Here is a 57671-nt window from a genome sequence, read left to right as displayed (position 1 = left end):
TCAAACTGGTTGCTTAACTTCAACAACCTGACTTTTCGGCTGCGTTTGCTCAAGTCTGTTTCAGATTTATTTTCTATCCAATTCAAAGCGCCGCCTCTAAATAAGACATCGCCCTCAGTGATTTCAAGTGGAGACTCATAATGAGCCAACCCGAAACAAACACCCCTGAATCAGTCGACGACACTCGACTGAATAAACGCCTTAAAGACATGCCAATTGCTATCGTTGGTATGGCAAGCATGTTTGCAAACTCTCGCTACCTAAACAAATTCTGGGATTTGATCAGCGAAAAGATTGATGCCATTACCGAAGTGCCAGAGACTCACTGGCGTCCAGAAGATTACTACGATTCAGATCGTACTGCGCCAGACAAGTCTTATTGTAAGCGCGGTGGTTTCATCCCTGAAGTGGACTTCAACCCAATGGAGTTCGGCCTTCCGCCAAACATTCTAGAACTGACTGATACGTCACAGTTGCTTTCTCTGATCGTGGCAAAAGAAGTTCTTGAAGATGCCAAGCTGCCTGAAGGCTACGATCGCGATAAGATCGGTATCACGCTAGGTGTTGGTGGCGGTCAGAAGATCGCTCAAAGCCTAAATGCCCGTCTGCAATACCCTGTTTTGAAAAAAGTATTCAAGAGCAGCGGCATCAACGACGAAGACAGCGAAATGCTGATCAAAAAATTCCAAGACCAATACATCCACTGGGAAGAGAACTCATTCCCTGGTTCATTGGGTAACGTAATTTCAGGTCGTATTGCTAACCGCTTTGACCTTGGCGGCATTAACTGTGTGGTAGATGCTGCGTGTGCAGGTTCTCTAGCCGCAATGCGTATGGCTCTTAGTGAGCTGGTTGAAGGCCGCAGTGAAATGATGATCACAGGTGGTGTGTGTACTGATAACTCGCCAACCATGTACATGAGCTTCTCTAAAACGCCAGCATTTACCACTAATGAAACCATTCAACCTTTCGACATCGATTCAAAAGGCATGATGATTGGTGAAGGCATCGGTATGGTTGCTCTGAAGCGTCTTGAAGATGCAGAGCGCGATGGCGACAGAATCTACTCAGTGATTAAAGGTGTCGGTTCTTCTTCGGATGGTAAGTTCAAGAGTATTTACGCGCCTCGCCCTGAAGGACAAGCAAAAGCGCTTAAACGTGCTTACGATGATGCTGGTTTCGCACCGCACACGCTTGGCCTTTTAGAAGCGCACGGTACAGGCACTGCTGCAGGTGATGTGGCTGAATTTGGTGGCTTAAACTCGGTATTCAGTGAGAACAATGAAGAGAAGCAACACATTGCGTTAGGCTCTGTGAAATCTCAAATTGGTCACACTAAATCAACTGCAGGTACTGCAGGTCTAATTAAAGCTGCATTAGCACTGCACCACAAAGTACTGCCGCCAACGATCAACGTATCGGCTCCGAATCCTAAGTTGGATATCGAGAACTCACCGTTCTACCTAAACACACAAACGCGTCCTTGGATGAAACGTGTCGACGGCACACCGCGCCGTGCAGGTATCAGCTCATTTGGTTTTGGTGGCACCAACTTCCACGTTGTATTAGAAGAGTACACGCCAGAGCACGCTCGCGGTGATAAATACCGTCAGCGCCAAGTGCCGCAAACTCTGTTATTCAGCGCAGAATCTCGTCAAGCACTGATCAATGAACTAAAACAGGTTTCAACTCAAGCGTCAGATGCTGCCTTCAAACTGGAAGCGCTTGCTGAGCAACACGCTCTACGCGAAATTGACGCTAAGCATGCTCGTATTGGTTTAGTCGTGACTGACCAAGCAGACCTTCAAGCGCAACTGACTCAAGCAGTTTCTATGCTTGAGAGCCAAACCAAAGCACATTGGCAGATGCCAAACGGTACTAGCTACCGTGAGTCAGCACTGATTGCTGAAAACAGTGCTGGTAAAGTGGCTGCATTATTTGCTGGTCAAGGTTCGCAATACCTAAACATGGGTCGCGAGCTTGCTTGTCATTACCCAGAAATGCGCCAACAGCTTGCTCAAGCGGATCAAGTATTTGGTCAGCACAAGAAAACGGCTCTGTCGCAAATTCTGTTCCCAATTCCAACCTTCACATCAGAAGCAACCAAAGCTCAAGAAGCTGTGCTAACCAACACGGCCAACGCGCAAAGTGCGATTGGTACTGTGTCTATGGGTCAGTTCGACATCATGACTCAAGCAGGCTTCAAAGCAGACATGGTCGCAGGCCACAGCTTTGGTGAGCTAAGCGCACTATGTGCATCGGGTGTTATCTCGCAAGACGATTACTACCAGTTAGCTTTCGCTCGTGGCGATGCGATGGCAGCGACACCTGAACAAAGTGACAGCGGTACTATGTTTGCGGTCATCTTAGACGCAGACAAACTTCCAGCCGTTGAAAGCTGCATCAGCCAATTCGAAGGCGTAAGCATTGCCAACTACAACGCTCCGACTCAATTGGTTATTGCAGGTCCAACAGCAACCGTTCAACAAGCAGCACAAGCGCTAACAGAACAAGGCTTCAAAGCGATTGCTCTGCCAGTATCTGGTGCTTTCCACACACCACTTGTTGCTCACGCTCAAAAACCGTTTGCTGCTGCAATTGATAAAGCTTCATTCAGCGCTCCAACGCTGCCGCTTTACTCAAACGCAACGGGCAAACTGCACAGCAAAGACGCGAAAGCGATCAAGAAAGCGTTCAAGCAACACATGCTGCAATCGGTTCGTTTCAGCGAGCAAATTGAAGCGATGTATGAAGCAGGCGCGCGCGTATTCGTAGAGTTCGGTCCTAAGAACATTCTTCAAAAGCTAGTTGAGAAAACATTGGCTGATAAAAACGAAGAACTTTACGCAATCAGCATCAACCCAAACCCTAAAGGCGACAGTGACCAACAGCTTCGTTTAGCTGCGGTTCAACTGTGCGTGGCAGGTGTTTCATTAGACAACATTGACCCTTACCAAGCTGACATTGCTGAACCTGCAAAGGCATCACCAATGAACATCAAGCTGAATGCAACCAACTACATCAGCCCCGCTACTCGTAAGAAAATGAATCAATCATTGGCTTCAGGCAACGTCACCGAAAAGACTGAGATTGTTGAAGTGAAAGTTGAAGTCGAGAAAATCGTGGAAAAAGAAGTGATTAAAACAGAAATCGTTGAAGTACCTGTGGCTGCTCCTCAAGCTTCAAATGTACAACAGTCAGTTGTTCCAGCACCAACTGCACAAGTGGCAACAGCAGCTCAGCAACCTCAAGTGGTTCAAACTGCCCCAGCGACTATTCAGCCTGCAGCTCAAGTAACGGTTGATGAGTCTTCACTGCAATCATTCTTCAATGCTCAACAACAAGCAGCAGAAGTACACCAGCAGTTCCTTGCGATTCCTCAGCAATACGGTGACACGTTCAACACCCTAATGTCTGAGCAAGCGAAAATGGCAACGGCAGGCGTAGCAATTCCAGAGAACCTACAGCGTTCTATGGAGATGTTCCACCAGCACCAAGCTGAAACGCTAAAAGCGCACGCTCATTACCTAGAGATGCAAGCGCACAGCAACAGCTCTGCACTTAATATGCTGACGCAAGGTTCGGTGCAAACGGCACAACCAACCTTCGTTGCACCAGTAAATGCTCAGCCAGCGATTCAAGCTCCAGCTACTCCAGCAGCTGTCGTTCAACAACCTGTAGCTCAAGTGCAAGCGACTCCTGTACAAGCCGCGCCAGTTCAAGCTGTACCGGTTCAAAATACAACAACTCAGCAAGCTCCAGTACAGAAAGCAGCTCCTGCACCACAAGTAGCGGCTCATGCGGCAGCGCCTGTTGCAGCTCAGCCTGTGCCAGTAAAAGCACAACCAGCTCCTGTGGCTGCACCAGTAGCAGTACAATCAGCAGGTGCTGAAAAAGTGATGCTAGAAGTGGTCGCTGAGAAAACGGGTTACCCAACGGAAATGCTTGATCTAGAAATGGACATGGAAGCAGACCTTGGTATCGACTCAATCAAGCGCGTAGAGATTCTTGGTACCGTTCAAGACGAAATGCCAAACCTACCTGAACTAAACCCTGAAGATTTAGCTGAGTGTCGTACTCTTGGTGAAATCGTCGGCTACATGAACAGTAAAAGCATGAACAGCAAGATGCCTGCATCTGCGCCTGTTGCCGCACAGCCAAGCGCAACGGCTACTGTTCAAGCCGCTAACGGTCTTGATGCGAAAGTCGTTCAACAAACCATGCTAGAAGTGGTTGCTGAAAAGACAGGTTACCCAACGGAAATGCTTGATCTAGAAATGGATATGGAAGCAGACCTTGGTATCGACTCAATCAAGCGTGTTGAGATTCTTGGTACGGTTCAAGATGAACTGCCTACTCTTCCAGAGCTAAACCCTGAAGACTTAGCTGAGTGTCACACTCTTGGCGAGATTGTTGACTACATGAACAGCAAGCTTCCAGCTTCTGCTCCAGTGTCTTCACAAGCAGCAGTAGTTGCTCCAGCAACAGCTAGCAATGGTCTAGATGCGGCTGTCGTTCAAAAAACCATGTTAGAAGTGGTGGCAGAGAAGACGGGCTACCCGACTGAAATGCTAGACCTAGCAATGGATATGGAAGCTGACCTTGGTATCGATTCAATCAAGCGTGTTGAGATTCTTGGTACGGTTCAAGATGAACTACCGACTCTTCCAGAATTAAACCCTGAAGACTTAGCTGAATGTCGCACTCTAGGCGAAATCGTTGCTTACATGAATACTAAAAGCATGAACAGTAAGCTTCCAGCTTCTGCTCCAGTAGCAGCTCAAGCATCTGCGCCAGCAGTATCAAACGGTTTAAACGCAGAACAAGTTCAAAGCACAATGTTGAGCGTAGTAGCGGATAAAACTGGCTACCCAACAGAAATGCTCGACCTAGCAATGGACATGGAAGCAGACCTTGGCATCGACTCAATCAAACGTGTTGAGATCCTTGGTACGGTTCAAGACCAACTACCAACCTTGCCAGAGCTGAACCCTGAAGACCTAGCTGAGTGTCGTACTCTTGGCGAAATCGTTGCTTACATGAATACTAAAAGCATGAACAGCAAGTTAGATCCTAGTTCGGAAGCAGCGGCAGTAGCTCCTGCTGCAGAAGTAGAGGCAATTGCAGAAAGCGCAAGCAACGACCTAAACCCTACTCACGTTCAATCAACCATGATGGAAGTGGTTGCCGACAAAACAGGTTACCCAGCAGAAATGCTCGACCTAGCGATGGATATGGAAGCTGACCTTGGCATCGACTCTATCAAACGCGTTGAGATCCTGGGTACAGTTCAAGACCAGCTACCAACGCTGCCAGAGCTAAACCCTGAAGACTTAGCTGAGTGTCGTACGCTTGGTGAAATCGTTACCTACATGCAAAGCAAGCTATCTGCAGCTGCACCCGTAGCGACTCCTAAAGCTGAATCAGTAACGCCTATCGCAGAAACAGCGACAGCGGAACTTCCTCCACACAATGAGGTAGCGCTAAAAAAGCTACCAGCGGCAGATAAACTCGTCGATTGTTTCTCAAAAGACGCTTGTGTCGTGATCACAGATGATGGTCACAACGCCGGTGTTCTAGCAGAAAAGTTGACCGCTAACGGCATTCAAGTTGCTGTAGTGCGTAGTGCTCTTTCTGCCGCGTCACCCTTAAACAGTGAAATCGCAAGCTACACACTCAAAAGTATCGATGATGCTGGTGTGACAGCAGTGATTAACGACATCGAAGCAGACCTTAAAACGTCGAACAAAGTGATTGCTGGCTTCATTCATCTACAAGCTATCGTTGATGCTAAACAAAGCAACGAGCAAGCGGTTAACTTGAATGCAGACTCAAGAGCTTCACTGACGACAGCGTTCTTATTCGCCAAGCACCTAAATGGCCAACTGAATGCCGTTTCTGGTCGCAGCGTATTCTTCACGCTAAGCCGTATCGATGGTGGCTTTGGTTACCTAGATACCAAGCAACTAGCAAATGCAGAACTTAACCAAGCGGCGCTGTCTGGTCTAACTAAGACACTGAGCCATGAATGGTCAAACGTATTCTGCCGTGCATTGGATGCTGACGCTTCTATTGATGCTCGTCACCTAGCTGAAGCTATCACAGGTGAACTGTTCGATATCGATACCAACACGGTTGAAATCGGCCTTAGCCATGCGGAAAACGGTGAATCTGGTCGTGCAACACTGATTGCGACAACACCAGGTGCTGCACAAACTAAAAACACAGGCGCTCAACTCACCAAGAGCGACAAAGTTCTCGTGACGGGTGGCGCTAAAGGCGTGACGTTTGAATGTGCACTAACGCTTGCTAAGCAATGTAAGTCTCACTTCATTCTTGCAGGTCGTAGTAAGCATATTACTTCAGCTGAGCTACCTCAGTGGGCACAAGGCAAGCAAGAGAAAGAGCTAAAACCAGCGGCTATCGCTCACCTACAAGCAACAGGTGACAAACCAACACCGAAAAAAGTTGATGCCTTGCTAAAGCCGGTATTGAGCAGCCTTGAAATCAACGCAGCACTTGCCGCTTTCAACGAGATTGGCGCGAGCGCTGAATACCTAAATCTAGATGTGTCGAACCATGAGTCTGTAGCGAAAACACTGGCGAATTTCGACGGCATCACGGGGCTAATCCACGGCGCAGGTGTACTGGCTGACAAACACATTCAAGACAAAACGCTTGATGAACTGAACATGGTTTACGGCACCAAAGTGGGTGGACTAGAAGCGGTTCTTGGTGGTCTTGATAGCGGCAAGTTAAAACTGATTGCGATGTTCTCTTCGGCGGCGGGTTTCTATGGAAACACAGGCCAAAGCGATTACTCGATGTCTAACGAGATCCTAAACAAAGCGGCTCTACAACTGTCTGCGCGTAACCCTCAAGCGAAAGTAATGAGCTTCAACTGGGGACCGTGGGACGGCGGCATGGTAAACGCAGCACTGAAACGTATGTTTACAGAGCGTGGTGTGTACGTAATTCCTCTTCAGGCAGGTGCAGAACTGTTTAGCTCTCAACTACTGAACGAAACTGGCATTCAACTGCTGGTTGGTACGAGCATGCAAGGTTCTGACAACAAGGAAGCTGCTGTAAAAAAGCTTAATGCGGAGTCTGTGCATCTTGCAGAGAGTCCGCTGAATACAAGCATCACTGTGACACGTCATCTTGATCCTAAGGCATTGCCTTTCATTCAAGATCACTGCATTGCCGGTAACCCAGTGTTACCGACAGTGTGTGCCATCCAATGGATGCGTGAAGTGGCTGAGCAACTGTTAGGGGTGAACGTTAGCGTTCACAACTACAAACTGCTTAAGGGTGTGATTTTTGATACTGATGAAGTGCAAGAGCTGAAGCTGGTTCTTTCCTCTGATGCTAAATCAAAAGATCAGCTAAAAGCGGTGATCAGTTGCCAAGGGCGACCACAGTATCAAGCTCAGTTGCAAGTTGCCTCTGTGCAAGTGTCTGAAGATGTTCAACAAGCGTCGACAAAACGCTTTGAAGCTAACTCTTCAACACCAGTAACAACGGCGCAAGCTCTATACAGTGATGGCACTCTGTTTCACGGACCAAGATTGCAAGGTATTACTTCAGTCGAGCGCTTTGACGACTTAGGCTTATTGGCTCAATGCCAGTTGCCTCAGATTGAAAACAGCGACTGCGGATCATTTATTCCGAAGCAAAGTTTTGGTGATAGCCAGCCATTTGCAGAAGATTATCTGTTGCAAGCGATGCTGGTATGGGCTCGATTGAAATACGGCGCGGCAAGCCTACCGTCTGCAATTGGTGAGTTTATTTGTTACGCACCAATGCACAATGGTGACAAAGGTTGGCTAGAACTGAACGTGATAAAAAGCACGGCTCGTTCGCTGCAAGCTGATATCTCGCTTTACCACCAAGATGGTCGTTTAAGCGCAGTAATGAAAGGTGCCAAAGTCACCATCAGCAAGAGCTTAAACGACGCATTTTTGCCGAAGTCTAGCTCAGTAGTATCGAAGAAAGAGGCGACTAAGAACGCAGAAAAGGAGCAATTGTCATAGTGACTGTTCCTACTAATAAAGCGATGCCATTGCGCATCGCTCTTTTAGCTCAGCCAGCAACCGCGGCTGAGCTTTCTGCCGACTTATTCCTCTCGTTCCCAGACATGATAACTGTTGTGGTTGATGGCAATTTTAATCAAGCACTTAGCCGTGCGATTGAGACTGTAAATCAAGGCACTGCTGTTAAACTCTGTTTGGATTCTCACTCACCATCATTGTTGATGTTAAGTGCGCTGAATGCTGCTCAGAATAAGATTCACCCACACGCGAATTTAGCGGGCTTTACCGAAACTCTCGATCTAGATAATGGAGATAGCGTTCAGCTTGCTCTAGAGATGTCACGCCGCCCCGCTTCAGATTTAAGCCATCAACAACAATACTCAACCCTATCTGCTTCGCAGCAGTTTAATGAGTTGTTGAATATGGTTAATGCGATATCGAGCCGTTCATTACCGAGCCATTCATTACCTAACCATTACTGGTTTACTGAACCGAACAAAGCTCGTGTTGCTGCGTTAACTTTCAGTGACGATAGCCCAAAAGCCACCAGCCTGATCTTGACTCAAGCGACCGGTTTGCAAGAACCAAAGCCCTTGCTATCGAGCGAGCGTTTGATGTTTGTGGTTTCTGGCAATGACCAAGTTGAATTGGTTTCTCAGTTGACCTCACTAAGAGCTGAGCTTAAATGCGTTAGCGATTTGGCGGACAGCGAACTTGCTATCGCCACCTTGATGCATTCAAACCTAAGCCACCTCCAAAGCGCTCAACACAATGTTGACCTTGGCGCGAACATCGTGATTCAGGCGGCTTCAATCGATGCTGCACTACAAGAGATCACAGCGCTAGAAAATGCGTTGCCAAAAGTAATGGCTGACAATAGCCAATACAAAACGCCAGCGGGCAGTTGTTTCTCACCGATACCTCAAAGCAAAGGTGGCGTTGCATTTGTTTACCCTGGTGTTGGCACGGTTTATCCCGGTATGTTGCGTGAATTTCACCACCATTTCCCACAGTTATTTGCTCGTTTAGAGCGTGAAGGTAACTTGAAAGAGATGCTGCAGGCTGACAAAACCTACGCTGACGACTCGCAAGAAATGTCTCTTAGTGAGTTGGCCATTGCAGGTGTGGGCAGTAGTTATCTGTTAACACAACTGCTATGTGATGAATTCAAAGTGCAGCCAGACTTCGCTTTGGGTTACTCCAAGGGTGAAGCTTCAATGTGGGCCAGCTTAAATGTTTGGAAGAACCCACATGCGCTGATTGAGATGACTCAAACTAGCCCTATCTTCACCACGGCTATTTCTGGTGAACTCACCGCAGTGCGTCAAGATTGGCAGTTAAACAGCGACGAAAGCATCCAATGGAATAGCTTTGTGGTTCGCAGTGATGCACAAGCGATTGAGGCTCTGTTACCAGAGTTCCCGCGCGCTTATCTCGCTATCATCCAAGGTGATACTTGCGTACTGGCCGGTTGTGAAAGTACCTGTCGTGCTCTGCTCAAGAAACTGGGTAAACGTGGCATTGCCGCTAACCGTGTTACTGCAATGCACACCACGCCAGCGTTGAGCCAGCATAGCCAAGTGCAGGAGTTTTACACTCAACCACTGTTCGACGAGTTGCCAAAGCATATCCGCTTTATCAGTGCAGCAGGTCTACCGACTGGCGCAGCAATCAATATCGACAGCGACAGCATCGCCCTTTCGATTGCCGACACCTTCTGTTCGACGCTGGATTTCACTGCGTTGATCCAAAGTGCACGTCAGCAAGGTGCTCGCCTGTTTGTCGAAGTAGGTGCCGATCGTCAAACCAGCACATTGATCGACAAGATCAATCGTAGCGACAACGTAGCAGACCAACACTGCACAATCGCTTCCAATGCCAAAGGCGGTGACGATGTTGTCACGCTCATCAAGTGCATTGGTCAGCTCATTACTCATCAAATTCCACTGTCTGTCGAGCCTCTTATCCAAGGGCTAGAACAACAGATCACCGCCGCTAAGCAATTAAGTGGTGTGTCTCAAGGCAGCGCAGTGAATCATCAAGGAGAGCTAGTATGAGTTCTCAATCGAAACCATCTCAATATAAATATCAGGCTCAAAACAAACAGCAAGTGAAGTGCAATAAGATCGCGATTGTCGGTATTGCTAACCAATACCCAGAAGCTGATACGCCAAAAGATTTTTGGCAAAACTTGCTAGATAAAAAAGATTCTCGAACCACATTAAGCGCTGAAAAACTAGGTGCTAAACCTGAAAGCTATCAGGGTGTGCAAGGTGAGTCGGATCGCTTTTATTGTGATAAAGGCGGCTACATCGAAAACTTCAAGTTCGATAGCAATGGCTACCGCTTAACAGCAGAATCATTTAACGGCGTAGATCAAAGCTTCCTATGGGCTTTGGACACAAGTCGTAAGGCGTTAGTCGACGCAGGCATTAATTTAAATGCCGATATTTTAGAACGCACAGGCGTGATCATGGGTGCCCTTTCGTTCCCAACCACACGCTCAAACGACCTGTTTCTGCCGATGTATCACTCGGTGGTCGAGAAAGCACTACAAGCGAAATTGGCTAATGACCAGTTTTCACTGCTACCAACCAATGAAACCGCGCAAGACCTCAACCCGATCAACGGTGCGGCAGCACACAACGCCTCGAAATTAGTGGCTGATGCATTGGGTTTAGGCAACGTGCAACTTAGCCTAGATGCCGCATGTGCAAGCTCAGTGTATTCATTGAAGTTAGCGTGTGATTACTTGAACACGGGCAAAGCCGACATGATGTTGGCGGGCGCGGTATCCGGTGCTGACCCATTCTTCATCAACATGGGTTTCTCAATCTTCCACGCTTACCCTGACCACGGTGTGTCGGTTCCGTTTGATAGCAACAGTAAAGGTCTGTTTGCTGGCGAAGGTGCCGGTGTTTTAGTCCTAAAACGCTTAGCTGATGCAGAGCGTGATGGCGATAATATTTACGCAGTTGTCAGCGGTATTGGCTTGTCGAACGATGGCCGTGGCCAGTTCGTATTAAGCCCAAATAGCAAAGGACAAGTACAAGCCTTTGAACGCGCTTACGAGGCATCAAACCTAACACCAGACAGCATTGAAGTGATTGAATGTCACGCAACCGGCACACCATTAGGTGACAAGGTTGAGTTAACCTCAATGGAGCGTTTCTTTGCTGACAAACTGAATGGTTCTAACCCGCCATTGATTGGCTCTGCGAAATCAAACCTCGGCCACTTACTGACTGCGGCGGGTATGCCGGGGATCATGAAGATGATCTTTGCGATGAAAGAAGGCGTGCTTCCGCCAAGTATTAACTTAGACAAGCCACTATCATCGCCTGAAGGTTTATTTGGATCACAGACTCTGCCAACACAGGTTCAACCTTGGCCAAGTAAAGCGGGCAACCCAGAGCGCTGTGCGGGTGTTTCTGTATTTGGTTTCGGTGGTTGTAATGCTCACTTACTGCTTGAAGCGTATTCAGACACCAGTCATGTAAACCAGACTCAAGAATCGGTTTCTCCAAGCCTACAACCGTCTAATTTAAGCATTACTGGTCTAGCGTCTCACTTCGGTTCTCTGCAAAGCATCAATGCGCTAAGCACTGCGATTGAGACCAATAACGATGCTTTCATTGCTTTGCCTAAGAAACGCTGGAAAGGCTTAGACCAACATCCAGAACTACTGAATCAGTTTGGTTTACATGGTATTCCAAACGGAGCCTACATCGATCAATTCGATCTCGATTTCCTACGTTTTAAAGTGCCGCCGAATGAAGATGACCGTTTGATCTCTCAGCAGTTGCTACTGATGAAAGTTGCAGACGAAGCGATCAAAGACGCCAAGCTTGTAGCAGGCCAAAAGGTTGCAGTACTCGTTGCGATGGAAACAGAGCTTGAGATGCACCAATTCCGTGGACGCGTAAACCTGCATAGCCAATTGGCTGACAGCTTTGCCAACATGGGTATCGAACTAACTCAAGACGAATACCAAGCGCTAGAAACCATCGCGATGGACAGTGTAATGGACGCAGCCAAGCTGAACCAATACACCAGTTTCATCGGTAACATCATGGCTTCGCGTATCTCTTCATTGTGGGACTTTAACGGCCCTGCCTTTACGATTTCAGCCGCTGAACAATCAGTTGCACGTTGTATCGATGTCGCGCAAAACCTAATGTCGCAAGAATCAATGGACGCAGTCGTGATTGCAGCCGTTGACCTAAGCGGCAGTGCAGAGCATGTGATTCTGAAGAACAGCGTCAGCCCAGTGTCACTTGCTCCAAAATTCGGACAACCGCAAGACGGCAGTTGGAATGTGGGCGAAGGCGCAGGTGCAATTGTTCTTGTTGAAGAAAGCCGAGTAGCGCGCAACCAAGATACGGCTTACGGCAGCATCAACGCATTGGCCTTTGGTTCAAGCGAGCATAACAACGCCGTTGTTGATGAATTACTGACTCAAGTTGGTATGAGATCTAACGATGTTTCACTGCTTGAGCTTAACCATGCATCAGAGTCTTCATCTCATCAGTCTTCGTCTCTAAGTTTAGGGAACACAAAGACGACTCAAGCGAGCCAGCGTGTTGGTCATTGTTCTGCAGCTTCTGGTATGGCAAGCCTGCTACACGGTCTGCTCAACCTGAACCTTGCACCTCTGAATCCGAATGTCAGTTCTAAGAGCGCGATTGTTGCCAACATCAGCGAAGGACAATGTTCACAGCTGCTACTAAGCCAATCGAGTGTTGAATCTCAGTCACTTTCCGTTCGTTTAAGCAATGAACTGGCGAGCGATGCTAAACGTCAATTGGTTAAGCAAGTGACTCTTGGTGGTCGCGATATCTACCAACATATTGCCCAAACCCCAGTGACTAACTTGGCAACAATTCAACACAAAGCTTCTGGTAAACAAGCAGCAAGAGTGGCGTCAGTTCCAACGACAGCAAGCATTCAAGCAGCCCTTGCGCAAAAAGAGTTAGAGAAGAAAGCACTAGCGCAGAACGCGGTAGAGCCAATAATCGAAACTCCTACATCAGTATCCCCTACTCTGGCGCCAACTCGCCACAGTCAGCTAACAGGTAACCACAGCAATATGACTCATGTCCTATCCGCTAAAAATGGCGCGTCTCAAATCGACGCAGCTTCACAGCAGCCGCAAAGCCTCAATCAATGTCAGGTAAGCCAAAACCAGCAAGCAGCTCAACAGGTACACAAAGCATTCCTGCACACACGTGCCCAAGGCATGCAGATGGCTGATGCGTTATTAAAAGCGCAGCTAAACGCAGTGACATCTGGTTTAGATAGCTCAGCCCTCATTCAACAAACGACTGGTCAGCAAACATTAGCTCAGCCTGTTCAAGCTCAACCAGCTCCGGTTCAGTCTGTGCCAGTCAACGTACTTGCAACGCCAGCACCAGTAAAACCTATCCGTAAACCATGCATTTGGGATTACGATGATCTGGTTGAATACGCTGAAGGCGACATCGCCAACGTATTTGGCCCTGATTACGCGATCATCGATAGCTACTCGCGCCGCGTTCGCTTGCCAACCACCGACTACCTATTGGTATCTCGTGTAACCAAGCTCAACGCGACAGTGAACGAGTACAAGCCAAGCACAATGACTACCGAATACGACATCCCAGTTGATGCACCGTATCTTGTTGATGGTCAGATCCCTTGGGCAGTGGCGGTAGAATCTGGTCAGTGTGACCTAATGCTGATCAGCTACTTAGGCATTGATTTTGAAAACAAAGGTGAGCGTGTTTACCGCTTGCTCGACTGTACGCTGACCTTCCTTGGCGACTTGCCTCGTGGTGGCGATACGCTGCGTTACGACATCTCAATCAATAACTTTGCTCGCAATGGCGACACGCTGCTATTCTTCTTCTCGTACGAGTGTTTCGTTGGCGACAAGATGATCCTAAAAATGGATAACGGTTGTGCAGGCTTCTTCACTGACGAAGAGCTAGCAGACGGCAAAGGTGTGATTCACACTGAAGACGAAATCAAGGCGCGTAAGCTGGCGACTAAGCAACGCTTCGACCCTATGTTGCACTGCCCTAAAACCCAGTTTAACCACCAAGAACTGCGCCACCTGCTGACTGCAAACATTGCAGAGTGTTTTGGTCCAACTCACCAATCCAACAGCCACCAGCCTTCTCTATGCTTCAGCTCAGAGAAGTTCATGATGATCGAAAAGGTCAGTCGTGTTGAACCGCAAGGCGGCACATGGGGACTTGGTCTGATTGAAGGTCACAAGCAGCTAGAGCCTGAGCACTGGTACTTCCCTTGTCACTTCAAAGATGACTCGGTAATGGCTGGTTCTTTGATGGCAGAAGGTTGTGGTCAACTGCTGCAATTCTTCATGATGCACCTTGGCATGCACACGCTTGTTCAAAATGGTCGTTTCCAACCGCTTGAAAATGCCCCTCAACAAGTACGTTGTCGTGGTCAAGTTCTACCGCAATCGGCAGAACTGACGTACCGCATGGAAGTGACTGAGATTGGTCTAAGCCCTCGCCCATACGCGAAAGCTAACATCGATATCTTACTGAACGGCAAAGTGATTGTTGATTTCCAAAACTTGGGTGTAATGATCAAAGAAGATGACGAATGTACTCGTTACCTACCTTCTTTAGAAACAGCTGTCGCGACCCCTGTTATCGAAAGCTTGGACCATAAAAGCTTGGGCCATACACCAGCAGTGAACCAACAAGCTTCAGCTAATGCGCCATTAATGGCTCAAATTGAAGACCTAGAAACTGCACCAAACAAAGGTGTCGTTCCTCTTCAACACGTTGAAGCTCCGGTGACTCCAGATTACCCAAATCGCACACCCGATACGGTTCCGTTCACGCCTTATCACATGTTCGAATTCGCGACTGGCGATATCGAGAAGTGTTTCGGTCCTGATTTCTCTATCTACCGTGGCATGATCCCACCACGTACTCCGTGTGGCGACCTACAGCTAACTACTCGTGTTGTTGAGATCGACGGTAAGCGTGGCGACTTCAAGAAGCCTTCATCGTGTATCGCAGAGTACGAAGTGCCAGAAAATGCATGGTACTTTGATGAAAATAGCCACCAGACCTTAATGCCTTACTCGGTATTGATGGAGATTTCACTGCAGCCAAATGGCTTCATCTCAGGCTACATGGGTACAACACTGGGCTTCCCAGGTGAAGAACTGTTTTTCCGCAACCTAGATGGTAGCGGCAAAATGCTGCGTAACGTCGACTTGCGTGGCAAAACGATCACCAACGATTCTCGTCTACTTTCAACAGTAATGATGGGCACCAACATCGTACAGAGCTTCAGCTTCGAACTGAGCACTGACGGCGTGCCTTTCTACCAAGGTACAGCGGTATTTGGTTACTTCAAAGGCGCAGCACTGAAAGACCAACTTGGTTTGGACAACGGTAAAGTGACTCACCCTTGGCACGTTGATAACAACCGCACACCGGATGTAAACATCAACCTGCTAGACAAAACGACGCGTTACTTCAATGCACCTATTTCTGCTACGGGTGAAGTGCAAGAGCACTACCAACTGGCTGGCGGCCGCTTGAACTTTATCGATACTGTGCAGATCACCAGCGATGGTGGTAAAGATGGCCTAGGTTACCTATACGCAGAGCGTACGATTGACCCGAGCGATTGGTTCTTCCAGTTCCACTTCCATCAAGATCCGGTAATGCCAGGTTCTCTAGGTGTCGAAGCGATCATCGAGCTGATGCAAACCTACGCACTTAATAAAGATTTAGGCGCTGGCTTCCGCAATCCGAAGTTTGGTCAAATCCAATCTGAAGTGAAATGGAAATACCGTGGTCAGATTAACCCTCTGAACAAGCAGATGTCTCTGGATGTACACATCACTGCGATCAAAGACGAAGACGGCAAACGTATCATCGTTGGCGACGCAAACCTGAGCAAAGATGGTCTGCGTATTTACGAAGTGAAAGACATCGCGATTTCTATCGAAGAAGCCCCTGCTACCGATAAAGCTCCTGGTATCAAGAAAGCATAAGCCGCCATTAGAGACAAAGAATTAGGAAAGAATTTAGTATGACAACTCAAACTACAATTAATAACGAAAAACTATCTCCGTGGCCTTGGCAGATTGAAGGGAGCACTACCCATTTCGATAACGCAGCAATGTCGACAATTTTGAAAGATTTAAGCCTTGCTTGTTACGTAGTGAACCACCCAGAAAAAGGCTTAGGCGTAAGCCAACAAGCTGAGATTGCATCAGGTGATTCAGCAAGCTCGGCGAACAGCCAACCGGTTAGCGCATTTGCTCCGGCTCTTGGTACACAAAGCCTAGGCGACGAAGATTTTCGTCGCTGCCACGGCGTGAAATACGCTTACTACGCGGGCGCAATGGCAAACGGTATTTCATCTGAAGAGTTAGTGATTGCTCTTGGCCAAGCTGGCATTCTTTGTTCATTTGGCGCGGCGGGCTTAATCCCGTCTCGCGTTGAGCAAGCGATTAACCGCATTCAAGCAGCACTACCAAACGGTCCTTACGCATTTAACCTGATTCACAGCCCAAGCGAACCCGCTCTAGAGCGCGGCAGTGTAGAGCTGTTTTTGAAGCACAAAGTGAAAACGGTTGAGGCTTCTGCATTCTTAGGTTTAACACCGCAAATCGTTCACTACCGTGCAGCTGGCCTTAGCCGCGATGCACAAGGCGAGATTCAGATTGGCAACAAGGTTATTGCTAAGGTAAGCCGTACTGAAGTTGCAAGTAAGTTCATGCAACCAGCTCCAGTTAAAATGCTGCAAGCTCTAGTTGATGAAGGCCGAATCACAGCAGAACAGATGGAACTGGCACAGCTGGTTCCTATGGCTGATGACATTACTGCAGAAGCCGATTCTGGTGGTCATACCGATAACCGTCCACTGGTTACCCTACTGCCAACAATTCTTGCACTGAAAGAGCAAATCCAAGCACAGTACCAATTCAAAACTCCGCTGCGTGTTGGCTGTGGTGGTGGCGTAGGTACGCCTGACGCAGCTCTAGCGACGTTTAATATGGGTGCGGCTTACATTGTTACCGGTTCAATCAACCAAGCGTGTGTTGAGGCTGGCGCGAGCGAACACACACGTAAGCTGCTTTCGACAACTGAAATGGCTGACGTGACGATGGCCCCGGCGGCCGACATGTTCGAAATGGGCGTGAAGCTACAAGTGGTTAAGCGCGGCACCTTGTTCCCAATGCGTGCCAACAAACTGTATGAGCTATACACACGTTATGACTCGATTGAAGCGATTCCAGTAGAAGAGCGCCTGAAGCTTGAGAAGCAGGTATTCCGTTCAACACTGGATGATATTTGGGCTGGCACTGTGGCGCACTTTAACGAGCGCGACCCTAAACAGATAGAACGAGCTGAAGGCAACCCGAAGCGTAAAATGGCGTTAATTTTCCGCTGGTACTTGGGTCTTTCTAGTCGTTGGTCAAACACCGGCGAACAAGGTCGTGAAATGGATTACCAAGTATGGGCAGGCCCTGCACTTGGCGCATTCAACGCATGGGCAAAAGACAGCTACCTAGATGATTACCAGCAGCGTAATGCAGTCGACCTAGCAAAACACCTAATGCACGGCGCAGCCTACTTGGCTCGTGTTAACTTGCTGACCTCGCAAGGTATCAAGCTTGACCCAGAGTTAGCACGTTGGAAGCCGACACAAAGAATGGCGTAACGGTTCTTTCATTCAACTACATGAAAGAACCGCCAGCTATATTGACCAATAACGAACAAAAAAGCGACCGGATCATCGGTCGCTTTTTATTTATGGTTTACTGCCTGTGATTAAAAAGGGAAACGGCAAATAGGAAGGAGTCTATGTACCGCTTCCCGTATATACATCACGCTATTTTTCTAGTCTTTATGCACATTAATTACGTACTGCAATCGGATCTGGAGTGCCATCTGGATCATTATTCACCACCCCATCGGTTGCAACCAAACCTGAACTCGCCAGAATCACACCACAGAAATGAGGCGCCGCCATGGATGTACCGTTATAGGCCACCGTCCCACCACCAGCCTTGGTCGATAAAATATTCACTCCCGGTTGTCCATATTCCACATCAGGCCCATAGTTAGAAAAAGCGGCAAAATTATCATTGCTATCAAACGCTGAAATGGTAAATACATTAACGTGATCGGTACTTGCTGGCGTAAAGTTCTCTGCATCGGCACTAGAGTTACCAGCCGCAACAGAGAAGAATATGCCATCGTCCGCCGCCGACTTTATGGCACTATCAAGAGCCGCAGAAAAGCCACTACCGCCTAAACTCATATTGGCGCAATCACCAGCACTTGCGTTAGCCGCAACATGATCGACACCCGCAATCACGCCAGACATTGTGCCGCTACCATTATTATCTAGCACTCGAACAGGGATCACTGTTGCACCCGCGGCAACACCAACCACATCAAATCCGTCATTTTTTGCAGCAATCGTCCCTGCAACATGAGTACCGTGTCCGTTACCGTCGTTGGTATTATTTTTCTTCCCACGAGCAAAGTTAGCCCCTCGTCTTCTATCAACATTCAGATCTGGATGACTACTATCAATCCCAGTATCAATGACCCACGCCACTGAATTGGAGCCTGTCATGTCGACAAAACCTCCGACACGATCAATCCCCCACGGAGTCTGTTGTGTCGCTCTTGGGTTTTCACTATCGCCCCCTCCTTTATCAGGTTTTCCGCCTCGTGGCATCGCATTTACAACCATATCAGGTTCAATATAATCGATATCTGGAAAGCGATGCTTCAAACCGTTTAAAGCTTGAATAGGCATACGAACAGAGAAGCCTTTTATTGCAAAGTTATAACGGTGCCCGACGACACCTTTTCCTTTCGCGACCGCTTGAGCAATTTCACTAGCACGAGAGTCCGGTGTGTTACCGTCAAGCACCACAATATAATGATCTTTGAGATCATAACCTTGATTAACCACCGCGAGAGATCCTGAAGAGAACATTGCCAGTGAGATAGCACTCGCTAAATAAATCAGTTTCATAACCACCACCCAAACATTCACATAAATAATGAATTTACTTTTTGAGTATAGAAGTTAATGATAAAAGTATTAGTAACAAGTAGAGATATATAGTACGAAAGGGTGAAAAGACAATACCGCTAACTTAAGAAAGCGGCATTTTTATGGTAATCACAGAATGATAAATAGGTCACTTAAATATTTTGCATACGCTTTTTCAATCGTGCTAAATCAATCGCGCTTGAGCGAACCGTTAGTTTGATACATTCGTAGTCATAATCTTCTTTAACCACACTCATTTTAGAGCGAATTTCACCAATAATGCTTTGTCCAGAGTAAGGGATCGTAATCTCTTCTTCGATCATCCCTTGTTCTGCAACACTAACGATGTATTTGTGCAGTTTAGTGATATCTAATGGGTCAAGAGTTGACGTTAGCATCGCATCTGGGAACTCTTCCATCAGCGCTAACTGCTGTTCTTCGCTCAATCTATCGCACTTATTCAGCACTAATAGTTTTTCGCTGTCTTCAACCCCCACCTGGGCTAGTACTTCATGTACCACATCAAGCTGAGCACGGAATGTCGCATCAGACGCATCCACGACATAGAGTAGTAATGACGCATCATGCGCTTCTGCTAGTGTTGAGTGGAATGAAGCAACCAGATCGTGTGGTAATTTTTTGATGAAACCAACCGTATCTGAAACCAAGATACGCGGTTGAGTAATTGGCTGAAGAGCACGAACCGTCGTATCAAGCGTTGCGAAAAGTTTATCTTCACCTACCACTTCGGTTGCGGTCATCGCACGCATCATCGAAGACTTACCGGCATTGGTATAACCAACTAAAGCTACAGTGAAAAGCTCCGCGCGTTTAGTGCGTCGGTTTTTCATTTCATCTTGTACGCTAACCAGTTCACGTTTAAGTGCGGCAATTTGATCGCGAACTTTACGGCGGTCAAGCTCTAGTGACGTTTCACCAGCACCCTGACCCATTTGACGTTCTTTATCGCCCTCAGCTACTTCGCGCAGTCGAGGCACTAGGTAATTTAGACGAGCAATTTCAACTTGCAGACGAGCGGTACGAGTGCGAGCATGACGGCTGAAAATCTCAATGATGATGCCGGTACGGTCAAACACTTCAACACCCAAATGGGCCTCAACATTACGCAGTTGAGACGGACTCAAATCACAGTCAAATACCACAACATCAGCAGTTCCGTACTCCAACCCTTCAGATGGCAAATTATCAAAATCTAATTCATCAATACCAGAGCTAAAATCAAACGATTCATCAATAAAATCTTCGTCTTCTACTTCTTCAATCGAGCCTTGGTAACCTGTAAGGTGGGCGATTTCAGCAAGTTTACCCGCCCCCAATACGTTCTGTTTCTGCGTTGATTTGTGATGCTGTGATTGAGTTCCAACCACTTTAAACCCTAACGTGGTTACTAATCGAGCAAGCTCAGCAAGGGACTCCTTTGCTTCATCACCTTTAAATTCCGGCGTCGTTATAGAAATAAGTAGAGCGTTATTCTGTGATGGTTTTGCTGTTAGTTTCATGATTAATTACATTTATGCATCTAAGTGCAGCCTAGTTTTGGGGCTAAAGTTGGCTTGATCCTACGCTGTTATAGGTCAGCTTTATAGAGTAATAGAATACTAAATACAGATATTATTGCGATTCGCTATAAAGTTAGTCGTAATAGAACAAGAATCAAGTGCAGGATTGGAAGTTAATAGTGAAGTACAACAAATAGATAAGCCATAAAGGAAAGCCTATCTATTTTAGCAAGTCAGGCATTTGCACGCTAAATTACAGTAAACCAATGCCGACGAACAAGGGTGTCTGCTTTCTTAGACTGTTCAGTTTTGTTTATTTATCGAAATACTGAGACATTTTTTGAAGTGTAGCGAGTGTCGTTTTCAGATCTCGTAACTCAAGTTCATCTGAGCTTTTTGCTGCCCATGATAACTGCTTAATATGAAGGAAATTGTAGACTCGCTTCCCCTCATCAGTTAAATCGATCAACTTCGCACGTTTATGGTTTGGATTGTCTCGCATGTCTAATAAGCCATCTTTTACCATTACATCCACTAATCGCTGAGTGGCTTGGCGGCTTTGCCCCATCGTTCGGCTAATCTCAGCTACCGTTACTGCTTGCTCTAATTTAATGATGGCACCGAGCACTTTCCAACGAGCACTGCTCATTCCAAACTCTTTGCCCATTTCATCGCCTTCAGCGTTTAGCATTCCGTTTACTTTAAAGATTTCCAAAACCACATTAGTGAAAGATTCACCTTTCGGATCGATATACATGTTATGCCCAACCAATTTTAACTATTTGCTACTTTATATGCTGCTAAGTACAAATTCAAAAAACAATTAATATTAGAGGTTTAGCTCAAGACGAGAGTGATCCCTCGACAGCCATTTCCAGATTCGTTCGTTGTGAATAGGCGTAATACCGCATCAAATTGACAACACAATGCCAAAATACCAATAACGACAACCAATTGTCAATGAGTGATCCACAGTCTTTTATTTTTCATTTCATAACCAATGCGTCAATGTCAATATAAATCCATTAAATTCAATATTATAATCTCATTAAAACATGAGAAATCAGCACCAAATAAAATCTATTCATTATTATCCACACAAACCAAAGTTGACAACATGATGACATCATTCTAAATTTAACTTTGACAACAAATTGCCAATTAAGCGAGTCGAATTATGAAACCTATCATCCATCGTATTGCTGCAATCACAGCCACGTTATGTATTGCTACCTTCTTTACTTCAACGCTATTGGTTGAAATTTTTGGTACTAAAGAATCGATTCAATTAGTGAAATCTTTGATCGTTTTTCCGGGGCTATTTATCTTAGTTCCCGCAATTGCGACAGCTGGCGCAACTGGAGCTGCAATGGCAAAGCAGCGTAGAGGCAAAGTGATTGAACGGAAAAGTAAACGCATGCCAATCATTGCATTTAATGGGATTGTGATTCTTATTCCTGCGGCGTATTTCTTGAACCAATGGGCCAAAGCCGGTGAATTTGATTCGATTTTCTATGGTGTGCAACTTTTAGAATTGATGGCAGGGTCAGTAAACCTAAGCTTGATGGTACTGAATATTAAAGATGGCAGGAAGTTTCGTCCTAACAAAAAATAGAACATTGAACCACAGACATACCATGATTGGTTGAGTGTTCGTATTGTGAACTCGCAAAAAATCGCCCCGTACTTCATTATGAAATCGGGGCGATTTATTGTGATATTGTTTTGTAACTATCTAAACTTAATTCTTTTTCTTCTTACCTTGAACCGCCTTAAAGCGAGGGTTTGATTTGCAGATAACGTAAATTCGCCCTTTTCTTTTGACGATTTGACAATCGGGGCTTCGCTTCTTGGCGCTCTTTAGTGAATTTAATACTTTCATGTTACTTCTCTCCCTGCTTTACTGAATTCAAACTACCGAAACGACGAGTAAAGTTAGCCACACGACCCTCTTTATGAATGACACGCTGCTTGCCTGTATAAAATGGATGAGACTCGGACGACACTTCAACCGTGTAGTAAGGATAAGTTTTGCCATCCTCCCACTTAATTTCTCGGTCTGTTTGTAAGGTCGAGCCGATCAAAAAATACTTATCAACACTCGTGTCATGAAATACCACAGTACGATACTGCGGGTGGATGTCAGGTTTCATATCATTTCCCTCAAATTAGCAATAGCAGGCTGCTGCCCACCAATTTTGCGTTATGTTATAACATAACAGCATAGACAGGTAAATGATAATAGGTCTCATTAGCTTAATGTTTTTGATAGTTCGGGAATTTCAATTCGAAATAGTTGGGCACACTTGGAGCCGATCGTTTGTAGAGAATCTTAGAATAATTTCAGATATTACAAAACTCCTATCAAGTGGCCAAGTTCACTCAGCCACCGCACCACCGAAGATCAAACAAAGCGAACCAACTGGCTCGCTTTGTTATGACTCTTCATCATAGTTTTTACTTTAGAGGGGCGCTGTCTGGCAACGCATTATGAACCCAAAGAGCCAGGCTGTTGTGACTGCGGTAGGTTAAAGCCTTGCATCTTTGCCATCTTCCCGCCAATATCAAGCGCCTTCTTAACCAGCTTGTCTTCATTACGCAGCTTGGAACTTTTTGACATAGATAGAACCCTCTTTTTACTTAAATTAAGAGTAACCAGCAGCATGTTAATAAGCTCTCATGTTGATAAAATTACACTACGCCAACTTTCAACTGATTAAAAAAAAGACCTGAAAAAAGGCAACATCTCAATTCCGACGTTGCCTTCTGATTCAATTTACCGTTTTCCTTCCGAATTAGAAATCAACTCTCGCTTCTGTTTGCGCGTCAAAGAATACTGCTTTCGATAAATCAAAATGCAATGGCGCCATTTGTCCAACGGTCACTTCAAACTCAGGAGACAAACGACAAGCCACCTCTTGATCGTTCACTTTCACCATCGCGATAGTATCTGGACCAGTGGGTTCCAAAACCTCTAATTTCAGGTCAAGCAAGGTAGACGCGGAAACATCATCCCCTGCTTGATCGGTAATATGTTCTGGCCTTAATCCGATCACTACCTCTTTGCCATCTTGCTCGCGCATCGATTGTGGTAAGCGAATATGGTGCTCTTGGTTTTCAGTCCCTATCACCTTAATGATTGGGTTCTGTTCGACATCTAGATCTACCATTGTCTTGATGAAGTTCATCGATGGTGACCCCATAAAGCCAGCAACAAACATATTATTCGGACGAGTGTAGATCTCTTTTGGCGTTCCTAGTTGTTGCAGCTCACCATCTTTCATCACCGCGATCCTATCTGCTAATGTCATGGCTTCAATTTGGTCATGAGTGACATACACTATGGTGGTATTTAATTGTTGGTGAAGTCGCTTTATTTGGTGGCGCATCTCAACCCGCAGTTTTGCATCTAAGTTCGATAACGGTTCATCAAATAGATACAATTTTGGACGACGAGCAAGCGCACGGCCCATGGCGACCCTTTGTCTTTGTCCACCTGAAAGTTGCGACGGTTTGCGATCCAGAAGTTGATCAATTTGCAGCATTTCTGCCACTCGATTCACTTCAGCATCGATTTCATCTTTGGGCATTTTTTTGATTTTTAACCCAAAAGCGATATTGCCACGTACCGTCATATTTGGGTAAAGCGCATAGGACTGGAACACCATCGCAATATCGCGATCTTTCGGTTCAACTTGTACTACATCGACACCATCGATCATGATCTCGCCGGAGCTAATACTCTCTAACCCAGCAATGGTATTCATCAGGGTGGATTTTCCACACCCCGAAGGGCCGACAAGTATCAAAAATTCCCCCGAATCGATACTGATGTCGATGCCCTTTAACGTTTCGTTGTCCGCGTTGCGATAAGTTTTACGGATCTGCTTTAAATCTAATGTCGCCATGATAATTATCCTTTTACTGATCCGGCGGTTAAACCACGAACAAAATATTTTCCTGCGAAGACATACACCAATAGCGTTGGCAGTGCGGCGATGATCGCGGCAGCCATATCGACGTTATACTCTTTTACGCCAGTGCTGGTGTTGACTAAGTTATTTAATGCCACGGTAATCGGCTGCGTCTCTGCCCCCGAATAGACTACTCCGAACAAGAAATCATTCCAGATTGCGGTGAACTGCCAGATCACCGTCACCATGATGATCGGTGTGGAGATCGGTAATAAGATCTTGAAGAAAATGGTAAAGAAGCCAGCGCCATCAAGCTTTGCCGCCTTGATCAATTCATCAGGAATAGAGATGTAGAAATTACGGAAAAACAACGTAGTAAATGCCATGCCATAGATAACGTGCACAATCACCAAGCCTATGGTTGTGTTGGCTAAACCCATCTTGCCAAGCATGGTTGCCATTGGTAGCAGTACCACTTGGAATGGAATAAAGCAGCCAAAGAGCAACAAGCTAAAGAACAGGTTCGATCCTCTGAATTGCCACTTCGTCACTACATAGCCATTGAATGCACCGAGCAATGTAGAGATCGTGACCGCTGGGATCACCATTTGGAATGAGTTCCAGAAATAGCCTTTAATACCTTCACATTTCACACCCGTACAGGCGGTATCCCACGCTTTATACCAAGCATCAAACACCCACTCTTTTGGCAAGCTCATCAAGTTGCCCGCCTTAATGTCAGGCAAGGTTTTGAATGAAGTCAGCACCATTACAAATAGTGGCATTAAGTACACTAAACAGAAGAAAATCAGCGCTGAGTAGATAAACATTCGAGCAAAATTAATATTGTTCATCATGACTTTTTCTCCCTAAGTTCAGAGTAAAGGTAAGGCACGAGAATCGCTAAAATACCAGCAAGCATCATCATGGCGCTGGCAGCACCAAGACCAATTTGGCCGCGAGTAAAGGAGTGTGCGTACATGAAGAGCGCTGGTAAATCCGATGAATAGCCTGGGCCACCTGCCGTCATTGCAGTCACAAGGTCGAAGCTCTTAATCGCAATATGAGAGGTGATGATCACCGCACTGAAAACCACAGGGCGCAAGCAAGGCAGAATGATTTTGAGATAGATGGTAGGCAAGCTTGCTCCATCAATTTGAGCGGCCTTGATGATTGATGAATCGATACCGCGAAGGCCCGCTAAGAACATCGCCATCACGAAGCCTGATGATTGCCAAAGTGCCGCGATAACCAAGGTATAGACTGACATTTCAGAATCAACTAACCAATCAAATTTGAAGTCGGTAAATCCCCAATCTTGCATCAGCTTTTCAATACCAAGACCCGGATTAAGAATCCATTTCCACGCCGTACCTGTCACGATGAATGACAGCGCCATTGGGTAGAGATAGATAGTACGAATTGCCCCTTCTTGACGGATATTCTGGTCAAGCAAGACCGCTAAACCAACACCAAGCAAGATGGCAATCGCCATAAATAGAAAACCAAACAAACCGAGGTTGGTGATTGAGGTGATCCAGCGATCGTTATCCATCAGCTTTTCATATTGGGTTAAACCAACGAAGTTAAAGCTCGGCAGAAATCGAGAGTTGGTGAACGACAACGCTGCCGTCCAGAATATATAGCCGTAGATACACACCACGGTCACTAACGCGGTGGGCGCCAGTACTATTTTAGGTAACCAATGTTGCAACCTGTCAGCAAAACTCGGTTTCGGTGCAGGCTGGCTCCTTGTGGGTTTTGGAGTCGACTCAGTCAAAACATGCTCCATAACTTATCCTTGTTGCACAATCGAGCCGATGGCTTACCTTTCGGCACCACATCAGCATCACGCATATCAGAATTGGGAGTGAAGAGTAGATAGGCTCCCTACGAGCCTACCCACCCTGGGGGTTTGGTGTTAGACCAAGTTAGATTAGATAGCCGCTTTCACTGCTTTCGCTAACTTAGCGGCTGCTTGTTTTGGATCGGCATTATTCTCGTTAAAGAAGTTGGTCACTACGTCATAAATCGCGCCTTGAGCGTAGCTTGTCGTCGCTAGGCCGTGAGCCATACTCGGAACAAGGTCGCCAGATTCAGCACTTGCTTTAAAGGTTGCCATTGAGTCCAACGCACATTGGTCAAACTTAGACATGTCCATATCTAGACGTACTGGGATTGAACCTTTGTTAAGGTTGAAGACTTCTTGGAAATCTTTAGTAAGAATGGTTTTTGCTAGATCTTGCTGAGCTTTTTGGTTATCTTTGTCACTTAACTCAAAGAACGCAAAGCTATCGATATTGAAGGTAAACTGGCCGTCAGTGCCCGGCGCTGGCGCACAAATGTAGTCTTTACCCGGCACTTTACCAGCGGCGGTAAATTCGCCTTTCGCCCAGTCACCCATGATTTGCATCGCTGCTTCACCATTGATAACCATTGAAGTTGCTACGTTCCAATCACGACCTGGAGAGTTGCTGTCGATGTAGTCACGCATCTTTTTGAATTTGGTGAATACTTCCACCATTTTGTCGCCAGATAACACGTCCATATCAAGATCAACGAACGCTTTGTTGTAATCTTCACTGCCTAGAACATCAAGTGCAACCGCTTCGAATACCGTCGCGTCTTGCCAAGGTTGACCACCGTGAGCCAATGGAATGAAGCCTGCTGCTTTGATCTTGTCTGCCGCGACAAAGAACTCATCTAACGTAGTTGGAACCGTAACACCTGATTTTTCTAAAACAACAGGGTTAGCCCAAAGCCAGTTAACACGGTGAACGTTGACAGGAACCGCCACATATTCGCCATCCCATTTCATCACTTTAGTCACAACCGCTGGTAGAAGATCATCCCACTTTTCTTGTTTCGCTGTTGCATCGAGAGACGTTAGAAAACCTAAGCCACCCCACTCTTGAATATCATGACCTTTGATCTGCGCCGCAGATGGTGGGTTACCAGAGACTGCTCGCGTTTTTAAAACGGTCATCGCACTTTCACCACCACCACCAGCCACTGCAAAATCTTTCCATGTATGGCCTTGTGTTTCAATCATCTCTTTCAGTACCGCTGCAGATTTCGCTTCGCCACCAGCCGTCCACCAGTGAAGCACTTCCACCTCACCCGCTTGAGAGAATGTTGAGGCTGCAAGAAGAGATAGAGTAAGTAGGGTTTTATTGAGTTTCATTATGTTCTTCCATGTTTGTCCGGTTCAATAGAGAGTCTACTTAATCTGATTGATAAGATTGAAACAAAAGGTAAGCCCCATGTAACACAATTGTTACATTAGACATCCAGACTACGTGGTATAAAGACTTGCGCGATTAATCCGCTATTTAGTGAGTTGCTGATAATGAGATCTCCCCCATGTCCATGAAGAATATTACGGCAGATCCCAAGCCCTAAACCATGACCTTCACTGTCAGTTGCAATCCGAAAGTAAGGTTCGAATACGGCTTCTAACTTATCTTCGGGGATCCCTTCGCCGTGATCAGTAATGGTGATCGCGACCCAGTCATCGAACTCTTCCAGCGTTACGTTGACTCGGTGGCCATACTTCACACCGTTATCAATCAGGTTGGTTAATACTCGTTTAATCGCTAAAGGCTTCGCTACAATCGGTTCAATATCAGTACGAGAAAACTCAACCTTTATTGTTTTCTGATTATGGGATTCTATCACCGAAAATAGCATGTCATTGAGATCGACATAGGCGTTGTTCTCATGCAAATCCGTATCGCGAACGCATTGCAACGCCCCTTTCACCATGATCTCTAACTCATCAAGATCGCGATTGAACTTGTTTCGCTTTACCTCATCTTCCAGCAATTCAGCTCGTAACCTCAACCGAGTAATAGGCGTTTTGAGATCGTGAGAGATCGCAGAAAAGAGATGTTCTCTATCTGCCACATAACGCCTAATACGCATCTGCATTCGATTAAAAGCACGCGTCGCGGTGACCAGTTCTGTCGCTCCTTCTTCACGTAATGGCGGTTGATCGATATCCATACTCATTTCATTCGCAGCTTTGGCTAAGTTTTTTAATGGCCTGACCTGACGCCGTATCATCAGGTATGTAAGTACTAACAACAAAATCGTCGAGAAGAGCAAAAACATCATCTGTTCTCGCCCTAAAATGGTGTCATCTAAGCTGACATAAGGAGCCGGAAGTAAAGCCGCGATGTAGACCCATTCATGTTCGGCAAGCTGAATTTGGACCACCAACACAGGAGGGTTCAGTGGCTCTAAGGTCAAAGTGTGGTGCGCCCATGACTTGGGGAGGTCGCTAAGATAAATGTCATTTTTCAACAAGCGTAGTTTTTCAGGTGGTGAAAAATCAACCAACACGGTTTCCACTTTATTGAGCTTACTCTCCAGCACATGTTTCACTGAATCCATCGCGACCAGTTTCAATTGGGTATCCGGAATCGGCTCAACGATGAGTTCGTTTTTATTGAATGAGACAAAGAAGCGAGTGCCCCCCATATTGCGGATTTGGTCCAATACGATATGGCGATATTTTACGGGAAGCGACTGAAAAAAGGTGACGGTTGAGGCAAACATATTTGCCATACTGGCAGAAGTAGAACGAATACCCTCAAGCTCTTTCTGCTTTGACTGATGGTACCAAATTCCTGTCGCCACACCTTGAGCCAGAACCACAGCAATAAGCGTCAACCACAAGGTTCTTGCCACTAAAGAGTTGGGGCGAAGTACACTGAATGGCTCTTTGCGCTTCATGCTCGTTCCTCATCCATTGATTAACATCTGAAGTTAATGCTCAATATTGACAGGAACTGCCAGAATATAGCCGTTTCCACGCATGGTTTTAATATAGTGAGGGTATTTACCGCTATCACCCAACCGTTGACGCAAACGACTGAGTTGAACATCAATCCCGCGTTCAAACGGTAAGGCTTCTCTGCCTCGAGTCGCGAATGAGATGGTATCTCGATCTAAGACTTCATTAGGACGCGACAAAAACAGCATCAACAGAGAAAAGTCACTCCCTGACAGGTCATGCTCATCGTTATTCTCAAGGTTGATGATTCGGTGCGCTAAAGTATCGAGCTGCCAATCACCAAACGTGATCAACTTAGGAAGTGCATCGCTCGGTTTCTCATCACTAGCCTGAACGCGACGTAGCAAGGCTTTTATTCGCGCCATTAACTGACGAGGGCTGAATGGCTTCGCGATATAATCATCAGCACCAATTTCAAGACCAATGATTTGATCGGTCTCATCGGACACCGCTGTCAGCATAATAATGGGAACGTTGGAGTGTTTTCGAACTTTTTGACACAATGTGAATCCATCTTCACCCGGTAACATTACATCAAGCAAAATCAGGTCAGGATAACCGTTAACTTCTATTGCTTGCGCTAGCTCCACACCATCACTGACAGACGACACAAAAAATCCAGACTTGGTGAGATACTCTTCTAGTAGCTCTCGGATCTCCTGATCATCATCAACAACCAGTATGTGAGTCTTTGTGTGCATCCCTAAACCTTTTTCATTACACCGAATTAACACAGTGTAAGTCTGGCTGATACGTTTAATCATGCCTATTTATATAATTATTAGAGACTAAGCAGGGCAATGATCACAATTTACACTGACTAGAAACTTAGCCAAGGTTTTTGATGTGCACCTAATTTGGATTTTTTGCCTCAAGCCTGATAACGATACCAATGTTGCCACGAGAATGTTACCACCGAGAATCCGCAGCAACATCGAATCCGCTATAACCAAAAGAATTCCCGATCACTTAAAGAGTTAAGGGCTTAAGAGCGACTGGTGGTGGAAAGCAATATGCCTGCACTCATAAATACACCGCCTGTAAGCTTATTAAATAACTTGGCTCTCCCTTTGGCTAATATCCAGTTTGAGGACTTAGAACCAAGATAGGCATAAAAGAGCAGCCAAGAGAGTTCCATACAAGCAAAGGTCGTCGCAAATACTGCATATTGAGCAAGCAATGAAGCGTTAGGGTCAATGAACTGTGGGAAAAGAGCGGTAAAGAATAAAATGGCTTTAGGGTTGCTGGCTCCGACAATGAAACCACTCGTAAAATGAGCGATGCGCTTCGCATTATCAGGTTGAGCCTGACCATCAATTTGATAAGACTCTTGCGTCGAGGTCAACGCTTTCCAACCTAAGTAAACCAAGTAAGCCGCCCCTGTCCATTTAACAATATTGAACACCATTTCAGATGAGGCAATTAGCACCCCTAGTCCGGTAAACGACAACGTTAAAATTCCAGTAATGGCGGTTAAGCTTCCCAAGGCCGTAAAGATCGACAACTTAAAACCTGAACTCACCGCTTTGGTCATACACAGTAGTGAACTGGGCCCTGGGGATGCGGTTAGTATCAAAACGGCAAGTAAATAGTACATCCATGTTTCTATGCTCATCATCTTCTCCTTTGATGAAAGAATCCATTCAGCCTCATGCTAATGGCGATTTACCCGTTAATCATTTCGTTCTAGTACCGCTTTAAAAGAGAGATTAAATCAACAAGTAGTAAGACAACATGCCAAACATTTTAAATGAAATCAAATGCATAAACCCTTAATTTATCAGTGGTTATTTGTATGTCGAGATAACAGCGAAGAGGAAAATCAGAGAGAGAAGAGGCATTAACAGCAGAGGTAAAATAAAAGCTCATAATGCAAAAAACCGCTACAAGCATACACTTACAGCGGTTCTTTTAATATGGTACGCCCTACAGGATTCGAACCTGTGACCACCTGCTTAGAAGGCAGGTGCTCTATCCAGCTGAGCTAAGGGCGCTTTGTGGGGTGAATTATACGAGATGACAGAGCTAAAGCAACGCTTTTATCTAACATTATGATCTGAATGACCAAAAAAAGCTCAACTGGTGCTTATGTGATGAAAAATAGAACAAAGCAAACGATTGCTTAATGGAAATAAAAAACAATTTCTGCCACAATGCGCTAAAAATTATTAACATCTCTAATTTCAAGACCATTTTCTAAGGAAAGTCATGACTGCTCAAAACATTGATGGAAAGTTAATTTCTCAAACGGTTCGCTCGGAAGTCGCCGCACGTGTAAAAGCGCGAAGAGAAGCCGGACTGCGAGCTCCCGGCCTAGCGGTAGTCTTAGTCGGTGAAGATTCTGCCTCACAAGTCTATGTTGGAAGTAAGCGTAGAGCTTGTGATGAAGTTGGTTTCGTCTCAAAATCTTATGACTTACCTGCTACGGCAAGTGAAAGTGAACTGCTCGCTTTAGTTGACCAACTCAATGAAGATCCTGAAATCGATGGCATCTTAGTACAGCTACCTCTTCCTGCAGGCATTGATACCACACATATCTTAGAGCGTATCACTCCGGAAAAAGATGTTGATGGCTTCCACCCTTATAACGTCGGTCGCTTAGCTCAGCGTATCCCAAAACTTCGTTCTTGCACGCCAAAAGGGATCATCACCCTACTTGACCGCTACAATATTGATCTGCGCGGTAAACATGCAGTTGTGGTTGGTGCGTCGAACATTGTTGGCCGCCCTATGACGCTGGAACTACTTCTAGCAGGTTGTACGACGACGACTTGTCACCGTTTCACCAAAGATCTTGAAAGCCATGTACGCCAAGCGGATGTGGTTGTGGTCGCAGTGGGTAAAGCAAACTTTATCCCTGGCGCATGGATTAAAGAAGGCGCAGTTGTGGTCGATGTGGGCATCAACCGCCAAGAGTCAGGCAAGTTAGTTGGTGATGTTGAGTACGATGTCGCGAAAGAGAAAGCCAGCTTTATCACCCCAGTTCCAGGCGGCGTTGGCCCGATGACAGTAGCGAGCTTGATTGAAAATACCATGATCGCTTGTGAGCAATATCGTCGTTAAATCTAAGACTAATCGCTGCTGTCACTTGTTCTTGTTTCGAGTTCAAAGCAGCGACTGATCGATAATAGTAATGACTGCAATAACAGCGATTTAAACAAAAAAACACCGCCCATGAATAGTGAGCGGTGTTTTCGATCTAGCGGATGATTATACCAATCGTAGTAAATAACTGGTCATCCTAGCTTGTTAAAATACTCGATAACGGCGTTAGAAATTTTGATTGTAGAATAACTACTTATCGAAAATTTCTGCCTTGTTCTCAAGCATTTTTCCTGCGCTTTTTATTACCACCTACTTACTGTGATTGGTATTATTACGCTTTGACTAATGAAACTTGATTCTATCGGCCAAATGGCTAACCGCTAATGCAAAGTAATACGAGCGGTTCCACTTCATCAATACATTGTAGTTGTTGTAAATAAGATAAGCTCGCCCGTCGACATCATCAGGTAAGATCAGCCAAGCATTCAGCGGCTTGTCCAGCTTAGGAAGAGGCTTACCGTTATAACGAGTCACACCTAACGCTTGCCACTCTTCCAGCGTTTTGGCCTTCTCAGCATCACGACCTTGTAGCTCGGTAGAGATGGAGTGAGGTACTCGTACTTGCCTTCCCCACGTATAAGTATCATCCCAACCCGATTGGCTTAAATAGCTGGCCGCAGAGGCGAAAACATCCGCTTCGCTACTCCAAATATCTTTTTTGCCATCACCATTACCATCAGCAGCATAAGCTAAAAATGAAGATGGCATAAACTGAGGTTGGCCCATCGCGCCTGCCCATGAACCTTTCAAATTTTCCGGCTCAATATGACCTTCATTTAGAATGGTTAATGCTGCCATGGTCTCTTTACGGAAAAAGGCTTCACGACGCCCCTCATAAGCAAGAGTCGATAATGCATCGATGACGTTATAATTACCGGTGAATTTCCCAAAGTTACTTTCCACGCCCCATAACGCGACAATGAATCGAGGCTGAACCCCATATTCATCGCCAATCTTTTTCAGTTCGGCGTAGTGCTGCTTATAAAGGTTTTTCGCTTGTTTAACTTTCCAATCTGGCACTGCTCGTGGAATATACTCATCTAAGGTCAACTTCTTTTCAGGCTGATTACGATCCGCTGTTACTGCTCTCGGTTTGTAAGTCACGTCAGCAAACGCTTGTGATAAAATCTGCTCAGAGATCCCTTGCTCACGACCTTGCTGCTTTAATTGTTCAACATATTGCTCAAAACTGGGTTTTTCTACAGAATCGCTATCGGCATAGGCCGAAGTTGTTGAGAGACTAGCAATCCCTACACTAAGCAAGATAGACAGTACTGATTTCAAACGGGCTCCTTAAGCTAATTAGCTTTCATTTTTTAGCTCTTACGTTGTTGTGCTTTTCGTTCTTTGTGTTGCTCTAATAAGTTTTCTGGCGGTGGTGGTAACTGCAAGAAGTAGCCATCCGAGGCTAACGACTCTTTCACCTTTTCGATATCAACTTGAGCCAGTGTGCGGCCTTCCGTCTTGATAACCATAACAAAGCTAGGTTTGCCGAACATCTGCATCAAAGTGTCAGGAACTTGTGAAAAATCATCCTTTTTGGGGATGTATAAGTATGTACCTTCTTTCTTTGAGCTTTTATAAATAGAACACAGCATGACAAGCCTTCTTTAGTAATTCTCTCTGCCAATACAGAGATTCTTTATGAATTCTCAATCTTTATACAATTTTGAGAATAAAACGTTCATTTGACAACAAGATAACTTGCTGTGCTTGAATTGGGAATATAACATGACATGCCTAGTTTCAGGCAATGCCTATTCCACTGAGGTCTTAAGTTTTCGATGTCTACTACACCAGACCTAAAAGGTAGCAGCTTTACTCTATCAGTTTTGCATTTATCTGATAATCAAGTTGCTAGTACGGTTGATTTTTTAAATGAGAAAGTGGCTCAAGCCCCCTCTTTCTTCGCTTCTGCTCCTGTTGTGATTAACATCAGTAAAGTTCAAGGCGATATTGATTTCGCGGAACTGAAGCAAGGCATCACCAACGCGGGGATGATTCCTGTTGGTGTTACTGGCTGCAAAGATAAACGTGAGCAAAACTTAGCCTCTGAAGCTGGGTTCGCAGTGATGACGGCAAGTAAAACGCCTTCACAAGCGCCTGCAAAAATGGCTCCCACAAAAATTGTCCGAACGCCTATTCGTTCAGGCCAGCAAGTTTACGCAAAAGATGCCGATCTGGTTATTTTGAACCATGTCAGTGCCGGAGCTGAGGTGATTGCCGATGGTAGCATTCACATTCATGGGACGTTGCGTGGTCGCGCTATCGCAGGGGCAAGCGGTCAAAAAGAAGCAAAAGTGATTTGTAACGATTTACAAGCCGAGCTGGTTTCCATTGCAGGAAATTACTGGCTCAGCGATCAAATTGAAAGTGAGTACTGGCAGAAAAAAGTGATGCTAAGCATGACTGATGACGTTCTCCATTTAGATGTACTCAGTATTTAAATTATTAAGGATAAAATAATGGCACGCATTATTGTTGTAACGTCAGGTAAAGGTGGGGTTGGGAAGACGACATCCAGCGCCGCTATCGCATCGGGCCTTGCTTTAAAAGGCAAGAAAACCGCGGTAATTGATTTTGATATTGGCTTACGAAATCTTGATTTGATCATGGGCTGTGAACGCCGCGTTGTTTATGATTTTGTAAACGTGATCAACGGTGAAGCGACTCTGAATCAAGCGATGATCAAAGATAAGCGCACTGAGAATCTTTTCATTCTTCCTGCATCCCAAACTCGTGATAAAGATGCGCTGACAAAAGATGGCGTAAAACGAGTATTCGCTGAACTGGATGAGATGGGCTTTGATTTTATTATCTGTGATTCTCCTGCGGGTATCGAGCAAGGTGCGTTAATGGCGCTATACTTTGCTGATGAAGCAATCGTCACGACTAACCCAGAAGTCTCTTCTGTTCGCGATTCAGACCGAATTTTGGGCATTCTTGATTCTAAGTCTCGCCGAGCGGAGGAAGGGTTAGAACCTGTTAAACAGCACCTCTTGCTAACTCGTTACAACCCAGCTCGTGTTAATCAAGGTGAAATGCTTAGCGTAGAAGATGTAGAAGAGATCCTACATATCTCATTGCTAGGGGTTATTCCTGAAAGCCAAGCAGTACTCAATGCATCAAATAAAGGTGTGCCCGTTATTTTTGATGAACAATCTGATGCTGGTATGGCCTATGACGATGCTGTTGCCCGTCTATTGGGTGAGCAAGTAGATTTTCGCTTCCTAGTTGAAGAGAAGAAAGGCATTTTCAAACGACTATTTGGGGGCTAATTTGTCATGTCATTATTAGAGTTTTTCCGTCCACAAAAAAAGACAACCGCTAACTTGGCGAAAGAACGCCTGCAAATTATTGTTGCAGAGCGCCGTAGCCATAATGATCCCGCACCATCTTATTTGCCTCAACTAAAAGAAGATATTCTTAAAGTGATCGCTAAATACGTTGACGTTGACCCATCAATGGTTGACCTTTCATTTGAGCACAAAGGCGATGACATTTCGGTTTTAGAACTGAATGTTAAATTACCAGACGACGAAAAGTAATTTGGCGTACCGCGAGTAAATACGTTCAAAATAACGTAATGCGTTAAAAGTCACAGATACAAAAAGGGTGAAAACGTCATCGACATTTTCACCCTTTTTTATGTTCTGGGTTCAGTACAATTAAGCTTCAAGCAACTTATCTAAACGTTGACCTAAAATCTCCAATCTCCAACCTTGCATCACATCCGGCAACTTCGCTGAATCTCGGTTTTTCTTCCAAACCCAGTTCAAGAATTGATTTAGCTGTTTCTTTGAAGCCAAAAACTCTGGTGATAGCCCTGACGATTGTGACACTCGCTTTACTTCATCTTTAAGCACTTTAAAAATCTGCTTGTAGCCCGGGTAGTCCATCAAACGTTCAATAGCATCTGGATATTCATCTTCTGGCGTTTGCTCTGCCGCACTAATAATTGACGCTATTTTTGCACCGTGGCGACGAATAGAGCGAGGATCAATACCTTCTTGTTCCATTTGCCTTTGGTTCTTCATCGAGAATCGTGCAACCGTCCATAATTCTTGCTCTTTAAAGACAAAATTAAGCGCTAAATCACGACGAATCGCTTCTTGGTAACGCCACGTTGCCAACGGCTTCAGAATAGCCAGTTGCTGCGGTGTAAGCTGCCACGCCCCTTTGATATTGGTATAAACCATTTCAGGGTCAATATTTTTGATTCGCTTAGAGACCAATAAATCAGACTCTTGCTGCGCGGCTTCCCACCAGCCGGCCTCGGTTACTTTTTCAAGTAACTTCTCATAAAGCGGCATTAAGTAGAATACGTCCGCTGCCGCATATTCGAGTTGGCGAGTGGTAAGAGGACGAGCAACCCAGTCAGTTCTTGACTCACTCTTATCTAATTCAATGCCGATAAACTCATTCACTAATGTCGCAAAACCTGTCGATAAGCCGTGGCCTAAAAATGCCGCCATCACTTGCGTATCAACCATTGGGAATGGCGTGCAACCAAATGAGTTTTGGAACACTTCGAGATCTTCACCGCAAGCATGCAACACTTTCAGAACTGATGTGTCTTGCAGCAGTGAAACGAATGGTGTCATGTCATCCAAAGCAACCGGATCGATAAGTGATAATGTTTTACCATCAAATAACTGTATCAAGCCTAAGATTGGATAGAAGGTTCTGGTGCGGACAAACTCGGTATCTAGCATCACAACATCAACTTCACGGGCTTGTTGGCAAACTCGCTCTAGATCTTTCAACTCGGTAATGATTTGGTAATTCACAAATACTCTCTCGAAACTCTTATCTGTATAAGAGCAATAAAAAATGCCGGCATTAGCGGCCGGCATTTTATCATTAAACCTATGTAGCGTGTTGTACTTATTGTTCAAATCATCGCGCTACACAACACTCACCCTTATAAAGCTTATGCGCATAGCACTTCATCTATAAATACTACGCAAGCCATTATCCGCTAAAGGCTAATCTGAAAACTCAAAGTTACAAGACTTAAGTTACAAAACCTAAATTATAGAAACCTAAGCGGCTGGTTTTGAAGATTGCTCGATTCTCGCGTCATTCTCTTCTCGAAGCACGCGACGTAGAATCTTACCAACATTGGTTTTTGGTAGGTCTTCTTTGAATTCAACAATCTTAGGAATTTTATAACCCGTTAGATGTTCTCTACAGTGTGCGATAATCTCTTCTTTGGTTAAGCTAGGATCACGTTTAACCACATAGATTTTCACCAGTTCGCCAGAAACATCATGTGGCTGACCGATTGCCGCAACTTCAAGCACTTTGCCGTGTAGAGCAACGACGTCTTCAATCTCATTCGGGTAAACATTGAAACCAGAAACCAAGATCATATCTTTTTTACGATCAACAATATGCAAGAAACCATCATCATCAAACTTCACGATATCGCCAGTGGATAACCAGCCATCTTGATCGATCACATCTTTAGTCGCTTCAGGACGCTGCCAGTAACCTTGCATCACTTGCGGGCCACGAACCTGCAATTCGCCCACTTGATCATTACCAATATGATTACCTTCTTCATCAACAATTCGAACTTCAGTCGAAGGAACCGGTAAGCCAATCGATCCATTATATTCAGTTAAATCATAAGGGTAAGCGGCAACTAAAGGTGAACACTCTGTCAGCCCGTAGCCTTCTAATAAGTAACCACCTGTGATTTTCTTCCACTGGTCAGCAACCGCTCGTTGCACTGCCATCCCACCACCAACAGCCAAACGCAGGTTACTAAAATCAAGCTCATGGAAATCTTCATTATTCACTAGCGCATTAAATAGTGTATTCACACCAGTAATCGCAGTGAAAGAGTTCTTTTGCAGCTCTTTGATAAAGCCAGGGATATCTCGTGGATTGGTGATCAACAAGTTATTACCGCCAATCTCAATGAACAGCAAGCAGTTTACCGTCAGCGCAAACACGTGGTAAAGCGGAAGAGCCGTGACGACGGTTTCGCGTCCTTCAGTAAGCACTGGCCCGTATGCACCTTTAGCTTGTAGGACATTTGCCAGCATATTACGGTGAGTCAGAATTGCACCTTTCGCCACACCAGTTGTGCCACCAGTGTATTGTAAGAATGCAATATCATCGCCCGTCATGAACGGTTTTACATACTGAAGGCGACGGCCTTTATGTAACGCTTTTCGGAAAGATATTGCACCAGGAAGATCGTATTTTGGCACCATTCCTTTGACGTATTTCACCACAAAGTCAACGATGGTTCCCTTCGCTCTTGGTAGCATTTGTCCTAAGCTGGTCAGGACAACATGCTTAACTGGCGTGTTATCCACCACTTTTTCTAACGTGCTTGCAAAGTTTGAGACAATCACAATAGCTTTTGCATCCGCATCGTTGAGTTGGTGTTCTAACTCACGAGGGGTGTAAAGAGGGTTCACATTGACTGCAATCATACCCGCACGTAGTACACCAAATAGCGCTACTGGGTATTGCAATAAGTTTGGCATCATCAACGCAACACGATCGCCTTTTTGCAATTTTAAATCATTTTGCAAATATGCAGCGAATGCTCGGCTACGCTCTTCCAATTTACGGAAAGTCATCACCGAACCCATATTCATAAATGCTGGCTGATCCGCATACTTCTGTACGGACTGCTCAAACATATCGATTAATGAATGGTATTGATCTGGGTTAATTGTTTCTGGTACGTCATTTGGATAGCGTGTTAGCCAAGGTTTATCCACAATAAAATTCCTCGTAATTGGGCTGACGGTCTTATTGCCGCGATTAATCAATTGCAGACTATTACAGCACAGCCGGAGCACTTGAGCACGAAACACTCAAACACTTGTTTAAATTTTGTTAACTAAGCCAAGAATTAGCTCTGAAACACGTTCTGGATATTCCAAATGACAATGATGCCCACCTGGAATTGTAACTAATTTCGCTCGAACATTATGAAAGGTGTCGCTATCATTCAACAAATAGTCAAAACCGTTATCACCGAGAATGATCAGCTGCTCACATTGAATCGCCATGTTAATGACTTGTGCATGTTCAGGCGACATTCGATATATTGAGTCGCACTTTAACCGCTGGTCATGACTCCAATGCCAATGACCATCTTTAAGTACGGTTCCCCGCTTCACGATAGGTGCAATGGTTTCACGTGGCAGTTCATTGACATGTGCCCGCAGCATAATGGCATCTTCTTGGCTGCGTAAAGGGCGAGAAGGCTTCCGCTGTTGTCGTTGCCTACTTAGAACCCCATTTCGCATACGCTGTACGCTCTTTTGAGGAGATTCAGAAAGAGGCCCCTTGCCTTCGATTTGAACTAATCCCGCCACTTGTTCAGGAAAGGCGGCACTATAACAACTTGCTATCAATGCACCAAGTGAATGTCCCACCAACACCAGTTTGTTTGGCGATATTTTGTGCAAAACTTGGTAAATATCATCAATATAGTCATGAAAGGGGTAATAGCTGGATGCTGATTTATGGCTTGATAAACCATGCCCCGGCAAATCAATAGCAATAGCGTGTATATGAGATGCAGGCGCAAGTTGCTCAAACACACTCAAAAAACTGGCTGCATTATCTAGCCAACCATGGATAAAGACGAGGGTTACCAGCGCGGTCGATGGTTCCCCTATTTCAATGGCAGAGATTGATCCGCTGGCGGTTGGGTACTGCGTGGCTTGGTACACAAAGAGATCCTAGAGTTATTTCACATTGAAGGGGTAAGCCCAACTTAGATGTATATATCGACGCCAAGCAGCTGAGCAAGTTCCTCTCTTTTTGCTTGGTTCATCACACCCATATACTGTTCCATAGCTTTTCTTGCTCGACCTTCAGGGGGAAGATCATATTGGATTTGAGCATCACGGATATCAGATTCGCTGACATGTTTAATTGAGTTGGCAACAGCATTCGCCACTTTAGTTGGTTGACCAACTGAAGTACTACCTTGTCCTTTTTTTACCTCGTTCTTTCTTGTCGTTTTCTTTGTATTAGGGACAATCGAAGGAGGTAAGCCATTAATTGATGCCATAAATACCCTATGCAGCAAAGCTCTCGGCTATAGTTTTAACTAAAGTCGAAAATGAAAGTGAAGACAAGTTTTGCTCGCCCTCACTTACAGTATATAGACTACTCTCGACCTGGAAGCTTTTTCCACGCCACTTTGTCTCGTAAATAGACCGGGCTTGCCTCTTCAGCCAGAACGGTATTGCCATTTTCCCATTCGTACTGCGCTAGGAATGCAATATCTTGAGCTTCAGGGAAGAGAACCTCACTTTTTTCAAGTTGAAGTGCTAAACCAGAGAATTCGTCGCTATATGCGTCCCATCCAGTACCTGAGTGACCCCAAATTAATGAATCGGGTTGAGTGTGTTCTACTAGCTCTGCTGGAGGGATCACGCATTCAGAATCCGCAACACCCCAGTTACCATCATCTTGACGAGTAAAACGTCCCCAGTAAACTTCACTCATTCGAGCATCAATCGCACAAGCAACATTGGTATGAGCATTCACACGGTATGTACCTTGAGCCATCGCGGCAAGCGTTGAAATTCCAATCATAGGAAGATCGGCACCAAACGCTAATCCTTGCGCAATTCCGATACCAATTCTTACACCGGTAAAACTACCTGGCCCACGCCCAAAAGCGAGTGCATCTAAATCGTTCAGAGAAATACCCGCTTCTTTGAGTACTTCATCCACCATTGGTAGGATCTTTTTTGTATGGTCTCGCGGTGCGATTTCACTACGAACGTAAGTCTGTCCGTTTACCATAAGTGCAACAGAACAGTTTTCTGTTGATGTGTCCAAAGCAAGAATTTTCGCGCTCATCAATATCTCAAGTTATTTATCTGTTATGTCTAAAGTTGTATTTTCAGTGGTGGAGATCTCACTTAAAAAATCTCTTACAACACCTAAATCTCGTGTTCGTGGGATAGGCGGAAGAGAAGCTAGGAAAGTGCCACCATAGTCTCTCGTCACTAATCGATTATCACAAATAATCAAAGCCCCTTGATCGGTTTTATCTCGAATCAATCGCCCAACCCCTTGCTTCAAGGTGATGACGGCATCGGGCAATTGAACCTGTGCAAAAGGCTCCCCACCTTTCAATCGGCAATCTTCAATTCTTGCTTTTAGCAATGGATCATCAGGTGCCGTAAAGGGTAATTTATCGATGATAACACAGCTAAGTGTGTCACCTCTAACATCTATACCTTCCCAAAATGCTCCAGTGGCCACTAACAGTGCATTACCAAGCTCCATGAATTCCGCCAGTGTTTTCTGTTTACTGGTTTCACCTTGCAGCAGAACAGGAATCGTCAGGGTGTCACGGAACCGTTCGCCCAACTCTCGCATCATGCTATGGGAAGTACACAAGAAGAAACAGCGACCTTGGTTCTCTTCAATCAATGGTGCAAGCATTTCAACTAATTTATCGGCAAGCCCTACACTGTTAGGCTCGGGTAAATAACGAGGAACACAGAGCCTCGCCTGTTGCTGATAATCAAAAGGGCTAGGCAGCGAAAGCTGCGCGGTTGGCTTTAATCCAAGGCGCGAGGTGAAGTGACTAAAATCATCAGACACTGCTAACGTCGCTGAGGTAAAAATCCAGCTCCCCTGTTTTAATTCAATCTGCTCATGAAATTTATCGGCAACCGACAGTGGGGTGATATGCAAACTAAAGTGACGTGGCGTGGTATCAAACCAATATGAGTACCCCATAATGGAGACATCACAAGCTCGATTAATTCGGCCTTTTATCGTATTCGCCCGTTCAAAAGCAGTATCAAGCAGTTGGCTTCTACCTAAGGCGATTTTGAGAACATCAACGGCTAGGTCGAGTGCATCTTGCAAGCGTGTCAATTCCCTCGCGACCACTGATGAATTTAACGCTTCACGCCAGTTTCCACGAAAACCCGGTTCACCTAAAACGATACGCAAGTCCATCGCCGATTGAGTAAGCCTGTCACCCACCTTCTGCAATTGACGCATGTCTTTGGCTTCTGTCCGATAGGCTATTTCGATATCTTTTGCCAACTCTTGTACTTGTCGGCTGGAGACAGATTGACCAAAATATTGGCTCGCAATATCTGGAAGTTGATGTGCTTCATCGAAAATAAAAACATCCGCCTCTGGTATCAGTTCACCAAAGCCCGTCTCTTTGATCGCAAGGTCTGCAAGAAATAGGTGATGATTGACCACAACAACATCGGCATCCATCGCATTTTTTCTGGCTTTAAGTACGAAACAGTCGGTGTAGCTAGGGCACTCTTTCCCCAAGCAATTATCATTAGTGGACGTAATGGTAGGAATAATGACGCTATCTTCTGCAATCTCGTCGCAATCACCCAAATCACCGGTTTTGGTTTCGGATACCCAACTCCTCACCTTAACCAATTGAGTTAGCAAAGTAGGATCCGATTCGTTGGTGTGGCTCTCCACCATTTGACGACTAAGGCGATCTAAACACAGATAATTGGAGCGCCCTTTCAGCAGAGCAACTTTGCCGTAAAAGCCGAGTGAGCTCACCATTAAAGGCAAATCACGATGATACAACTGCTCTTGAAGGTTTTTAGACCCTGTGCTGATTATTATTTTCTTACCGCTGAGCAAGGCTGGAGCAAGATAGGCGAATGTTTTTCCGGTCCCCGTTCCAGCTTCTACCACCAGCTGAGTTTGATCTTTAATGGCAGTCGCCACCGCTTCAGCCATGTCCAATTGGGACTGACGAGGTTGAAAACCAGGTATTGCTTTGCCTAGAGCACCACTCTCAGAAAAAGTTTTAGAGATCATAGAAAAATAGCAGCAGGAAATAAAAAGTTGAGGGGATTATGTCAGTTTTAGTGAGCCGGTGCGAATCAGATTGACTCCGCACCGGAAGGTGTTCGTAATTAAAAAAGTATGGTTTACAAAACGATGTGAATCCGCTCTACTTTCGTTTCAAGTAACGTGACAACCAAGCCGGTCCGTCAAAACCACTGTCATCCATCATCGCTTTTGCAGCATCAGAAGGTGAGGCCTTGTTTTCCCACATCTCAGACAACACGGTTTCATCAACTTCATTTTCACCTAACAGTTCGCAGACTCGTTCACTGTATAACTTTCGTGCTAGTAGCTCTTTATCCATAAGTTCCGCCTTAATGCATCATATTAGGAGTATCAGAAACAACAAAACTATCGAAAATAATCCCAAGACAAGCGTTCTGCTTAGATATTTTGTTGAAACTATATTGATAATAGATTAATTATAGCTCTTATATTGCGGCATGCTTCACCGTTCGAAGCGCTTGGAATTAGTTTTTAGTCCAAAAAAAATATTGCATGGAAGTAAGATCAAATGGAAAAAAAAACACTGTTAACCCACTGCTCTGATGCTCCGGGGTTAATCTCAAAAATCACCAATATCTGTTACAAACATCAACTCAATATTATCCATAATAATGAATTCGTTGATAACAGCAGTGGCCACTTCTTTATGCGTACAGAACTGGAAGGATTCTTTAACGATGAAACTTTTCTTGCGGATTTAGATCAAGCCTTACCTCAAAACACTCAAAGAAAGCTGGTTGATTCCTCACGTAAACGTGTCGTTATTCTCGTCACCAAAGAGTCTCACTGCCTAGGTGATATTCTGATGAAGAATTTCGATGGTAGTTTAGATGTAGACATTGCTGCGGTTGTGGGTAACTACGACACGCTTCAATCTCTTACTGAGCGTTTTGATATTCCATACCACTGTGTTTCTCATGAAGGATTAAATCGAGAAGAGCACGAAGATAAAATGTTTGAGGTCATTGATCAGTACAATGCCGATTATTTAGTGTTAGCCAAATATATGCGTATATTGACACCAAGTTTTGTCGAAAAATACAACCACAAAATCATCAATATCCATCATAGCTTTTTGCCAGCCTTTATTGGTGCAAAACCCTACCTACAAGCTTATGAGCGTGGTGTTAAGATCATAGGGGCTACCGCTCACTTCGTAACCAACGATCTAGATGAAGGTCCAATCATTAAGCAAGACGTGATTCCTGTCGATCATAATTTCAACGCTCAAGATATGGCGCGAGCTGGACGCGATGTTGAAAAGAATGTACTGAGCAAAGCCTTAACTAAAGTCGTGAATGATCATGTCTTTGTTTATGGCAATAAGACGGTAATTCTATAATTCGGCGACAACTAAATAAAAAAGGTCGAGACTTACTCTCGACCTTATTTATTGGTTTCTATCTAACTACTGCTGAATTATTCTTGCTCTGACTCCACAACCTTTTTGAGTGAATGTGGATGCAGTTTGATACAAATACCTTGATGCTTAAAAGCGACGGTTGGATTGTTCAAACGTTCGCCTTCTCCCTTAGGGCTCGACAATTTCGTTTTGATGCCTAAATCACCCAACTTATCCCAGTTCAGAGCGAATTGAGGATAGGTCTGTTTCAAATCATCTAAATACTCGTCTGCCGTTTGTGCATGCGATGGAATAACAAACTCCACATGTTCCCAATCTTGCTGCTCGTAGACTTTTCCTTCAGCAGGATATGGCAACTCCAAACTTTCAATACTCCAGCCTAAACTCTTCAGCGGTTGATTGAATTCAAGAACAATAATCGGTCGACCATTTATAATCGCTTCAGAAATCACGTTTCCATGCTCTAACCACGCGTGATGTGCTAACTTAGCGACATGGAACTCATTAATTCTTAACGCAATATGGTCAGATTGAGCAAAGGTTAAGTCAATACCGATCTGTTCTCCCAAATCTGCTATTTTTTGCATGAAGACATCCAGTTTGCCTAGCATTTGATTTGGAGTGAGGCCTAATTCGGATAGATTTCCTGACATGTTTTAACCCATAGTTTTAAATTTAATAAATAGTAACGGCATTTGAATAAATAGCCACTCTCTTGTAAGTATTATCGGACACAATAAATGGCAAAATTTCCTACTATCACCCTGTAAGAAAGGCCATTAAATTGGTATCATTACCGCCATTTTTGTGAACTTAAACAAGAATCATAGTGAATAATTCTCGTCTTGCTCTCCTTTTGTTCCTGCATTTATTGCGTAACAAGTAGTAGTAGACACATTACCGCTATCATTCTTTACCATCCTTGAATTGAAGGGAACGCGTGTGAATATCCAAGCACTGATTAATGACAAAGTATCTAAGGCTCTTGAAGCCGCTGGCGCACCTGCAGGAAGCCCTGCTGCTGTACGTCAATCTGCAAAACCACAATTTGGCGACTACCAAGCGAATGGCGTGATGGGTGTTGCTAAACGACTAGGTACCAATCCTCGAGAATTTGCTCAAAAAGTATTGGATGTTTTGGATCTAGATGGAATCGCAAGTAAAGTTGAGATTGCAGGTCCTGGCTTCCTAAATATTTTCCTAGACGAAGCTTTCTTAGCAAAACAAGCGGAAGCGGCACTTGCTGACGAACGTTTAGGCGTACAACTAGAAGCGACTCAAACTATTGTTGCAGACTATTCTGCGCCAAACGTTGCTAAAGAGATGCACGTTGGTCACTTACGTTCAACGATCATCGGTGATGCGGTTGTTCGTACTCTTGAATTCTTAGGTCACAACGTAATCCGTGCTAACCACATCGGTGACTGGGGAACTCAATTCGGCATGTTGATTGCTAACCTTGAGCGCGTTCAACAAGAGTCTGGCGAAGTTTCAATGGAACTTGCTGACCTTGAAGCTTTCTACCGTGAATCGAAAAAACTTTACGATGAAGACGAAGCATTTGCTCTTAAAGCTCGTGGTTACGTTGTGAAACTACAAAGCGGTGATGAGTACTGCGCAAAAATGTGGAAAAAACTCGTTGACGTTACTATGGTTCAAAACCAACGCAACTATGATCGTCTTAACGTATCTCTAACTCAAGATGATGTGATGGGCGAAAGTAAGTACAACCATATGCTTGCTCCTATCGTTAACGATCTTGTTGAAAAAGGTCTTGCGGTTGATAGCGATGGCGCAAATGTTGTTTACCTAGATAAGTATAAGAACAAAGATGGCGAAGCGATGGGTGTTATCATCCAGAAACGCGACGGTGGCTTCCTATACACTACAACGGATATTGCCTGTGCAAAATACCGTTACGAAACACTAGGTGCAGATCGTGTGCTTTACTTCATCGATTCACGTCAACATCAACACCTGATGCAAGCGTGGGATATCGTTCGCATGGCTGAATACGTACCAGAAGAGGTGACTCTTGAGCATCACGCGTTTGGTATGATGCTAGGTAAAGATGGTCGTCCATTCAAGACTCGTGCTGGTGGTACGGTTCGTCTAGCGGATCTTCTTGATGAAGCTGAAGAACGTGCACAGAAACTGATCGAATCGAAAAACCCTGATCTTGCAAGTGAAGAGAAAGCGAACATTGCTAATACTGTCGCAATGGCTGCGGTTAAGTACGCTGACCTTTCAAAACACCGTACAACGGATTACATTTTTGACTGGGACAACATGCTAGCATTCGAAGGCAATACAGCTCCTTACATGCAGTATGCTTATGCACGTGTTGCTTCTATCTTCGCAAAAGCTGGTCTGTCTATGGATTCACTGTCTGGTGAAATTCTAGCTAAAGAAGACAAAGAGAAAGCTCTCATTGCTAAGCTACTTCAATTCGAAGAAGCGGTTCAATCTGTTGCTCGTGAAGGTCAGCCACATATCATGTGTAGCTACCTATTTGAACTCGCAGGTCAATTCTCTAGTTTCTATGAAGCATGCCCGATTTTGATCGCTGAAGATGAAGCCGTTAAGCAAAGCCGCTTGAAGCTTTCTGCGCTTACCGCTAAAACGATCAAACAAGGTCTATCTCTACTTGGTATCAACACGCTTGACCGCATGTAATTTCCATTAGAATTATTGAAAAGGTTGGCTTAATCGCCAACCTTTTTCTTTTTCTATGTTATAAACAGTGCACGAATCATCGACTGATATTTTGCATATGGACTTTATTCTTCACCCTCAGTTAGCCAAAGATACGACGGTTATTGGCCACTTTCCACTCTGCATCGCATTACTTCATAAAGACAACGCAGTTCCTTGGATCATTCTCGTTCCAAAAAGAAATGAGCTAAAAGAGCTTCACCATTTACCGATGAATGAACAACAGCAGTTTTTAGTTGAATCTCAAACGATCAACCAAACTCTGGAAGTGCTCTTTACTCCAGATAAAATTAATCTTGGTGCTCTGGGTAATATGGTTCCACAGTTACATATTCATCATATCGTGCGTTTCATTTCTGATGTAGCTTGGCCCGGCCCTGTTTGGGGCAATACTCAAGGTGAGTTTAGGTCTGACGATGACCAAGTTTCTCTCTTGAAACAACTGCAAACAAAACTTCAAGACAGCCCTATATTTAGTATTAACGAACCATCGGCATAAGGTGGATTTGGAGCGTTATCTTAAATACGGATAAGAATCTATAATCAAAAACGCCGCATCGATAAAGATGCGGCGTTTTTATTTCTAGCGATAGAAAACTAAAAGTGAACCGTGTTAGCTCTTACATCGTTACGGTTAACGATAGCTCATCACTCTTAATGGTGCTGTAACGAACTCGAGTCACTTTTTTCGCTTTATTGGTATCGATCAAGCGAGATATCTGACCCTTTTTCACCCACACACTCAGCATGGCATCCACACCGTCTTCACTTAAAGTAAACTTTTTTGCCAGTTCATTTCTCGACGCGCTGCCATTTTCGGTGATGTAGTTCTTTAGGTCGGATAAAATCATGCGACTTGTACCTCTAGATTCATTTGTTCTTTACGCCCTTTTCTTTTCATCAACTGATATGCGATAACAGAGACGGCAATCAAGCTGACAACCCAAATAGAGCTTGTCATTGGGTGATCCGCAAAGTGTGCAACTTGGTAGTATAAAGCTGCACCACCGTAACCTAGAGCCATTGTCCACACCGCAATGAAGCGAGCAAAGTTTTGGCCGAACTCACGAACATAAGCCCCCATAGCGGCAACACAAGGTGTGTACAGAAGGATTAAGATTAAGTAAGCAAATGCCGCATGACCACTTACAAAGTGAGACTTCAAGTTACCAAAAATCGATGTATCCACTTCTTGATCTTCCGCGACTGCCGATGAATCACTTAAATCGCCGACTTCAATGCCTAGTGGATCAGAGTAACTTAGACCGGTAAGGTTTTCAGGAATAGACATTACCGCCTCTTCCAAACTACCCATTAAATCAAATTCAGACTCTTCGCTTTCCGCTGACGTGTAAAGGCTGTTCAATGTACCTACAACCGCTTCTTTAGCAAAGATGCCCGTAATAATACCAACCGTTGCTGGCCAGTTATTTTCATTAATACCAATTGGAGTAAAAACAGGAGTGACAACTTGCGCCGCTTTCGACAGTACTGATTTTTCGCTGTCTTCATTACCAAATGAGCCATCAGTACCAATTGAGTTCAAGAAGCTTAGAATCGTCACAACCACAACGATCGTTTTACCAGCACCCAGTACAAAACGGTTCAGCTTTTGCCACGTTTTGATCAGTACATTTTGGATGGTTGGCAGCTCGTAATCTGGCATTTCCATCACCAAGCTATCACTAGAGCCTGGGTATAGTGTGTGTTTCAGCACAACGCCAGTAAGAACAGCAGCAACAATACCTAATACATAAAGAGCAAAAACAATATTTTGACCACTATCAGGGAAGAATGCCGCAGCAAAAAGTGCGTATACCGGCAGTCGAGCACCACAAGACATAAATGGTGCCATAGATGCCGCTAATTTACGCTCGCGCTCTTGGTCTAATGTTCGCGTAGCCATGATTGAAGGTACGTTACAACCAAACCCAAGCACCAACGGTACAAATGCTTTACCTGGCAAGCCGATTTTTTGCATCACTTTATCAAGCACAAATGCCGCACGAGACATGTAACCAGAACTTTCTAAAACGGCTAAGAATAGGTATAGACAACCGATAACAGGAATGAAGGTTGCAACTGTTTGGATACCACCACCAACACCATCAGCGATAAGTGTCACTAACCAAACAGGCAGGTGAGCATCAAGCAAGTAGTGACCGCCATCAACAAGCAGAGCCCCAACGCCAATATCAAAGAAATCAATGAATGCACCACCAATGTTGATGGAAAACATAAACATCAAATACATCACTACGAAGAAGAAAGGTACACCAACCCATTTATTCAGAATGAGGTTATCCGCTTTTTCAGTAAAGCTATGACTTAATTTGCCTTCTGTACGACGTGCCTTCTTACACTGTTCATGTAAGAAAGTGTATTTCACATCAGCAACTTGCAAGTCAATATCTAAATTACAAGCTTCTTGCTGTTGGTTAATCAGTTCACGGTCAGATTGAGAAAGAGGGTTATTAACCAGTAAATCATTTTCTAATGCACGTATAGCTAGAGCGCGAGATGACACTTCTTGGCCAGCAAAAACAGGCGCAATGGTAGCAATGGCACTCTCAAATTCTTGACCATAATCTAAAACAAGCTCTTTCAGCGCAACGCCTTGAACCAGTGCTTTATGTAACTTGTCTTTAAAACGGTTCACTTGCTGTTTGTTATTTGCCGACAACGTGAATACTGGACAGCCAAGCATTTTTTCTAACGCTTTAATATCTAATGTTTGGCGTTCACGCTTTAGTGCATCCATCTTATTCAAAACGACAACCATTGGTCGACCTAGCTCGCGAAGTTGCAAAGTCATGTATAAGCTGCGTTCTAAACAAGTTGCATCAACAACATTAATAATCAAATCCGCTGGGTGGCTAATTACAGCACGAGAAGCAATTGACTCATCAATGCTATTACTGTCATTTCCACTATCTAATGCGTAAATACCCGGCAAGTCAGTTAGCTTAAATTGATCGCCAGAGTGAGCATAACGTCCTGTTTTCTTCTCTACGGTTACACCAGCCCAATTACCAACTTGCTGTTTCGCGCCAGTTAAGCCATTAAACAGTGTCGTTTTACCACTATTTGGATTACCAACCGTTAGTATTTCATACTGCATTATTTTTGCTCCACTAGAATTGCTGCAGCAATATTTTCACGTATTGCTAGAGACACACCACGAACTTCAACTTGAAGCGGATCACCCATCGGTGCTCGACGCACTACCTTGACTAACGTATTTGGAAGCAAGCCCATAACCATTAGCTTTTTTCTTACGTCATTAGATATTTCAGAAAAAGACAGAATACTCGCGCAATCGCCTTCTCTCAGTTGTGATAGTTTCATAGCAGGTCTCAATTATAATTAGGAATGAGAAATATTTTCATTAGCGATAATGATAACCGCGATTCTCCCCACTTTTATTGAGTGAAATCAAAGATTGCAGAAAATCGAACGTAAAAAACGTTAAAAACAAGCTCGTTAAATACGTCAAATTAGAGAGAATTCTGTGGGTAATGAGTCAAAAAAGTAAGTTCAGGTAAAGAACATAAACAAAAAACACTTAAAATACAAAAACTTAAAGTAAGCCTTACAACTTGGCGGTTTTATCGGGTAAACATGTCGTTAATTTTATGAAGGAAATAAGCGCATGGACTTATAGTTAACCACGTCAAGAGGGAAACCTCTAAAGCATTAGATTCCAGAAGTGATATGGGTATCCCATATCCCTCAGGCAGCAAGCGAAGGTGTCATTGGCACCCGTGGCATAGTCCCCCCGACCATGCCACGATCTTTTTTTTCCTTAACCACTACTATTTGATTATCTCTCCTCAAGCTTTCCTCTATACTGTAAGTCTTAGCTATATTTGAATTTCATTTCCCTCAAGGAACTCTCGTGAAACGTAATCGCACGACTAAAAATAGAACCGCACAAAGACGTTTATTTTGGTTTATTCAAAGAAAGGCTCAAGAATAGAAAGGAACATACTCACGATGAAATTATTGACCAGTATGATTCTCGACAAATTTTGATGGAGAAAGGCCAAAGTGGTGTTTGAAACGCAGGCTGAAGTATGATGGGTCATTGAAACCACATTCAAATGCGATGTCAGCTATTTTCTCACCTGCTAACAAGCTTTCACACGCCTTTTCAAGTCGATACTCATTTAAGTAATCTTTAAATGTCCGATCTAAGGCTGCTTTAAAGCGACGTTGTAAACTCCGCTCCGATACAAAAAGCATTTTAGCCGCAGAGGAAGTGCCAAAGTCTGGACTCGAGTAATTTTCACTGATTAAATGCTTCACCGAGTTTATCCATGCTTCTTCTCTTGTCAGTGTATGCGAAGGCACCGCTGAATTTTCTAGATTTATCGCCTTTTCTGGTGGCCCTTGAATTTCAAGCTCAATAATAGGCCACGACATTTCAAGGCGATTCTTAGAGTCAAAGTCATACACAAATAGCTCGCCGCCACTGATAGCAACCGAGGTGGGTAGATTTTCAATACTCAAATCAAAAGTCGACAAGTTCACGATATTGTCTTTGTGTATTGTTGGTTTAAACACTGGAACGGGAGCGCCAAAATCAGTCAATGCAATCACCAGCATCGAATCACTTTCGCTGATTTGAATGCTTAATTCCTGTCCTCGATAGCAACGCTTTAAAACGCTAGAAAAAAGAGTGTTAAACAGAATATCTAAATTAAAATAGTCAATTTGTATGTGCTGGTTCATTGCGCTGTTTTCAACTTTTACGCTTAACCCCGCTTTAATGAACTCTTCACGCCATGCATCGATAACGGCATTTAGTATTTGTAAGAAATTATGCGACTCCCTTTCTCCGCTAACGTTGTCCTTATCATTAAATAGAACATTAAGTAGGTGGATAACATCGCTATATTTCTGAGTGGCCGATTTATCATCCTCTAAGTGAAGACGCGCACCCATTTCTGTTACGCTCCTTTTCGCTGCAACCGCAACATTTCCAACAAGAATATTTCGAACTTGAAATTGCTTCCTTAACTGTTGATTGTTACTTAACAATACCCGGCTCTGATTACGCAATTGATCGGTTTTTAGTAAGACCTTTGCCTTTAGGTTTCTGTTGATTTTCATGATTAAACGAGAACGCCAAAAAATAACTATCGCTACTAATATTCCCATAATGAGGAAAAAGCTAAAAATAGCAAAACTGGTCAAATACCATGGCTTTTGTATCGTAAAATTAAGTGTGGTTAATGATTGAGTATCAGGAATAATTGTTATTGATGGCCTTATTTGTAATTGATACTCACCCGGCAATAAATGAGATAAAGTCAATTGACCACCTTCGAAAGCGATCCAATCATCCTCTAGATTTAACCTGAACTCGAGCAACAATGTCGACGCTTCCGGCAAAATACCAATAAGAAAACTCAACGATGAACCATAAGGAAACTGGTAACCATCTTTTATATTGCCGCCAACCGCAATTGGAGAGTGATCAATATTCACCTGGCTAAAAATGACTGTATTTTTCGGTGCTTTTGATACAAGTAACTCGCGCTCTTTTATCTTAACCAAACCATACTTAGAGCCCAACACCAAGCTAATATCTTGGCCTGGCTCGGACTTATCTGTTGCACAAATCCTTGGTAAAAATTCATTCGTTATCAAACCAGATGGAGAGCCATAGTGCTTAAGCAGATCGGCACTATGGCTGTAGAAACTGAGCCCTTTTGAGCTGCTCATCCACATCCCTCTAGAAGTACTCATTAAGCATTCAGGGCTAATAGTATCTTCAATTAGCGTTACAGGGGTCAGATTTTGATAATGCCTGTCGAAAGTAAATGTTCCATAACTACTTACTACCCAATACTTCCCACCTTTAGCTTGAGTAATATCGATCACTTGGCCAAAAACTTCAGACTCACGATTGAAATAGATTTTTTGTCCCGAATAAGTGTAAACACCATGATCGGTTCCAATAATTAAGTCACCGGTTTTTGTTGGTAATAGGTGAGTTATCTTCGCCGGCAGAAAACTTTCTACAATCCAGTCCTTGCCGAAACTTTTGTATGCGCCGTTCTTAATATTTAACTGTGCTAAACGTCCACGTGAAGAGAACCAGAGGCGTTCATCATCTAGTGCGACTCTATCAATTGATAAAGATTGAAATTCATCCGATAAAAGCTGACGAGTCACTCTTCTACTTTGAATATCAAACCTTAAAAGCCCTTCACCTGTTGCAAGCCATAAGTCACCGTTACCCACAACAAAATCGTTTACCCTCCCACGATATAACAGCTCAGGTTCACCCCCTTTTCGGTGTTGGTAAATACCAGTCGTAGTTGCGACTAAATTACCCAAGCGAGGGTCCTTGGCAATTTTAACCATTGAAGAATCGCTAAAAAGAGAGAGTAACTTTCGTTCTGAAACCCGAGTGAATTTTTTACTATGTAATGAGTAATATCGAATGCCACGATCTGTCGCGATCCACATACCGCCAAGTTCATCATTCAAGAGGGCATAAATTTTATCACCTAACAAAGAGAAGCTGTCTTGTGAACTGGACGTCACCTTGCGAACAACCCCAGTCAGCAATGAGTAGACGAATAGTCCGTGCTCTGTGCCAATCCAATACTCTTGGTTCGTTTCCGCAAACGACAAAACATGCGAATCACCAATGAATGGGCCAATTTTGCTTGGGGCGTTGAGATCAATAATGAGCGCACCACGTAAAGTGCCAATTAATAGCTCTCGGCGGCTAGATGAGAAGTATATTTTTTCTGTGAAGTTCTTTTTCGAATTGGCGATGTGAGTAAATTGAGCACCATCCGAAAGATATGATCCAGAGGTCGTTGCTAATACCCATTTAGATAAAACACGCTGTGCATCATTGATATAGACATAACTACTCTGATTATGTTTATACAGTTCAAGTAAAGAGTAGGTCTCTATTTCACTTGTAGTGACATCATAAGTATAGAAATTAGAGTCATCACTGACCCAAATATAATTGTTTGATGAGCCAATTTTTCTAATTTCAGAGCCGGGCTCTAAGCTAAAGATAAGCTCTTTTTTCTGACTAGGGTAACTCCGGTAGACTTCATTATCAGCAAAGCTCCAGAAACTGTCATTTAAATAAGCTAGCTGATCACCTACGGAGTCAAGTAGGCTACCATTTCGTGGCAGTAAGTGACGCCCATCATAAAATAAAACGTTGCTGTGTACATCTTGAACCCATATTCCACCATTACTACTCAAATGTAAGTTTTTTGCAGCCAAAAACTTCCCTTCAGATTGAATAGGTAATGGGTAAAATATTGAAGGTGAATGCTCTTCTGCTAGCCCATTGAATGCGATACTAGCAATAAGAAGTACTCGTAAACAGTAGCTCAGCAAGCGCTATCCTTAAGTAATAATCAAATTAAAATATATACCTCAAAGGCACTTTAATAAAATGATAAATCACCATTCTGTGCCAATAACGACACATATAGTAGCTGATTTTTATTTTAAGGGGAATGTGACGGTAAGCGGTTGATCAAATTTAATTTTTTAATCTCGAATATTTATATTAAATAGAGAAAAGTCAGCTAAGACACATAATAGTTTTGTATTTATCATGTGCCTTGTTCGTTAATATGGCCTTAGTCAATTAAAGCTTAACGTTGCAAGCATGAAGAGTAACTGTTCGCCATCCCTTTGATAAACTCAAAATAAGCACCATCTTTAGCCTCGATTTGAGAGCCAACAGGATCAAGAATACCAATCGTCACATTCGTTCCTCGAGTCACTGATTCAATGACAGCAGGCGTAAATTGTGGTTCAGAGAAGACACATTGGATATCATTTTTTCTGAGGGCTTTACGTATTTTAATTAACGTTTTAGCGCCTGGCTTACGGTCTGGACTCACGGTAAAGTGGCCTAAGTTATTAAGCTCAAACTCTTGTTCAAAATAGCCATAAGCGTCATGAAATACATAATAGCCTTCCGTTTTGACCGGAGCCAGTATCGCCGACACGTCCGCTTCTGTTGCTAGCAAACGTTGGCTAAAGTCATTCAGATTCTTTTGATATAAGCTTTGGTTCTTGCTGTCACTTTGAATCAATCTTGCTGTAATCGCTTCTGCTACCTGAAGCGATGGCTTTAAACCAAGCCAAAAATGTGGATCATGACTGCCATGATCGTGGCCAGCATGACTTTCGTGACCTCCCCCAAACTCTCTCAGTGGCAGCCCTTTAATTTCGCTAATGGTCAGTACATTTTTTTGACTGCTGATCACTTTGCTTAAAAACGGTTCAAGTTCAGGACCAAACCAAACAATAAGACCTGCATTATTGATTTTTTTTACATCCGACGGTTTAAGCGCATAGTCATGAGGAGATGCATTGGAACTTAAAATAACATCTGGCTCTACGACTCCCTTTGTCAGCTCATGGGTGATCATTTGTATCGGTTTAATACTGGTTAGAATTGTCGATGCCCATGCTGCTGAAGGTAAACACAAAGCAACGAGAACAAGATAAGTAAATCGGAACATAAAGCCTCAAATGGAAACAGTAGCGTGGGTAAGTCATAAATGTTACATTATAACATTAGTTAATTGCAAATGAGTTCTATTCATGTCGACGTTAGTCAAACTGAACAACGTAAGTGTCGATTTTGGTGAGAAGCGCGTGCTAGACAGCATCAACCTGACTCTCGAAAAGGGTAAAATCACCACACTTATTGGCCCTAATGGTGCTGGTAAATCTACCTTAGTCAAAGTTATTTTAGGTTTACATAACCAATACGATGGCTCTATCAACAGACTAAAATCACTCAAAATTGGCTATGTTCCCCAGAAACTAAAACTTAACGACTCGCTACCGCTCGATGTAAAACGTTTTCTTAAGATGTCAGGCAAGTTTTCAGCCCAAGAGTTGACTGAAGCACTACGTTTAGTTGGTGGTGAACACTTAATGCACAACAACATGCATCAGCTCTCTGGCGGTGAAAACCAACGTGTTTTAATTGCCCGTTCATTACTAAGAAGACCCGATTTATTGGTGCTCGACGAGCCAGCTCAAGGCGTTGATATTCAGGGGCAAATTGATCTCTATAATCTGATCGACGCGATCAGGCATCGCTTTGGATGTAGTGTCTTTATGGTCTCCCATGATCTACACCTTGTGATGGCAAAAACGGACAATGTCATCTGTCTTCATCATCATATCTGTTGTTCAGGTGCGCCCGCTGATATTACACAGCACCCTTCATATATCGCATTATTTGGTTCAGCGACTAAGGAGTCGTTGGCTTTTTATCATCACCAACATGATCACCACCACCATGATCTTTCTGGTCAGGCGGTAAAAGGTGACGCCGATTCTTGTTCTCACCACAGCCACGGACATCGTCATGATTGAGTTTCTACTTCCTTCTATCCTCGCAGGCCTTGGTATTGCAGTGATTGCGGGACCATTGGGTTCATTTGTCGTGTGGCGAAAGATGGCCTACTTCGGCGATACTCTTGCACACGCTTCACTTATGGGGCTTGCGTTAGGTTTTTTATTAGATATTAATTTGTATTTAGCACTATTAGTTTGCTGCTTAGGCTTAGCGGTTTTACTCGTCACATTACAAAAACAAAAACTTGTCGCGACTGATACTCTACTCGGCATTCTTGCACATAGTTCTTTATCACTGGGTTTAGTTGCAGTCAGCTTTTTAGACAATGTTCGAGTTGATTTAATGAGCTATTTATTTGGTGATTTACTCGCTGTATCGCCAGCGGATCTTGGCTTCATCTATCTTGGCGTACTCACGGTTAGTTGCATCTTATTCATCTTCTGGCGTCCACTGCTCTCCACAACGGTAAGTGAAGATTTAGCCGCCGTTGAAGGCATTAACATTGATTTGATGCGTTTAATTTTGATGTTATTGGTCGGTGTGGTAATCGCGATTGGAATGAAGTTTGTCGGCGCACTAATCATGACGTCACTACTGATTATTCCAGCAGCAACGGCAAGAAAGTTTGCGAGAACGCCAGAACAGATGGCTGGCATCGCTTCACTCATCGGCGCGGTAGCTGTTTTAGCCGGGTTAAGTTTGTCTTGGCACTTTGATACCCCGGCAGGTCCTTCAGTCGTCATCAGTGCAACAGCAATGTTCATGCTCAGCCAATTAGTAAAAGTTAAAAACTAGCCACTCTGTTTTTTTAGTTTTAGATAAACAAAAACCCCGAGCCACAAAGCTCGGGGTTTATATTATTTATTCATCACAACGAATGAGTAGTCGGGTTTACCAACCAGTAATTTCACGCAGTGCTTTACCGATATCTGCAAGGCTTT

Annotated in this window: 42 protein-coding genes, 1 tRNA gene and 1 pseudogene (1 of these 44 only partly in view); 14 read left to right on the top strand and 30 right to left on the bottom strand. The window is 44.3% G+C overall.

The window, feature by feature from the left end:
• Positions 1-140 precede the first annotated feature (140 nt).
• From L4C39_RS08235 to pfaD, 4 genes are read left to right on the top strand one after another with little or no spacing between them, the layout of a single operon-like run.
• A complete protein-coding gene (locus tag L4C39_RS08235; RefSeq protein ID WP_429745341.1) occupies positions 141-8033 on the top strand; it encodes a phosphopantetheine-binding protein in 7893 nt (2630 codons plus the stop codon).
• Positions 8033-10090, top strand: coding sequence for a PfaB family protein (locus L4C39_RS08230; RefSeq protein WP_429745339.1), 2058 nt, complete (start codon positions 8033-8035; stop codon positions 10088-10090). Before L4C39_RS08235 ends, L4C39_RS08230 begins: the two co-directional genes overlap by 1 nt.
• Positions 10087-16059 carry a hotdog fold thioesterase gene (locus tag L4C39_RS08225; protein WP_429745337.1) on the top strand — a complete coding sequence of 1991 codons (5973 nt, stop codon included), beginning with the start codon at positions 10087-10089 and terminating at the stop codon, positions 16057-16059. The genes L4C39_RS08230 and L4C39_RS08225 overlap by 4 nt, the downstream gene beginning before the upstream one ends.
• 38 nt (positions 16060-16097) lie before the next feature.
• A complete protein-coding gene (gene pfaD, locus L4C39_RS08220) occupies positions 16098-17735 on the top strand; it encodes an eicosapentaenoate synthase subunit PfaD (RefSeq protein WP_429745335.1) in 1638 nt (545 codons plus the stop codon).
• Between the two features lie 195 nt (positions 17736-17930).
• On the opposite strand, the gene L4C39_RS08215 is transcribed toward pfaD, so the two are convergent.
• From L4C39_RS08215 to L4C39_RS08205, 3 genes are all read right to left on the bottom strand, one after another.
• Complete coding sequence (locus tag L4C39_RS08215) at positions 17931-19067, bottom strand: S8 family serine peptidase (RefSeq protein WP_017051747.1); 1137 nt, start codon at positions 19065-19067, stop codon at positions 17931-17933.
• Positions 19068-19240: 173 nt separating this feature from the next.
• Entirely contained in the window at positions 19241-20608 is a 1368-nt protein-coding gene (gene hflX, locus L4C39_RS08210; RefSeq protein WP_261889078.1) for a GTPase HflX, read from the bottom strand.
• Between the two features lie 313 nt (positions 20609-20921).
• Positions 20922-21365, bottom strand: coding sequence for a MarR family winged helix-turn-helix transcriptional regulator (locus tag L4C39_RS08205; RefSeq protein ID WP_216599536.1), 444 nt, complete (start codon positions 21363-21365; stop codon positions 20922-20924).
• 420 nt (positions 21366-21785) lie between these two features.
• Here L4C39_RS08205 and L4C39_RS08200 point away from each other — a divergent pair, with 420 nt between their 5' ends.
• Positions 21786-22223: a hypothetical protein gene (locus tag L4C39_RS08200; protein ID WP_171756128.1), complete on the top strand. Its 438-nt coding sequence runs from the start codon at positions 21786-21788 to the stop codon at positions 22221-22223.
• 126 nt (positions 22224-22349) lie between these two features.
• Here the strand turns inward: L4C39_RS08200 and ykgO are convergent, their stop codons facing one another.
• The 11 genes and pseudogenes from ykgO to L4C39_RS08145 all read right to left on the bottom strand — a co-directional run bounded on the left by ykgO (position 22350) and on the right by L4C39_RS08145 (position 31314).
• Complete coding sequence (gene ykgO, locus L4C39_RS08195; RefSeq protein ID WP_171756129.1) at positions 22350-22490, bottom strand: type B 50S ribosomal protein L36; 141 nt, start codon at positions 22488-22490, stop codon at positions 22350-22352.
• Position 22491: 1 nt separating this feature from the next.
• A complete protein-coding gene (locus L4C39_RS08190; RefSeq protein WP_017053343.1) occupies positions 22492-22761 on the bottom strand; it encodes a type B 50S ribosomal protein L31 in 270 nt (89 codons plus the stop codon).
• A gap of 304 nt (positions 22762-23065) precedes the next feature.
• Positions 23066-23228: pseudogene (locus L4C39_RS08185) on the bottom strand (DUF5062 family protein).
• 175 nt (positions 23229-23403) lie between these two features.
• Positions 23404-24516, bottom strand: coding sequence for an ABC transporter ATP-binding protein (locus L4C39_RS08180; RefSeq protein ID WP_429745331.1), 1113 nt, complete (start codon positions 24514-24516; stop codon positions 23404-23406).
• 5 nt (positions 24517-24521) lie between these two features.
• Positions 24522-25379: a carbohydrate ABC transporter permease gene (locus L4C39_RS08175; protein WP_371711076.1), complete on the bottom strand. Its 858-nt coding sequence runs from the start codon at positions 25377-25379 to the stop codon at positions 24522-24524.
• Complete coding sequence (locus L4C39_RS08170; protein ID WP_099166264.1) at positions 25376-26314, bottom strand: carbohydrate ABC transporter permease; 939 nt, start codon at positions 26312-26314, stop codon at positions 25376-25378. The genes L4C39_RS08175 and L4C39_RS08170 overlap by 4 nt, the downstream gene beginning before the upstream one ends.
• Before the next feature lie 144 nt (positions 26315-26458).
• Entirely contained in the window at positions 26459-27706 is a 1248-nt protein-coding gene (locus tag L4C39_RS08165) for an ABC transporter substrate-binding protein (RefSeq protein WP_429745327.1), read from the bottom strand.
• A gap of 98 nt (positions 27707-27804) precedes the next feature.
• Positions 27805-29259 (bottom strand): ATP-binding protein, encoded by a 1455-nt coding sequence (locus L4C39_RS08160; RefSeq protein WP_429745325.1) that lies wholly within the window; start codon positions 29257-29259, stop codon positions 27805-27807.
• Between the two features lie 33 nt (positions 29260-29292).
• Positions 29293-30021, bottom strand: coding sequence for a response regulator (locus tag L4C39_RS08155; RefSeq protein WP_017053353.1), 729 nt, complete (start codon positions 30019-30021; stop codon positions 29293-29295).
• Between the two features lie 284 nt (positions 30022-30305).
• On the bottom strand, positions 30306-30935 hold the full coding sequence (locus tag L4C39_RS08150) for a LysE family translocator (RefSeq protein ID WP_171756140.1): 630 nt from the start codon (positions 30933-30935) through the stop codon (positions 30306-30308).
• A 302-nt stretch (positions 30936-31237) separates the two neighbouring features.
• Positions 31238-31314, bottom strand: a tRNA-Arg gene (locus L4C39_RS08145).
• A gap of 214 nt (positions 31315-31528) precedes the next feature.
• On the opposite strand from L4C39_RS08145, the gene folD reads away from it, so the two are divergent.
• Positions 31529-32383: a bifunctional methylenetetrahydrofolate dehydrogenase/methenyltetrahydrofolate cyclohydrolase FolD gene (gene folD, locus L4C39_RS08140; RefSeq protein WP_136993956.1), complete on the top strand. Its 855-nt coding sequence runs from the start codon at positions 31529-31531 to the stop codon at positions 32381-32383.
• A 324-nt stretch (positions 32384-32707) separates the two neighbouring features.
• On the opposite strand, the gene L4C39_RS08135 is transcribed toward folD, so the two are convergent.
• Both L4C39_RS08135 and L4C39_RS08130 read right to left on the bottom strand, forming a co-directional pair.
• Entirely contained in the window at positions 32708-33673 is a 966-nt protein-coding gene (locus tag L4C39_RS08135; protein WP_429745524.1) for a lytic murein transglycosylase, read from the bottom strand.
• Between the two features lie 68 nt (positions 33674-33741).
• A complete protein-coding gene (locus L4C39_RS08130; RefSeq protein ID WP_017051320.1) occupies positions 33742-34023 on the bottom strand; it encodes a YcgL domain-containing protein in 282 nt (93 codons plus the stop codon).
• A 186-nt stretch (positions 34024-34209) separates the two neighbouring features.
• Between L4C39_RS08130 and minC the strand changes: the two genes are divergently transcribed.
• Genes minC through minE form a run of 3 tightly spaced genes read left to right on the top strand, consistent with a single transcriptional unit; the run spans position 34210 to position 35973 of the window.
• On the top strand, positions 34210-34872 hold the full coding sequence (minC, locus tag L4C39_RS08125; RefSeq protein ID WP_017051321.1) for a septum site-determining protein MinC: 663 nt from the start codon (positions 34210-34212) through the stop codon (positions 34870-34872).
• An 18-nt stretch (positions 34873-34890) separates the two neighbouring features.
• Complete coding sequence (gene minD / locus L4C39_RS08120; RefSeq protein WP_017051322.1) at positions 34891-35703, top strand: septum site-determining protein MinD; 813 nt, start codon at positions 34891-34893, stop codon at positions 35701-35703.
• Between the two features lie 6 nt (positions 35704-35709).
• Entirely contained in the window at positions 35710-35973 is a 264-nt protein-coding gene (gene minE / locus L4C39_RS08115) for a cell division topological specificity factor MinE (protein WP_017051323.1), read from the top strand.
• 120 nt (positions 35974-36093) lie between these two features.
• Here minE and rnd read toward each other — a convergent pair whose 3' ends face one another.
• The 7 genes from rnd to L4C39_RS08080 form a co-directional block, all read right to left on the bottom strand.
• Complete coding sequence (gene rnd, locus L4C39_RS08110; protein WP_029203230.1) at positions 36094-37215, bottom strand: ribonuclease D; 1122 nt, start codon at positions 37213-37215, stop codon at positions 36094-36096.
• Between the two features lie 255 nt (positions 37216-37470).
• Positions 37471-39171 carry a long-chain-fatty-acid--CoA ligase FadD gene (fadD, locus tag L4C39_RS08105; protein WP_017051325.1) on the bottom strand — a complete coding sequence of 567 codons (1701 nt, stop codon included), beginning with the start codon at positions 39169-39171 and terminating at the stop codon, positions 37471-37473.
• 108 nt (positions 39172-39279) lie between these two features.
• Complete coding sequence (locus tag L4C39_RS08100) at positions 39280-40134, bottom strand: alpha/beta fold hydrolase (RefSeq protein WP_429745321.1); 855 nt, start codon at positions 40132-40134, stop codon at positions 39280-39282.
• Positions 40135-40178: 44 nt separating this feature from the next.
• Positions 40179-40478 (bottom strand): hypothetical protein, encoded by a 300-nt coding sequence (locus L4C39_RS08095; RefSeq protein WP_017051327.1) that lies wholly within the window; start codon positions 40476-40478, stop codon positions 40179-40181.
• Between the two features lie 98 nt (positions 40479-40576).
• Positions 40577-41278 carry a tRNA (adenosine(37)-N6)-threonylcarbamoyltransferase complex dimerization subunit type 1 TsaB gene (gene tsaB / locus L4C39_RS08090; RefSeq protein WP_429745319.1) on the bottom strand — a complete coding sequence of 234 codons (702 nt, stop codon included), beginning with the start codon at positions 41276-41278 and terminating at the stop codon, positions 40577-40579.
• A gap of 12 nt (positions 41279-41290) precedes the next feature.
• Positions 41291-43240 carry a DNA repair helicase YoaA gene (gene yoaA / locus L4C39_RS08085; protein WP_429745317.1) on the bottom strand — a complete coding sequence of 650 codons (1950 nt, stop codon included), beginning with the start codon at positions 43238-43240 and terminating at the stop codon, positions 41291-41293.
• A gap of 136 nt (positions 43241-43376) precedes the next feature.
• A complete protein-coding gene (locus L4C39_RS08080) occupies positions 43377-43574 on the bottom strand; it encodes a hypothetical protein (protein ID WP_017051330.1) in 198 nt (65 codons plus the stop codon).
• Positions 43575-43784: 210 nt separating this feature from the next.
• Here L4C39_RS08080 and purU point away from each other — a divergent pair, with 210 nt between their 5' ends.
• Positions 43785-44618, top strand: a complete 834-nt coding sequence (gene purU / locus L4C39_RS08075; protein WP_113795851.1) for a formyltetrahydrofolate deformylase — start codon at positions 43785-43787, stop codon at positions 44616-44618.
• 77 nt (positions 44619-44695) lie between these two features.
• Here the strand turns inward: purU and L4C39_RS08070 are convergent, their stop codons facing one another.
• On the bottom strand, positions 44696-45292 hold the full coding sequence (locus L4C39_RS08070) for a VOC family protein (RefSeq protein WP_429745314.1): 597 nt from the start codon (positions 45290-45292) through the stop codon (positions 44696-44698).
• A gap of 289 nt (positions 45293-45581) precedes the next feature.
• Here L4C39_RS08070 and argS point away from each other — a divergent pair, with 289 nt between their 5' ends.
• Both argS and L4C39_RS08060 read left to right on the top strand, forming a co-directional pair.
• On the top strand, positions 45582-47315 hold the full coding sequence (gene argS / locus L4C39_RS08065) for an arginine--tRNA ligase (RefSeq protein WP_429745312.1): 1734 nt from the start codon (positions 45582-45584) through the stop codon (positions 47313-47315).
• 97 nt (positions 47316-47412) lie between these two features.
• A complete protein-coding gene (locus tag L4C39_RS08060; protein WP_429745522.1) occupies positions 47413-47853 on the top strand; it encodes an HIT domain-containing protein in 441 nt (146 codons plus the stop codon).
• 121 nt (positions 47854-47974) lie between these two features.
• Here L4C39_RS08060 and L4C39_RS08055 read toward each other — a convergent pair whose 3' ends face one another.
• The 5 genes from L4C39_RS08055 to L4C39_RS08035 all read right to left on the bottom strand — a co-directional run bounded on the left by L4C39_RS08055 (position 47975) and on the right by L4C39_RS08035 (position 55879).
• Positions 47975-48205: a FeoC-like transcriptional regulator gene (locus tag L4C39_RS08055; protein WP_017051335.1), complete on the bottom strand. Its 231-nt coding sequence runs from the start codon at positions 48203-48205 to the stop codon at positions 47975-47977.
• A complete protein-coding gene (feoB, locus tag L4C39_RS08050) occupies positions 48202-50475 on the bottom strand; it encodes a Fe(2+) transporter permease subunit FeoB (RefSeq protein WP_429745309.1) in 2274 nt (757 codons plus the stop codon). Before feoB ends, L4C39_RS08055 begins: the two co-directional genes overlap by 4 nt.
• Positions 50475-50702 (bottom strand): FeoA family protein, encoded by a 228-nt coding sequence (locus L4C39_RS08045; protein ID WP_017051337.1) that lies wholly within the window; start codon positions 50700-50702, stop codon positions 50475-50477. Before L4C39_RS08045 ends, feoB begins: the two co-directional genes overlap by 1 nt.
• Positions 50703-51356: 654 nt before the next feature.
• On the bottom strand, positions 51357-54737 hold the full coding sequence (locus L4C39_RS08040) for a helix-turn-helix domain-containing protein (protein ID WP_429745306.1): 3381 nt from the start codon (positions 54735-54737) through the stop codon (positions 51357-51359).
• A 263-nt stretch (positions 54738-55000) separates the two neighbouring features.
• Entirely contained in the window at positions 55001-55879 is an 879-nt protein-coding gene (locus L4C39_RS08035; protein WP_429745304.1) for a zinc ABC transporter substrate-binding protein, read from the bottom strand.
• A gap of 82 nt (positions 55880-55961) precedes the next feature.
• Here L4C39_RS08035 and znuC point away from each other — a divergent pair, with 82 nt between their 5' ends.
• Together znuC and znuB are read left to right on the top strand one after the other, a co-directional pair.
• Positions 55962-56747, top strand: coding sequence for a zinc ABC transporter ATP-binding protein ZnuC (znuC, locus tag L4C39_RS08030; protein WP_017051340.1), 786 nt, complete (start codon positions 55962-55964; stop codon positions 56745-56747).
• On the top strand, positions 56740-57525 hold the full coding sequence (gene znuB / locus L4C39_RS08025) for a zinc ABC transporter permease subunit ZnuB (RefSeq protein WP_429745301.1): 786 nt from the start codon (positions 56740-56742) through the stop codon (positions 57523-57525). The genes znuC and znuB overlap by 8 nt, the downstream gene beginning before the upstream one ends.
• A 96-nt stretch (positions 57526-57621) precedes the next feature.
• Here znuB and sucD read toward each other — a convergent pair whose 3' ends face one another.
• Positions 57622-57671: the final stretch of a succinate--CoA ligase subunit alpha gene (gene sucD, locus L4C39_RS08020; RefSeq protein ID WP_017051342.1), read on the bottom strand. The gene runs 823 nt beyond the window's last position; only the last 50 of its 873 coding nucleotides appear in the window; the start codon falls outside the window, past its right edge; it ends in the stop codon at positions 57622-57624.

This window comes from Vibrio clamense (assembly GCF_050337905.1).
Classification (GTDB): domain Bacteria; phylum Pseudomonadota; class Gammaproteobacteria; order Enterobacterales; family Vibrionaceae; genus Vibrio; species Vibrio cortegadensis.
The sequence above is the reverse complement of the archived record's forward strand: the minus strand, read 5'-3'. Positions and strand labels throughout refer to the sequence as shown.

Coding starts and splice junctions, on each gene's coding strand:
- L4C39_RS08095 (WP_017051327.1), bottom strand. CDS start 40,478: ATGGCATCAATTAATGGCTTACCTCCTTCGATTGTCCCTAATACAAAG.
- L4C39_RS08205 (WP_216599536.1), bottom strand. CDS start 21,365: ATGTATATCGATCCGAAAGGTGAATCTTTCACTAATGTGGTTTTGGAA.
- L4C39_RS08235 (WP_429745341.1), top strand. CDS start 141: ATGAGCCAACCCGAAACAAACACCCCTGAATCAGTCGACGACACTCGA.
- L4C39_RS08035 (WP_429745304.1), bottom strand. CDS start 55,879: ATGTTCCGATTTACTTATCTTGTTCTCGTTGCTTTGTGTTTACCTTCA.
- L4C39_RS08180 (WP_429745331.1), bottom strand. CDS start 24,516: ATGGCGACATTAGATTTAAAGCAGATCCGTAAAACTTATCGCAACGCG.
- L4C39_RS08225 (WP_429745337.1), top strand. CDS start 10,087: ATGAGTTCTCAATCGAAACCATCTCAATATAAATATCAGGCTCAAAAC.
- hflX (WP_261889078.1), bottom strand. CDS start 20,608: ATGAAACTAACAGCAAAACCATCACAGAATAACGCTCTACTTATTTCT.
- L4C39_RS08130 (WP_017051320.1), bottom strand. CDS start 34,023: ATGCTGTGTTCTATTTATAAAAGCTCAAAGAAAGAAGGTACATACTTA.
- minC (WP_017051321.1), top strand. CDS start 34,210: ATGTCTACTACACCAGACCTAAAAGGTAGCAGCTTTACTCTATCAGTT.
- L4C39_RS08150 (WP_171756140.1), bottom strand. CDS start 30,935: ATGAGCATAGAAACATGGATGTACTATTTACTTGCCGTTTTGATACTA.
- L4C39_RS08155 (WP_017053353.1), bottom strand. CDS start 30,021: ATGCACACAAAGACTCACATACTGGTTGTTGATGATGATCAGGAGATC.
- L4C39_RS08055 (WP_017051335.1), bottom strand. CDS start 48,205: ATGATTTTATCCGACCTAAAGAACTACATCACCGAAAATGGCAGCGCG.
- minE (WP_017051323.1), top strand. CDS start 35,710: ATGTCATTATTAGAGTTTTTCCGTCCACAAAAAAAGACAACCGCTAAC.
- L4C39_RS08165 (WP_429745327.1), bottom strand. CDS start 27,706: ATGAAACTCAATAAAACCCTACTTACTCTATCTCTTCTTGCAGCCTCA.
- purU (WP_113795851.1), top strand. CDS start 43,785: ATGGAAAAAAAAACACTGTTAACCCACTGCTCTGATGCTCCGGGGTTA.
- L4C39_RS08080 (WP_017051330.1), bottom strand. CDS start 43,574: ATGGATAAAGAGCTACTAGCACGAAAGTTATACAGTGAACGAGTCTGC.
- L4C39_RS08190 (WP_017053343.1), bottom strand. CDS start 22,761: ATGAAACCTGACATCCACCCGCAGTATCGTACTGTGGTATTTCATGAC.
- L4C39_RS08070 (WP_429745314.1), bottom strand. CDS start 45,292: ATGTCAGGAAATCTATCCGAATTAGGCCTCACTCCAAATCAAATGCTA.
- L4C39_RS08200 (WP_171756128.1), top strand. CDS start 21,786: ATGAAACCTATCATCCATCGTATTGCTGCAATCACAGCCACGTTATGT.
- minD (WP_017051322.1), top strand. CDS start 34,891: ATGGCACGCATTATTGTTGTAACGTCAGGTAAAGGTGGGGTTGGGAAG.
- L4C39_RS08170 (WP_099166264.1), bottom strand. CDS start 26,314: ATGGAGCATGTTTTGACTGAGTCGACTCCAAAACCCACAAGGAGCCAG.
- ykgO (WP_171756129.1), bottom strand. CDS start 22,490: ATGAAAGTATTAAATTCACTAAAGAGCGCCAAGAAGCGAAGCCCCGAT.
- L4C39_RS08045 (WP_017051337.1), bottom strand. CDS start 50,702: ATGAAACTATCACAACTGAGAGAAGGCGATTGCGCGAGTATTCTGTCT.
- tsaB (WP_429745319.1), bottom strand. CDS start 41,278: ATGAGCGCGAAAATTCTTGCTTTGGACACATCAACAGAAAACTGTTCT.
- L4C39_RS08175 (WP_371711076.1), bottom strand. CDS start 25,379: ATGATGAACAATATTAATTTTGCTCGAATGTTTATCTACTCAGCGCTG.
- yoaA (WP_429745317.1), bottom strand. CDS start 43,240: ATGATCTCTAAAACTTTTTCTGAGAGTGGTGCTCTAGGCAAAGCAATA.
- feoB (WP_429745309.1), bottom strand. CDS start 50,475: ATGCAGTATGAAATACTAACGGTTGGTAATCCAAATAGTGGTAAAACG.
- L4C39_RS08060 (WP_429745522.1), top strand. CDS start 47,413: ATGGACTTTATTCTTCACCCTCAGTTAGCCAAAGATACGACGGTTATT.
- L4C39_RS08160 (WP_429745325.1), bottom strand. CDS start 29,259: ATGAAGCGCAAAGAGCCATTCAGTGTACTTCGCCCCAACTCTTTAGTG.
- pfaD (WP_429745335.1), top strand. CDS start 16,098: ATGACAACTCAAACTACAATTAATAACGAAAAACTATCTCCGTGGCCT.
- znuC (WP_017051340.1), top strand. CDS start 55,962: ATGTCGACGTTAGTCAAACTGAACAACGTAAGTGTCGATTTTGGTGAG.
- znuB (WP_429745301.1), top strand. CDS start 56,740: ATGATTGAGTTTCTACTTCCTTCTATCCTCGCAGGCCTTGGTATTGCA.
- L4C39_RS08215 (WP_017051747.1), bottom strand. CDS start 19,067: ATGAAACTGATTTATTTAGCGAGTGCTATCTCACTGGCAATGTTCTCT.
- folD (WP_136993956.1), top strand. CDS start 31,529: ATGACTGCTCAAAACATTGATGGAAAGTTAATTTCTCAAACGGTTCGC.